We start from the raw sequence: 56000 nt of genomic DNA on the forward strand, positions 1-56000 counted from the left end.
GATAGAGCCGCTGCTTGACCTCAGTGCTGCGCGGCCTCCCCGCCAGGATCTGGAAGAGGATGAAGTCACCGTCCCGTTGGCCGGTCTGATAGTGGGGATGATAAACAAGCGCCTTGGCTGGCAAGGCCTCCAGGATCTGGAATTTGTCCTCCCGCGGTACATCAAACACCTCCACCAGGGTCTCATGATAGAGGTCGGAGAGCTGCTGCAGGCGCGCGTCACTCATCCCCTCGCGCAGCGTGATACGGGTCAGCGGCATGGGTGCGGCTCCTCACGGCTGGGCAGGTAGCTCACGGCGGTGACCGCCGCAGGCAATCCGGCGTAGAAAGCGAGATGGGTGAACAGCTCCTCCAGCTGCTCCCGTGTCAGGCCGTTTTGCTGGGCAAACGCTATGTGCCACGGCAGCTGTTGCACCCGGCCCAGCGACGCCAGTACGGCCAGGGTGATCAGGCTGCGTTCGCGCGCAGACAAGGCGGGCCGCTGCCAGATATCGCAAAACAGCGTCTCTTCCGCCAGCTGGGACAGTCTCGGCGCTGCCAGCGCCAGGTCGTCACGATCAAGAACAGGATGGGTCATGGCAATCTCCTTGGTTGGTGAAGCCACTCTCTATCACTGCTACAATTTTAAAAATCAAAACGTTCAAGACAAACAATCCCGATTATCAGGACTATCATGCAACCCCTTCCCCTGAACCTGGATCTCGATGCTCTGCGCAGCTATGTCCTTGGGCTGGACTGTGGCAGCTTTGCGCTGGCGGCGCAGCGGCTGTGCCGTTCCACCTCGGCGGTCAGCGCACAGTTGAAAAAACTCGAACAGCAATGCGGTACCGCACTGGTCATGAAGAGGGGCCGCCACCTGGTCCCGACGGCCAGTGGCGAACGACTGCTGGGATATGCCAAACGGCTGCTTGAGCTCAACGACGAAGCCGTGCTTGCCCTGAAAGGGGAACTGCTGCAAGGGGAGATCAGGCTGGGGGTTCAGGAAGATTTTGGTGAATCCCTACTGCCCGCCGTGCTGGGCCCCCTCTGTCGTCAGCACCCCGCGCTTCGCATGACGACGCGCATCGATCGCAATGCACAGCTGATGAAAGGGATCAGGGAGGGAACCCTCGACATGGCCTTGGCCTGGCAGCACCCGGAAGAGAGGATGGACGCCCATCTCATCGACTTGGTGTCACTCCAGTGGATTGCTCACCCGAACTGGGAGCCAGCCCCCCTGCTGGCACGCGGAGAGCCCTTGCCCCTGGTGCTCTTCGATGCCCCCTGCCTGATGCGTTCACGGGCCATCAAGGCTCTGGAGGACGCAGGTATCCCATGGCGCATCGCCTTCACCAGCCAGAGTCTGGGCGGGATCTGGGCGGCCTTGCAGGCAGGGCTCGGGATCACAGTGCGCTCTGCCATCGGCATGCCGGCCTCTCTCTCCCGGTTGGCCGATGTGCTGCCGTCGCCGGGCACGCTGGGGGTCGTACTGCTGGGAGCAGGCAATGGATCCGGTGAGGCCGAACGCCAGTTGCAAAGCCTGCTCACCCAGGCGGTGCAGCGGGCCCATGCCACGCACCAGAGCTGAGGATACGGTCTCTTTTTCCTGGCATCTGGGCAGGCAATCTCCCTCCCCTTCATCATCAGGCAAACAAAAAAACGGCAACCTCGGGTTGCCGTTCTGCTTTCTTCTTCGAATGACAAGCCGGTGGGGTTAACCTGCCCGCTTGGCCAGCCACTGTTCGGCGGCTGTGAGCGCCGCATCCACCAGCTCGCGGGCGACGCCGCCTTTGGCGACCCGCTTGGCCAGCGTCGCTTCCAGCTCCAGGTTGGGATAAACATCCTCGCCGATGACGGGACTGAAGCGCTGGAACTCGGGCAGCGAGAGATCTTCCAGCGGCTTCTTCACCTCAAGCGCATAGACCACTGTCTCGCCGACGATATGGTGCGCCTCACGGAAAGGAATGCCCTTGGCCACCAGATAGTCCGCCAGCTCGGTGGCGTTGGCGTAGCCGCCCTGGGCCGCCGCCTTGGTGCGCTCGACGTTCACCTTCAGGTCGATCAGCACCAACGCAGCCATGTCGAGGCAGTCGTGCCAGGTGTCGAGGGCATCGAACAGCCCTTCCTTGTCTTCCTGCATGTCCTTGTTGTAGGCCAGCGGCAGCGCCTTCAGGTTCATCAGCATGCCCATCTGGGCGCCAACTACCCGCCCTGTCTTGCCACGAATGAGCTCGAGCGCATCCGGGTTCTTCTTCTGCGGCATCAGGGAGGAACCCGAGGTGACCGCATCGGAGAGCTCGACAAAGCCCGCCTCGCCCGTGTTGTAGAAGATAAGGTCTTCGGCAAAGCGCGACAGGTGGGTCATGGAGAGGGACGCCACGTGCATCAGCTCCACCACGTGATCCCTGTCCGATACCGAATCCAGGCTGTTGCGGGTCGCGCCGCTAAAGCCCATGTCCAGCGCCAGTGCTTCACGGTCGATGGCATAGGCGGTACCCGCCAGGGCGCCGCAGCCGAGCGGGCTGGTATCGAGGCGCTTCAGGGCATCCTGCAGACGGGAATAGTCCCGCTCCAGCATCTCCACATAGGCCAGCGCCCAGTGGGCGAAGGTGACGGGCTGGGCGCGCTGCAAGTGGGTGTAGCCCGGCAGCACGGCAGCCTGATTGGCACGGGCAGAGGCGACCAACCCGGATTGCAGGGCACTGATGGAACCGAGCAGCAACTCCCCTTGCGCCTTGCACCAGAGTTTCAGGTCGGTGGCGACCTGATCGTTGCGCGAGCGGCCGGTGTGCAGCTTCTTCCCAAGATCGCCGACGGCGGCAATGAGCTGACTTTCGACCCAGGAGTGAATGTCTTCGGCATCGGAATTGAGGATCTGGTGGGGATCCTGCTGCACCGAGGCGAGCAGCACTTCCATCGCCTGTTGCAGCTTTCCTTGCTCGTCGGCGGTCAATACGCCCACTTTCACCAGCGCCTTGGCCCAGGCCATGGAGCCCTGGATATCCTGCTCCGCCAGCCGGTAATCGAACCGCAGCGAATCGTTGAACTGCTTGAACCTGCTATCGGCTCCCTGACTGAAGCGTCCACCCCAAAGTGCCATACTGCTCTCCTTGAATGCGTTGTCGGCGGCGTCTTGCGCCGTCGAGCTTGAAATCGTGCCCTGTTTTTCTGCGAGCCTGTTATCTCACAGAAGCGGCCGAGGCGCTGCCGCTCTGCTCACACCCCGCCATATGGGAGGGCTGATAAAAGAGGGGGCCATGCCCCCTCACCTGTATCAGCAGATTGGCGTCAGCTTAGCCGTGGGTGTGGTCACCGCCGATCGCCTGATGCTGCTCCTTCATGGCGCGGATCCGGCTGGCCAGGGTGTAGAGACGGATAAAGCCTTCTGCATGGCTCTGGTCATACACTTCATCGGCACCGAAGGTGGCGAAGTCTTCGGAGTAGAGGCTGTTCGGCGACTTCTTCTGCACCGCAGTGACCTGACCCTTGTACATCTTCAGAATGACTTCACCGTCGAGATCCTCGGCGATGGCATTGGCGGAGGCGACAATGGCCTTGCACAGCGGAGTGAACCAGCGACCGTCATAGACCAGATGAGAGAACTCGGCACCCAGCTTTTCCCGCCAGGCGCGGGTCGGTCTGTCCAGTACCAGCTCTTCCACCGCGCGCAGTGCCGCCACCATGACGGTGCCGCCCGGAGTTTCGTAGCAGCCACGGGACTTCATGCCCACCATGCGGTTTTCGGTGATGTCGATCCGGCCCACGCCGTGCTTGCCGGCACGCTCGTTCAGGGTGGTCAGGATCTGGTGCGGGCTCAGCGGCTGGTCGTCCACGGCAACCACTTCGCCTTTGGCGACGGTCAGCTTGACGTATTCCGGCTCGTTCGGTGCCTGCTCGGCAGAGACGGTCCACTGCCAGACCGCTTCGGACGGCTCGTTCCAGGTGCTTTCCAGCTCGCCACCCTCGGTGGAGATGTGCCAGGCGTTGGCATCACGGCTGTAAATCTTCTTCAGGGTCGCCTTGCAGGGAATGTCGCGGGCTTCCAGATAGGCCAGCAGATCTTCCCGGGAGCGCATGTCCCACAACCGCCAGGGGGCGATCACTTTCAACTGGGGTGCCAGGGCAGCCACGGCACCTTCAAAACGCACCTGATCGTTGCCCTTGCCGGTACAACCGTGGGAGATGGCATCGGCGCCTTCCGCCAGCGCTGCTTCCACCATCGCCTTGGCAATGATGGGACGGGCCATCGAGGTGCCCAGCAGGTAGGTGCCTTCATAGACGGCGCCGGTTTTCAGGGTCGGATAGACGTACTCTTTGACGAACTCTTCCCGCAGATCCTTGACGATGCATTTGACCGCGCCGGACGCGATGGCCTTCTGCTCGATCCCTTCCAGATCGTCACGCTCCTGACCCACGTCGGCGACGAAGGCGATGATTTCGGCATCGTAGTGCTCTTTGAGCCAGGGAATGATGGCCGAGGTATCCAGTCCGCCCGAGTAAGCCAGTACGATCTTGTTGATTCCGCTCATTTTACTTCTCTCCATGATGATTCGATAAGGTGTTGTAATTCAGGGTCGGTGGTCGCGTTGCTTATTCCGCTACTTGTTGCCAAGCAGGGTCAGCAGCACGGCGTTCTGGATATGCATCCGGTTCTCTGCCTCATCCATGATGAGGGAAGCAGGCCCGTCCATGACGTCGGAAGTGATCTCCAGCTCCCGGTGCGCCGGCTGGCAATGCAGCACGTGCTGGATGCCGGTGCGCTCAAGCAGGGCCTGGTTGATCTGATAAGGCATGAAGATATCTTTTACCTGCTCCATTGGTGTGTTGTCACCCATGGAGACCCAGGTATCGGTATAAACCACGTCAAACCCTTCAATGTCGCCCACGTCATCGCTGATGTGAATGGTGGCGCCGGAATCGGCCGCCAGCGCCTGGGCCTGCAGGAAGATCTGGGTATCCGGGCCATAGCCTTTCGGGCAGATCAGGGTCACGTCTGTACCCAGGGTCGCCCCCAGCAGCAGCAGAGAGTGGCTGACGTTGTTGCCATCGCCGAGGTAGGCAAGCTTCACCTTCGACAGATCGTCGTAATGCTCGGCAATGGTCATAAAGTCGGCCAGCCCCTGACAGGGGTGGTAAAGATTACACAGGCTGTTGACCACGGGCACAGAGCCGTAGGCTTGCAGGTCAACCAGGGTCTGGTGATCGAATACCCGCGCCACGATGGCGTCACACCAGCGCGACAGGTTGGCGGCGAAATCCTTCACCGATTCCCGCTTGCCCAGGGCGCCGTTCTGTTGATCCAGATAGACGCTGTGGCCGCCCAGTTTGGCGATGCCGATGTCGAAGGTCACCCGGGTGCGCAAAGAGGGCTTCTCGAACAGGGTAACCACGCTCTTGCCCGCCAGCGCCTGGCTGTACTTTTTCGGGTCGGCCTTGACCGCTTTCCCCAGCGCTATCAGCGCCTCGATCTGAGCCTTGCTCAGATCGCTATCTTTCAGAAGATGTTGCATCGGAGGTTCCTTTTTCCAGCCAGGGTTAGAGGGTGACTTGGGTGCCGACGGCACCGCCAGCCAGCAGCTTGAGCAGTTGATCCGGGTAACGCCAGCTGGCGACACAGACCGGCTTGCCGAGGGTCTCGGCGGCGTGCAAGGCGGCTTTCACCTTGACCGCCATGCCATCGCTGATCACGCCCTTCTCCATCAGATCCAGTGCGGTTGCCTTGTTCAGCTGCGGCACCAGCTTGCCCTTGCCATCCAGGATGCCGCTCACGTCCGACAGCATCACCAGATCGGCGCCGAGCGCCTCGGCGATGGCGGTGGCAGCCTGATCCGCGTTGACGTTCATCAGCTGGCCGTCGGCCGTGATGCCGATGGAGCTCACCACGGGCAGGAAGCCCTGCCCCAGAATACCGGTCACCAGCGCCGGGTTGCCCGGCTGGCAATCACCGACCGCACCGAGATCCGGATCGAGCTGGGTCACCTGGCACAGACCGCCATCGGCGAGGCAGAGCCCCACGGCCGGAATGCCGGTGGCGATGGCCTTGGCCATCATCTGCTTGTTGGCCGTCCCGGCCAGCGCCCCCGCAATGAAGGGGATCTGTTCGAACGGGGTGACCCGCAGGCCGTTCTTCTTGGTGGAACTCAGGCCCAATCCCTTGAGCAGGTCATCCACCAGACAGCCGCCACCGTGCACCAGCACCAGAGGTCTGTGTTGCTCATCCAGAAACGTTTTGAGGGTGGCGAACAGGGCGGTCAGCGCCTCGTCGTTCTCGATCAGGGCGCCACCCAACTTGATAACCAGTGTCTGCTTGTCCATATCTCTCAATCCTTTCTTAAATCAGGCCGGTGGCCGGGTCAAAACCGAATTTAATATTTATGCATTGCATTGCCTGGGAGGCAGCGCCCTTGAGCAAGTTGTCGATGGCAGAGACCACCACCAGCATATTGCCCTGCTGCTGCCAGGCGATATCGCAGTAGGGAGTGCTTGCCACGCCACGGATGGAGGGCATCTGGCCGGTGAGGCGCACCAGGGGTTTTCCTTCGTAGGCCTTGAGGAAGGCCTGATCCACCTGGGTCGGCGTCACGCCATCTGCCAGCTGCACATAAATGGTGGCCAGAATGCCGCGCACATAGTTGCCAAGGTGGGGCTGGAACAACACCTCCTTGCCCAGGTGGTGGCTGATCTCTGGCTGATGCCTGTGGTTGAAGGTGCCGTAGGGACTCAGGCTCACTTCGCAAAAACTGGTATTGATGGCCGCCTTGCGACCGGCCCCGGAGACGCCGGATACCGCATTGATGATGGGCTGCCATCCCTCGGCAATCAGACCGGCCTGTTGCAGCGGTTTGAGGGCGCACAGAGAAGCAGTCGGGTAGCAACCTGGCACAGCAATCAGCTGGGCGGCGGCAATGGCATCGCTGTTCCATTCCGCCAGACCGTAGGCGGCCTGCTCCAGCAACTGCTCGTTCTCGTGGGTGAAGCCGTAGAAGGAGGAGTAGAATTGCTGGTCCTTGACCCGGAAGGCGCCGGAGAGATCGAACACCGGCAGCCCCTTGGCCAGGAACTTGGGTGCGAGCTCGGCACTCACCTCATGGGCGGTCGCCAGCAACACCAGGTCGGCCTGGGTCAGGATCCGGGTCATGCCATCTTCATCCAGCGGCAGCAGCGGCTGATCCAGCGCGCCGACCCACTGGGGATGCAGAGAAGAGAAGCGCTTGTGGGCATCCTGGCTGCCGGCGGAAACATAGAGACCGAACAGCTTGAGTTGAGGATGGTTCTGGACCAGTGCGGCCAGTTCGGCTCCCGCGTAGCCACTGGCACCGACGATAACGGTGTTAAGCATTTTTGAGTATTCCAAGTCAGAGTTCGAAATTCACAGCATGGCGCTGCAGACAGTGCAAGGGGTGAGGAACCGCCCCTTCAATGCAACGAGTGCGGAGGGGCAATTCAGGCGGGGTTGTGTCGTCGGTTATAGATCAGGTGACAGAACATTAACTTTCCCTTACAACTAGAAGCCTTGTTGATGAGCCACGAATTCAGGCAAACTCACAGAATATTCATGCACTCACTTTGCATTTGTATTTTCTAACAGAAACGTTCCGGGGACGCAAGGAGCAGCTGATGGCCAATCTGGATTTTTTTGCACTTTATAAGAATATTATTGCGATTCCCTCTATTAGCAGCACAGATCCGCACTGGGATCAGAGCAACGAGGCGGTGATCCGGCTGCTGGCCGACTGGTTCGGCCAACTCGGCTTTCAGTGTGAAGTGACGGCGCTGCCGGAGCTGCCCGGCAAGTTCAATCTGGTAGCCACCATAGGCCAGGGAGAAGGCGGTCTGCTGCTGGCGGGCCACACGGACACAGTGCCGTTCGACGAAGGGGGCTGGAGCAAGGATCCCTTCAAGGTGACCGAAGAGGGCAACCGCCTGTACGGCCTCGGCACCATCGACATGAAGGGATTCTTCGCCTTCATAGTGGAAGCGCTCAAAGAGATCGACCTCACCAAACTCACCAAGCCGCTGCGCATTCTGGCCACCGCCGATGAGGAAACCACAATGGCGGGTGCACGCGCCATCGCCGCCGCGGCCGAGATCAAACCCGACTATGCGGTGATCGGCGAACCGACCGGGCTGGTGCCCGTGGTGGCCCACAAGGGCCACATGTCGGAAGCGATCCGCATTACCGGCAAGAGCGGTCACAGCTCGGATCCCGCCAACGGCGTCAATGCGCTGGAGATCATGCATCAGGCCATGGGGCGGGTGCTGCGCCTGCAACTGCGTCTGGAAGAGACCTATGCCGACTACCGGTTCGCGGTGCCGCAACCCACGCTGAATCTGGGATACATACATGGGGGAGACAGCCCGAACCGCATCTGCGGCTGCTGCGAGCTGCACATCGACATGCGTCCCACCCCGCAAGTGGGGCCGGACGAGCTAATGGGCATGCTCAAAGAGGCGCTCGCGCCCATAGAGGTTCACCAGCCGGGCTGCCTGCACTTGCAGCACCTGCACGAGCCCATCCCTGCCTATGCCTGCGCGGACGACTCAGTGCTGGTGCGCGAGGCGGAGCAGGCGAGCAGACACAAGGCGGAATCGGTGAACTACTGCACCGAAGCGCCCTTTATCCAGCAGTTAGGATGCCAGACAATTGTGATGGGCCCTGGTCACATAGCCCAGGCCCACCAGCCGGACGAATACCTGGATCTGTCGTTCGTCAAACCCACCACGGCAGTGCTGCAACACCTGATCCGCCGGTTCTGCCTGTAAGCCATAGGGTATGTAAGTAAGTTACTGACAGTCTGCCCGGGACAGGTGAAGGAAATACATGTTCTGAATCGGCCTGTTATTTGACCTTGCGCAGACAATCTGGGTAGATTGTCACCCTAAGATGACGGAGCATATGTTGTAATCACACAACAATAAGTGAGGCTGTCTCTCACCTCGGATGGAGAGAGACACCAACCAGATAAGGATGTGGAATGAACGAAAAGTACGCCGCTCTACGCGCCAACGTAGGCATGCTGGGTCAACTGCTGGGCAAGTCCATCAAGGATCATCAGGGACAAGCCTTCCTCGACAAGATCGAAACCATTCGCCAGTTGGCCAAGTCCTCCCGCAAAGGCAATGAGGCAGACCGGGAACGTCTGCTCGAAACCCTGCGCACCCTGAGCGATGACGAGCTGTTGCCGGTGGCCCGCGCCTTCAGCCAGTTCCTCAACCTGGCCAACGTGGCCGAACAGTTCCACACCATCTCCCGCCGCTGCGAAGAGCAGGTCTGCACGCCGGATCCGCTGGAGCAGATGTTCGCCAAACTCAAGGCATCCAACCTGTCGCAGGAGGCCATCATCCAGGCCGTGCGCGAGCTGGATATCGATCTGGTGCTGACCGCTCACCCGACCGAGGTGACCCGTCGAACCCTGATCCACAAGCACGTCCAGCTCAACGACTGCCTGGAAGCGCTGGAACTCTCCGATCTGCTGCCCCGCGAGCGGGACAAGATCCTCAATCGCATCGAACAGCTGGTCAATCAGGCCTGGCACACCAACGAGATCCGCGAGCAGCGCCCGACCCCGGTGGACGAAGCCAAGTGGGGCTTTGCCGTGGTGGAAAACAGCCTCTGGCCGGCCATTCCCGAATTCATGCGCAACCTGGACGAGCGTCTGCAACAGCACCTGGGTGTACGGCTGCCGCTGGATGCCGCGCCGGTCAAGTTCACCTCCTGGATGGGCGGTGACCGCGACGGCAACCCCTTCGTCACGGCTAAGGTGACCGCAGAGGTACTGGAACTGGGCCGCTGGATGGCGGTGAGCCTCTTCTACAAGGACATCAAGGAGCTCACCTCCGAGCTCTCCATGTCCGACTGCACCGACGCCGTACGCGAGCGGGTGGGCGATCACCCCGAGCCCTATCGCGCCCTGGTGCGCGAGTTGCGTGAAGCGCTGCGCGAGACCCAGGAATACCTCACCGCCAAGGTGCAGGGTCAAGTGAGCGAGAGCCGCGACCTGATCACCACCACAGCCCAGCTGCGCGAGCCGCTGGAGCTCTGCTACCACTCAATGCACGCCTGCGGCATGGGCAACATCGCCGATGGCATGCTGCTGGACGTGCTGCGCAAGCTGGCCTGTTTCGGCATCCATCTGGTCAAGCTGGACATACGTCAGGATGGCGAGCGCCACGGTCAGGTCTTCTCCGAGCTGACCCGTTATCTGGGCATGGGCGACTACGCAGAGTGGAGCGAAGACGACAAGCAGGCCTTCCTGCTCAATGAGCTCAACTCCCGCCGCCCCCTGATCCCGACCGACTGGGAGCCGAGCGACGAGACCCGCGAGACCATAGACACCTGCCGGGTGATCGCCCAACACGACCCGGATGCGTTCGGCATCTACATCATCTCCATGGCGGGCGCCCCGTCCGATGTACTGGCGGTGCAGCTGCTGCTCAAAGAAGCCGGTTGCAAGTTCCGCATGCCGGTCGCCCCCCTGTTCGAAACCCAGGAAGACCTGATGGCAGGCACCGCCGTGATGGAGCGCCTGTTGTCGGTGGACTGGTATCGCGGTTACATCCAGGGTCGCCAGTACGTGATGATCGGCTACTCTGATTCCGCCAAGGATGCGGGAATGATGGCCGCAGGCTGGGCCCAGTACGCTGCCATGGAATCTCTGGTGGCACTGGCCGAAGCCAGCAATCTGCGCCTGACCCTGTTCCATGGCCGTGGCGGTACCGTCGGCCGTGGCGGCGCCCCCGCCCATCAGGCGATCCTGTCCCAACCGCCAGGATCCCTGCGCGGTGGGCTGCGAGTGACCGAACAGGGCGAGATGATCCGCTTCAAGTTCGGTCTGCCGAAAGTCGCCATTCACAGCCTGAACCTCTACACCAGCGCCGTGCTGGAAGGGAACCTGCTGCCGCCGCCCAAGCCCAAAGAGAGCTGGCGCGCCGTGATGGAGCAACTTGCCACCGTCTCCTGCGATCACTACCGCAGCATAGTGCGCGGCCACCCGGACTTCGTGCCCTACTTCCGCGCCGCCACCCCAGAAATGGAACTTGGCAAGCTGCCGCTCGGCTCACGCCCGGCCAAGCGCAAGCCCAACGGCGGCGTCGAGAGTCTGCGCGCCATCCCCTGGATCTTCGCCTGGACCCAGAACCGGCTGATGTTGCCGGCATGGCTTGGCGCCCACAAGGGGCTGGAGCATGCCATCACGGACGGTCAGAAGAGCGTGCTGGAAGAGATGAGTCGCCAGTGGCCCTTCTTCCGCACCCGCCTCGAGATGCTGGAGATGGTGTTCCTCAAGGCCGACCTCTGGCTCGCCGAGTACTACGACACCCGTCTGGTACCGCAAGAGCTGTGGAATCTGGGCAAGCAGTTGCGCCAGGAGCTTGCCGACGCCATCCAGATCGTGCTGCAGCTGCGCCCGCAGGGAGACCTGCTGGACGACCAGCCCTGGATCAAGGAGTCCATCAATCTGCGCAACCCCTACACGGATCCCCTCAACGTGCTGCAGGTCGAACTGCTGGGCCGCTCGCGCAACCACACCGAGACCCTGCATCCCGAGCTGGATCAGGCGCTGATGGTCACCATAGCCGGTATTGCCGCAGGCATGCGCAACACGGGTTGATCAGGTTTTCATAAAACCCGCAAAAGGGCGCCATCATTGGCGCCCTTTTTTATTTATACGACCCGGCGCCACGATCAAAACGGCGGGTGTCCCAACATCCCTGTATTGCCAAATGGCTGATCACTGCGCATCAGCGCTTTACATGTGTATGGATGCGCACATATAGTCACGACATGAATACAACACTGACCCAAACCCAAGCCATTGATGCCGCCATTGCATCCCTTGATGGTGCCTTCTTCAAAGCACTGTGCGAGCCACCACGGGTCGCCGTGCTGAAGCGCGTCATGCAATTGGGCCGAGCGGATATCACGGAAATTGCCGCTGAGTTGCCCCAGGAGCGTTCGGTTGTTTCCCGTCATCTTCAGGTGCTGCTGGAAGCCGGGATAGTTCGCGCCTCCAAGGTTGGGCGCCAGGTGTTCTACGAAGTGGATGGCCCGGCCATTATCCAGCGCCTGGAGGCCATACTCCACCACACCAGGATGTGCTGCCGAGGCTGATCGGATTGATTTTTCTTCGCCCAAAAACGTGTATGGATGCGCACATATGAACTCGATGGATCAGCGATTGGATGTGGTTGTCATAGGCGCAGGTCAGGCCGGATTGGCCTGTGGCTGGCACTTGAAACAGCAGGGGCTCAGCTTCGTGATACTTGACGCGCAAGCACGGCCCGGCGGGAACTGGCGCAACTACTACGATAGCCTTGAGCTGTTCTCGCCAGCTGCCTACTCCTCCCTCCCCGGTATGCCATTCCCCGGCGCACCTGGCCACTATCCCGGACGTGATGAGGTGGTGCGTTACCTTGAGCAGTATGCCGACCTCTTCCAGCTACCTGTTCGCCAGGGAGTTCAGGTCACCCAGGTCGCGCGAGCAGATGCGGGCTTCCAGATAACTGCCGCCAACGGTCAACGCTTGCTGGCAAGCGCCGTGATAGTGGCATCGGGGGCCTTTAGCCGCCCCTACCTGCCCGACATTCCTGGACTGGAAAGTTTCAGGGGCGCTCGGCTGCACAGTGCCGACTATCGACATGCGGCGCCTTTTCGCGGGCAAAGCGTCGTCGTCATTGGCGCGGCGAACTCCGCCGTCCAGATCGCTTACGATCTCGCCAGCGTGGCCACTGTGACACTGGCCACCCGAGAAGCAATCCGGTTCGCCCCCCAGCGTATATTGGGGGCAGATTTTCATAGCTGGTTGAAATGGACAGGCCTGGAGAAAACCCGCTGGCTGAACGACCAGAGCACACCGGTACTGGATGACGGCACCTACAGAAAGGCGCTGAAAACCGGTTATTTCAAGCAGCGCCCCATGTTCACCCAGGTAACGTCAACCGGCATTGTCTGGCCGAATGGCCAGCATGAAGTCGTTGACAGTCTGGTATTTGCCACAGGTTTTCGCCCCAACCTGCCATTTCTCGAGGGCCTGCCCGTGATGAACGAACGAGGTCAGGTGATGCAACGCGACGGATACGCCATGCATGTCCCCGGCTTGTACTTTGTCGGCCTGCCCAAGCAACGCAATTTTGCCTCGGCAACCCTCAGAGGCGTCGGGCCAGATGCCGGACACCTGCTCCCGCACCTGCTTCGCTACCTGAACCAACCGGAGATGGATCGCACATCCGTCTATCCAGAGTGAGCTGGTCGAGTGCTGGCATTCTCGATGACGCAAAACGTTCCCTGCTGGCGCATAGCCCGCAAGCAAGTCTCTTGCAGCAGCACATAGGTATCTACAAGGCTGCCCGATTGCCTGAGCAGCCAACCGTAGAGCTTATGTTCGTGTGGCTGCCATGCCGTCATCAGACAGAGGGCACACCGCTCGTGCGTGTCACTTGATGCGGTTTCCCGCCGCATCCACCACCTGTTCCCCATCTTCCTTGGTGAAGGCGCCTTGCTGGGGGCTCGGCAAAATATCCAGCACAACTTCTGATGGGCGGCACAGCTTGGTGCCAAGCGGGGTCACCACTATGGGGCGGTTGATCAGGATGGGATGGGCCAGCATGGCGTCAAGCAAGTCGTCATCGCTGAAGCGGTTTTCGGCCAGTTCCAGCGCCTCATAAGGAGGGACGTTCTTGCGCAGCAGGTCGCGCACCGGCATCCCCATGGCCCCAATCAGCGCAACCAGCGTCTCGCGGCTCGGCGGTGTCTCCAGGTAGTGAACGACGGTCGGTTCAACCCCTGAGTTGCGAATAAGTTCCAGCGTATTGCGGGAGGTGCCGCAAGCCGGGTTGTGGTAAATGGTGATCTGGGTGTCATGCATGATTAAGCCTCTGCGTTGGGATAGTTGCGTTTCATTCTAAGAGCCACATTGACCAGAGCGATCAAGACAGGCACCTCCACCAGAGGGCCTATCACACCGGCAAACGCCTGATCTGAATTCAGGCCGAACACGGCGATAGAAACCGCAATGGCCAGCTCGAAGTTGTTGCCGGTGGCAGTGAAGGCAATGGAAGCATTCTTGTCATAGGGAATACCCAGCTTCTTGCCGACCAGGAAACTGGTGAAGAACATCAGCACAAAGTAGACCACCAGCGGGATGGCAACGCGTACCACATCCATCGGCAGCTCGACGATCATCTCGCCCTTGAGGCTGAACATCAGCACTATGGTGGCCAGCAAGGCGATCAGTGTGATGGGCGAGATAGCCGGGATAAAGCGCTCGGTATACCACTTCTCCCCCTTGGCCTTGACCAGGTATTTACGGCTCATGAAGCCCGCCAGGAAGGGAATACCCAGATAGATCAGCACGCTTTGCGCGATATCCAGCATGGTGATGTCCACCGCGAAGCCCTGCAAACCAAACAGCGGGGGCAGCACTGTAATAAACAACCAGGCCATAAAGCTGTAGGTAAGGATCTGAAAACCGCTGTTGAGCGCCACCAGACCCGCACCGTACTCCTTGTTGCCGCCGCCCAGATCGTTCCACACCAGCACCATGGCGATGCAGCGTGCCAGACCGATCAGGATCAGGCCCACCATGTAGTCCGGGTAGTCATGCAAGAATGTCAGGGCGATCACGAACATCAGGGTGGGGCCGACCAGCCAGTTCATCACCAGTGAGAGGGTAATTGCCTGACGGTCGCGGGTCATGGCGCCCATGGTGCCGTAATTCACCTTGGCCAGCGGCGGATACATCATCAGGATAAGGCCGATGGCCAGCGGGATATTGGTGGTGCCGACCGACATGGCCTCGTTCCACTGAGCCACCTGGGGGAACAGATAGCCAATCCCCACCCCCATGCCCATGGCGACAAAGATCCAGAGGGTGAGATTGCGGTCGAGAAAGCTCATTTTTTTGCTGACGGGCAGATCGCAGCAATCGTTGGTACTCATCAAAAGACTCCAAAAGTATTGAATGGGATGAAAGGCTCAACACGAACAGAGGCCGCGGTTGATGGTGCCTTCCATGGAATATGGTGGGGCGCTATCTCACGCCTCCTGATGGATCGGGTGACATAACCCTTGCAATGCAGCCACTCCCACCGGCTCGACGGCCTGCAAGGGCACCACCGCATAACGTTTCGCATGGCGCTCTTTGACTGCGGCGATATGGGGCTGCTGGCAACCGGCGCGCTGGGCCAGCAGCGGGGATCGCACAGTGGCCGGAGAGAGCAGGTGATTCACCACCCAGGCCCAGGGCTCGATACCGGCACGGCGCAGATCCGCTTGCAAGTTGGCCGCCTCCTGCACCGGAGTCGGCTCTGGCAGGGTGACGATCATCACCTTGGTCTGCTTCGGGTCTTGCAACTGCATCATGGGGGTAGTGAAGTGCAGGCCTTTGTTGCCCATCTGGCGGGCAATCTCCCTGTGATAGGCGCCGGTCGCATCGAGCAGCAACAGGGTATGGCCGGTCGGCGCTGTGTCCATCACCACGAAGCGCTTGCCAGCCTCGCGAATGATCCGCGAGAAGGCCTGAAACACGGCGATCTCTTCGGTGCAGGGGGAACGCAGGTCCTCTTCCAACAGGGCGCGGCCCTGTTCATCGAGACTCGCCCCCTTGGTGGTCAGCACCTGGGCACGGTAACGCTCGGTCTCGGCGTGGGGATCGATGCGGCTCACCTCCAGACTGGGCAAGGCCCCGGCCAGGGTCTCCCCCAGATGGGCAGCGGGATCTGAGGTAGTGAGATGAACCGGTAGCCCGCGACTGGCGAGCTCCACCGCCACAGCCGCTGCCAGAGTCGTTTTCCCCACACCGCCCTTGCCCATCAGCATGATGAGCCCATGGCCATCACTGGCCAGTTCATCGACCAGTTGCTGCAACCCCGGGTGCTGCGGGGGCGGCTCGGCGATGGTGCGCTCGACCGCATCAGCACCATCAACGCCAGCGGCAGACACTGCGCCCAGTAACTGACGCAGGCTCTCTACCCCCACCAGATTGGTCGCCAGCAGCGGTATTCTCTCTTGTGGCAAGCGTGCCAGCAGCGCGGGCATCTGTGCCAGCGCCTGCTGCTCCCGTTGCCAGACGGCAGTTGCCAGGGGGTCATCCGACAGCTCGCTTTGGGGGAAGATGCCATTGATCACCAACTGCTGATTGGCAAGGCCTATGGTCGCCAGTTCATCATGGGTGCGCGCCACTTCCCGCAAGGTAGAGGCTTGCGCCCGAGCCACCAGAACAAGCCGGGTTTTCCCGGCATCTGAGAGGGCTGCAACGGCCTCTGCGTATTGGCTTCGCTGTTTTTCCAGTCCAGCCAATGGCCCCAGACAGGAAGCATCGCCCTTGCCCTGCTCCAGAAACTCGCTCCATGCCCCCGGCAATTGCAACAGACGGATAGTGTGGCCGGTCGGTGCCGTATCGAACACGATGTGGTCGTATTCCCCCACCAGGCTGCTGTCGGTCAGCAGGGCGGTGAATTCGTCAAAGGCCGCGATCTCTGTGGTGCAGGCACCGGAGAGTTGTTCTTCAATGCTGCGTACCACGCTGTCGGGCAATTTGCCACGCACCGGGCCGACGATCCGTTCCCGATAGGCTTGCGCGGCCGCTTGCGGGTCTATCTCCAGTGCTGATAACCCATCGACTTGCGGGATCCTGGTGATCTGGTTACCTATCTGGGTGTCGAACACCTGGCCTACGTTTGACGCCGGATCCGTGCTGACCAGCAGCACCCGTTTACCGCTGTCACACAAGGCGACCGCGCTGGCACAGGCCAGCGAGGTTTTACCCACCCCACCCTTGCCGGTAAAAAAGAGAAACGGCGGTGCATCAGTCAGAAACGAATAGCTCAGAAACGAGGACATAAGAGACTCCTATCAGGCAGAACAAGGCAATCAACCCCGCAGGCGGCAGGGATGCGGCCAACTAAAGGGTCACGATTAGCAGCAACCGCTGCTGCCGGAGCAGCATCCACCCTTGACGATCCCTTTGATGGCGCCCGCTTTGCCCGGCCCGGCTGCTGGCGGATTGGCTTCAGCATCATGGATGTCTGTACCACCGCTTTCAGCCGCGTTCAGTGGCGCAAGACCGGCATAACGGGTCAACTCTGCACGGCTGGGGTAACGGCCTGTCAGCACCACCTGACCCTCTACCAGCACCAGTGGCAAGCCTTCCTCCCCCGCGTGGACAAGAAAGGCACTCACCGCCGCTGTCTCGGCAAACACCATGGGTTGCTGGGCCAGATTGAATCGCTCTATGGCAACCCCCTGCCCCTTGGCCCAGGCGAGGTCGGCGGCGAAGCTCACCAGGCGCTGTTCAACCTCGGTTCCGCACACACCGCTGGCACAGCACAGTGCCGGATCGAAAATCTGGATAACTGACATGGTATTACTCCTTATTGCAGCAAGATTGCTCGGGCAATACATGGGGCGAGCAGCCGGATTCGGCCCGCATCACGCCACAGGCTTCGGGGTGACCGGCACAGCACTCCTCGGTGAGATAACCGATCAAATCGAGCATCAGGGGGATATTGGCGCGATAGCGCAGAAAACGCCCCTCCTGCTCCACCGATACCAGTCCGGCGTGAAGCAGGGCCTTCAAGTGAAACGAGAGGCTGTTCGGTGCAATGTCGAGCTCGCCAGCGAGCTCACCGGCCACCCTCCCTTCCAACCCGGCCTTGACCAGCAAGCGCCATACATCGAGACGGATACCGGATGCGAGAGACTCGAACACCCTGGTGGCCACATCTTTGTGCATTTGAAATCCCTCAACCCATGGAATGGATTCAACTATACAAGAATAGTTGAAATGATCAATATGCCTGCACTATCTCTGCACTCTGTTTTTGGCATTTTCCCTGTTGCGGGTAGTCCGGATGATTTTGTGAATGCATGGCCTTTGTTGCCGCGGCAGGGATGATAAGATTGGCACCAACTCGTGGCCCTGGTTGTGGTGTGACGCTTTGCCACCCGGGCTGACGCGCACCGGACCCAATGTACCCCCGGATGATCGCCTCATCGAGCCTCTCATTCCAGACGCTCATCCGTGGAAAAACAGCACATCACAGACCCGATGCCAGATGACAACACAGCTCAAAAACAACGACTTAATGGTGGATGCACATTGATTAACCTAGAAAACATCCAGCAGCACACCCCCATGATGCAGCAATACCTTGGCCTCAAGGCCGAGAACCCCGAGATACTGCTGTTCTACCGGATGGGTGACTTCTACGAACTCTTCTACGACGATGCCCGCAAGGCCTCCCAGCTGCTCGATATCTCCCTGACCAAGCGCGGCCAGTCGGCGGGCAACCCCATTCCGATGGCGGGGGTGCCCTATCACGCCATCGAAGGCTACCTGGCCAAGCTGATACAGCTCGGCGAATCTGCCGCCATCTGCGAGCAGGTGGGGGATCCCGCCACCAGCAAGGGGCCGGTGGAGCGCAAGGTCATTCGCATCATCACCCCGGGGACCGTCTCCGACGAGGCGCTGCTCTCGGAGCGACAGGACAACCTGATCGCCGCCGTCTATCACGATGGCCGCCGCTTCGGCTACGGCACCATGGACATAGGCTCGGGCCGCTTCTTCATCAACCAGTTCGACAAGGAAGAGACGCTGCTGGCGGAGCTGCAACGCACCAACCCGGCCGAGCTGCTCTATCCCGAATCCTTCGCGTTTTTGCAGCACGTCGAGGGCCGCCGCGGCCTGCGCCGCCGTCCCGAATGGGAGTTTGAACTGGGCACAGCCCGCAAGCTGCTGTGCCAGCAGTTCGGCACTCAGGATCTGGTGGGCTTTGGGGTCGACAAGAGCGAGACAGCCCTGTGCGCCGCCGGCTGCCTGATGCAGTATGTGAAAGATACACAGCGCACCGCCCTGCCCCACATCCGCAGCGTGCGCCTCGAGCAGCCGGACCATGCGGTCATCATGGATGCCGCCACCCGCCGCAACCTGGAGCTGACCCAGAATCTGGCGGGCGGCTATGAAAATACCTTGGCCGAAGTGCTGGATCGCACCGCCACCCCCATGGGCAGCCGTTTGCTCAAGCGCTGGATCCACCAGCCAATCCGCGATCGGGTGATCCTGAAAGGTCGCCAGAGCACCATCAAGGAGCTGATCGAGCAGAACCTCTATGACGAGCTGGGCGCCCTGCTGTGCCAGGTCGGCGACGTGGAACGGGTATTGGCTCGCCTCGCCTTGCGCTCTGCCCGCCCCCGCGACCTCACTCGCTTGCGTCAGGCGTTTGCCCAGTTGCCAGAGTTGCAGCGCCTGCTGGCGGACAACCGGCACGAAGCGGTACAGCAACTGGCCGAGCGGGCCAGCACCTTCCCCGAATTGCTGAGCCTGCTGGAGCGCGCAGTGATGGAGGTACCGCCCGTGTTGATCCGCGATGGGGGCGTCATCCGTGACGGCTTCAATCAGGAGCTGGACGAGCTGCGGGATCTGGCCAACGGCGCCACCGCCAGTCTGGCCCGCATCGAGGAGCGCGAGAAGGCGCTGACCGGCATCAACACCCTCAAGGTGGGCTACAACAGGGTGCACGGCTTCTATATCGAGGTGAGCCGCGCCAACAGCCATCTGGTACCGGCCCACTACATCCGCCGTCAGACCCTCAAGAACAACGAACGCTACATCATTGACGAGCTCAAAAAATACGAGGACAAGGTGCTCACCGCCCAGGCTCAGGCGTTGGCATTGGAGAAACGGCTCTACGAAGAGCTGCTCGACACCCTGCTGCCCCACCTCGGCGATCTGCAGGAGTCGGCGTCCGCGCTGGCGGAGCTGGATGTGCTGGCCAACTTGGCCGAGCGGGCCGAGACCCTGAACTACCGCTGCCCCACCCTGATCGACGAGGATCAGATCCTGATCGAGGCGGGCCGTCATCCGGTGGTGGAGCAGGTGATGAGCGATCCCTTTATCGCCAACCCGATCCGGCTGGAGCGGGAGCGGCGGATGCTGATCATCACGGGCCCCAACATGGGCGGTAAATCGACCTATATGCGCCAGACCGCGCTGATCGTGCTGCTGGCCCACATCGGCGCCTTCGTGCCCGCCGACAGCGCCCGCATCGGCCCCATCGACCGCATCTTCACCCGTATCGGGGCGTCGGACGATCTGGCATCGGGAAGATCAACCTTTATGGTGGAGATGACCGAGACCGCCAACATCCTCAACAACGCCACCGCCCGCAGTCTGGTGCTGATGGACGAAATTGGCCGCGGCACCAGCACCTACGATGGGCTCTCCCTGGCGTGGGCTTGCGCCGAGCAGCTGGCGAGCAAGATTGGCGCCTATACCCTGTTCGCCACCCACTACTTCGAGCTGACCCGGCTGCCGGAGCTGATGGAGGGGCTGGCCAACGTCCATCTGGATGCGGTGGAGCACGGCGACACCATCGCCTTTATGCACGCGGTGCAGGAAGGCGCGGCCAGCCGCTCTTACGGCCTGCAAGTGGCGGCGCTGGCGGGGGTGCCGAAGTCGGTGATCAATCAGGCTCGCCACAAGCTGGCGGAGCTCGAAAGCGCCACGCCCCTGGCCACAGGGGAAGCTCGCCCTGCCCCCATACCGCTGCTGCCCCAATCCCACCCTGTAGTGGATGAGCTGGAAGCGGTACGGCCGGACGAGCTCACTCCTCGTCAGGCGCTGGATCTCGTCTATCGCCTCAAGCAGATGCTCTAACCGCCAGCCGACTACAGCAGCATACAAAAGGGGAACCTCACGGTTCCCCTTTTACTTTGCACGGTTTGACTCTCAGGTCATCAGCCCGGACCTATCCGATCCATCAGACTCAGGTTGACCGAGCCGGGGTGACGCTTGAGCTTCTGTCGATACTCGAACTGATGCTGACTTTCTTGCTTGAGCCCCAGCACCAGGGAGTAACACATGGCCAGCATGATCACCGAGAACGGCAGTGCGGCTATGATGCTGGCCGCCTGCAAGGCTGCCAATCCACCGGACACCAGCAAAATAGCGGCGACCAGCCCCTGCCCCAGGCCCCAGATGGCACGGTGCAACACGGGAGGATCCTGATCGCCGATGGAGAGCAGCGTGGTGATGACCAGGGTGCCCGAATCGCTGGAGGTAATGAAGTAGGTGCAGATCAGCAGGGTCAGTACCGCCTTGGCGATCCAGCCGAAGGTGTCCCAATGCAGCAGCTCCACCGTCTGGTAGAGCGCCAGGGTCACGTCCTGATTGACCGCCGCCACCACACCACCGCCGCCGAACAGCTCCAGGTTCATGGCAGTACCGCCGAACACGGTCAGCCAGAACATGCCGAGCAGGGAGGGCACCAGCAACACGCCGAGCACGAACTCACGTATGGTACGGCCCTTGGAGATGCGGGCGATAAACATGCCGACAAACGGTGCCCAGGCGATCCACCAGCCCCAGTAAAACGCGGTCCAGCTCGACTGCCAGGCCGAGGTGCCGTTGGCTTCGGTGTTGGTCCAGAAGCTCAGTTTGACGATGTTTTGCAGGTAGTCACCGATGTTCTGCACATAGGCGTTGAGTATGTAGGTGGTCGGCCCCAGTACCAGGAAGAGGCCTAGCACGAAGACGCTCAGCCAGATGTTGAGCTCGGAGAGGAGCTTGACCCCGCGCCCCACGCCGGAGACTGCAGACAGGGTCGCGATCAGGCTGATGCCGCCGATGAGCCAGAGCTGATTGGACTGCGACACCGCCATGCCGAACATCTGGTTCAGACCGGTATTCATCTGGGAGACGCCGAGGCCGAGGGAGGTCGCCACCCCGAACACGGTACCGAACACCGCCAGCACGTCGGCGGCATGACCCCAGAAGCCGTAGATGCGCTCACCGAGAATGGGGTAAAGCACGGAGCGAATGGCCAGGGGCAACTTGCGGCGATAACTGAAGAAGGCCAGCGACAGGCCGACGATCACATAGATGGCCCAGGGGTGCAGACCCCAATGGAAGAAGGTCAGCCGCATGGCAATCTGGGCCGCCTCCGGCGTCATCCCTTCGGTGATGAAGGGGTTGCCCTGCAGGTGATTCATGGGTTCTGCAATGCTCCAGAACACCAGACCTATGCCCATACCGGCACTGAACAGCATGGAGAACCAGGCAAAGTAGCCGAACTCCGGTACCTGATCGTCGTCACCCAGGCGGATGCTGCCAAAGCGGCTGAACATCAGATAGACGGCGAAGAACAGGAACAGGGCGACCACCAGAATGTAGTACCACTTGAACCCGGCAATGATCTGATCCTTGGCGCCGGTAAACCAGGCAGCTGCCGTTTCGGGCACAAATACACCAAACAGCAGGAACAGGGTGATGACGGTGAGGGCCGTCATGGCCATGGTCGGGTTCAGGCCTTTCAATAGCCCTTTGGTTGCTCTCATCGGGCCTCCTTAGTCGTTGTTGAAAAAGTCTTCACCCACATGCTCGCCTGCACCGCCGATGGCGCGATAGACCATACGACCTGCGGCCAGTTCACGATGATCCACCAGGGTGACGGAAGGCTGGCCATTCACGGCGTGACGCTTGCCAAGGAAGATGGCCATGGGCACACCCAGATTGGAGATACCACTGGTGATCCAGAGCCGGTTGAAATCGTAGGATCCACCGATGAACTCCAGTTGAGCCAGGCCGGTATCGAGGCCGGTCAGGTAGAAGTTCATGGCACTCTCGTCAGGGAACAGGTGGACCAGCACATAGGCATAGCGCAATTCGTTCACCAACTCCTTTAGGTTGAAAGCACCTGACTCACTACAGGAGAGGGGAAGCTCACCATCATAGTGGTGTACCTTGAGGGTATTGGGGTCCTCTTCATAGGCGGGCTGATAACGCACGAATGCCGAGGTATCAGGCAGTTCATAACGGACTCTGACCACGCGCAGATCGGCAACCAGAGACTTGATGTCCAGATAGTCATTCATCATCTCGCTCCTCGATTATTGGGTTGATATTCAGAAAATGCCCGATAACCTAACACAAAAATCATTAGAGCAGAAATGATTACAGCAAAAACCATATTGACCTTGTCACGAATTAGGCGGAGAATTTCGCGCCTCTCAACAGCCCTGCAATGACTCACACCCATGGAAAAACATGATGAAGTGCTGGTTGCACTGCGCCAGATTATTCGTGCCGTCGATATGCACTCCAAGCGCTTGATCAAGGAAGCCGGGCTGACGTCGCCACAGCTCTTGCTGCTCAAGGGGATCAACGAGCTGGGACAGATTTCCATGCGTCAGCTGGCCGACCACACCAACATGAGTCAGGCCACTGCGACCACCATCATGGACCGTCTCGAGAGCCGCCAGCTGGTACAGCGCATTCGCAGTGAAACCGACAAGCGAAAGGTTCACGCGACACTGACTGACGCAGGCAGAGCCCTGCTGGCCCAGGCGCCAACCCCGCTGCAAGAGCGTTTCATCCAGCGCTTTCAGGCACTGGAAGTCTGGGAGCAGACCCTGTTGCTCTCCTCCCTGCAGCGCATCTCGTCGATGATGAATGCCGACGCGATAGATGCCGCTCCCGTACTGAGCGTTCGGCCGCTCACCGAAGAACGGGCATGAAAAGGGTACGGGCATAAAAAAAGCTCCCGACGGGAGCTTTTTTTCTATGGAGACGTTTTCTACAGATCCAGTGGCTGTATCACTCGTCCAGGCTGATGCCGATGTTGGACACACCGTCCTGGGCTGCAAATACCTTGATCGCCAGGATGCGGTCACTGTCACGCTCGTGGGCCACCCGCTTGAGCAGCTCAACCTGAAACTCCAGCTCGGCCTCGATGTACTCGTGCTCGTAGAGTTCCTCTTCGGTCAGCTCGCGCTCTTCCAGCATCTCGATGAAACCGGCCACGGTTCCCACTGAGGCATGGCTGGCATCTTCGGCCTCTTCACCGACCCGGCAGATCACCGAGTTGTAGGCGCTGCCGAGTGCCACGCAGGCATCCAGCGCCGGATAGGCACCATAGGATTCAAACTTGCTGGGCTCCGGAATGTAAACTTCAAACGCCTCCAGGATAGCCCCCAGATTGACGCGGGATCCCTTCACTGTCAGGTAGTTCCACATCTGATCCAGCGCGTGTCGAAAAGCCTTCGCATCACCAAAGCCGGACGCCTGGGCAAACAACGCATAGTTGGGGTACATGCGCTCTGCCAGCGCCAGGGTGTAGACGGTCTGTTGCCAAGGCTGTAGCTCGGCCAGTCGCTTATAAAACTTGTCACCAAACACTGGAGTCGGATCCTTTGCAAAATGTGGGGCAGATTGTAGCCCACGAGGGGCCGCACGAAAACGAAAAAGCGGCCTGGTCGACTATCTTGCCCGATCAACTCGGGTAAGATGAAGACAGAGCGGCCTCTCTCCCACGCCGCAAATCTGATAAGGAACAAGAGTATGAGTCAACGTACCCTTCTTTTGCTCAGCCAGGACAACGCGCACTACGAGCGTCTGCTCAAGGCGGCTCACCTCCCCCATTTGCGCATTCTGAGAGCCGACAACCAGAGCGATGCCGAGAAACTGATCGGGGAAGCCCATATCCTGATGGCCGAGCCGGCACGTGCCAAGCCGCTGCTGGCCAAGGCCAACAAGTTGAGCTGGTTTCAGTCCACCTATGCCGGGGTCGATGTGTTGCTGGATGCTCGCTGCCGCCGCGATTACCAGCTCACCAATGTGCGCGGCATCTTCGGCCCGCTGATGAGCGAATATGTCTTCGGCCACCTGCTCAGCCTGATGCGTCAGTTGCCACTCTATCGGGAACAGCAAAAACAGCGACTGTGGCAGAGTCATCCCTATCAGGGGCTCAAGGGACGCACCTTGTTGATCTTGGGCACAGGCAGCATAGGCCAGCACATAGCCCACACCGGCAAACACTTTGGCATGAAGGTGCTCGGCATCAGCCGCAGCGGCCGCGAGCGCGCTGGTTTCGATCAGGTGTATCAGCTACCCGCACTCAACAAGATGCTGGCCCAGGCCGATGTCATCGTCAGCGTCCTGCCCGCCACCCGCGAGACCCATCATCTGTTCACCGCATCTCGTTTCGAGCATTGCAAGCCGGGCGCAATTCTGTTCAACGTCGGTCGCGGCAATGCCATCAACGAAGGCGATCTGCTCACTGCCCTGCGTACCGGCAAGCTGGGCATGGCGGTGCTGGATGTGTTCGAGCAGGAGCCCCTGCCCGCTGACAGTCCGCTCTGGGGCCAGCCCAACCTCATCATCACGCCGCACAACAGCGCCTACAGCTTCCCCGATGATGTGGCCCAGATCTTCGTGCGCAACTACATCCGCTTCATCGACGGCCAGCCGCTGGATGGCAAGATAGACTTCGACAAGGGTTACTGATACGCCCATGACACCAATGAAAAGGCCCCGCCAATGTGGCGGGGCCTTTTCTATTTGGCTGGAAACCGGCTTCAGCCTGCCTCCATCTCCTTGCGATAGCTCTTTACCTTGGCGAGGAACTGGCGCTTGGCCTTGCCGGAGAGCGGCTCCGCCATCGGCAACTTGACCTTCATGGCATCGACCGGGCGGTTGTTGATCCGCACCTCATAGTGCAGGTGAGCACCGGTGGACCGGCCCGTGTTGCCGGAGAGCGCAATCTTGTCACCCATCTTCACCTTCTGGCCGGTTTTCACCAGCAACTTGCTCAGGTGCAGATAACGGGTCATCAGGGTACGACCGTGCCTGATCACCACATAAGTACCGGCCAGTGGGTGACTGGTCGCCTTGAGTACGACACCGTCGCCGGTAGCCAATACAGGCGTGCCCACCGGCAAGGCAAAATCGGTGCCCTCGTGGGGGCGGACCTGGCCGGTGATGGGGTGACGGCGGTTCGGGTTGAAACTGGAGCTCACCCGATAGCGGCTGTGGGTCGGATAGCGGCGGAAGCCGCGCTCCAGGCTGTTGCCCTGGCCGTCATAGTAGTTGCCATCTTCGGACAACCAGGCCGAGACGCCCTTGCCCTGATTGAACACTTCAACGCCCAGCAGCTGGGTGTTGCCCGTGCTCTTGCCCTCGACCGTCTCCTGACGAACCAGCACCCTGAACTTGTCGCCCTTTTTCAAATCCTTGGCGAAATTCAGCCGCCACTGGAACAGGTTGGCAATCTTCTGGATATGGCTGGCCGGGATCCCCGCATTGCGGGCACTCACATAGAAACTGCCGTTGATGACACCGTCATAACTCTTCTGCTGCCACTCCACCTCTTCATTGAGCATGTTGGCGCTGTAAGTATCGTCAGTGCGCTCCAGGACCAGGGTCTGCTTAATATTCAGACGAATCTTCATCTGTTGCAGTATGTTGTCCTGATCGATCAGCAACTCTATGGTCTGGCCAGGTTTGAGGCGGGCCAGATTGTTTTTGCTGTCCGCATCCAGCACCTTGTAGAGGGTGGTGGTAGAGAGTCCCAGATTGTTGAAGATGGTGGTCAGATTTTCGCCGTTGCGAACCCGATAATCCTGCCACTGGGGGGTGGAATCGGTCGGGATGTCATCTTCCGGGGTCGCCGCTTCCACCAGCTCATGATCCGGGATGTCGTTAAAGTCGGTATTGTCTTCGTTGGTTGCTGTGCCATGGGTCGCAATCGGCAACTCAAGACGCAATGGCCGCTCCAGGATGTCACCTGGGGCTGGCAATATGGCTACCGCTGACAGCGTCATGGCTGTGAGCAGTAACATGGCATAAAAATGCTTGCGGGGAACCGGGGGTTCCCAATTGGCAGCCTGTGCTACCAAGGGACGGAGACGTTTCATCCGCTATCCTGTCATTAGATTCAATGGGTGTTAGTGGTCGGTCTGATTGTTATAAAACCGTATAAAACTGATTGTTTGACCTAAATACTCACAATAAGTTCATACCAATCTGCATGAACCTCACATTTTATGCATAACATTCCCTTATGGGCAGAAATGATCGTCTTTTTTAACTATTTTTTCCTATTTTTAAGAACCGGGTCCGATCGTGTTTGACCCAAGGTTTCATGATGTTGCGATAACTTTTCCATGGAGTGGATATGTCGTTAGCAAAACTGTTAAACCGAATCATCCTGATCCTGTTCGTTATCGGTGCCGCCCTGCTGTTCATGCTGGAAGTCACCACGGTACGTCAATCCATCCTCGACCAGATGTCAGCCAATCTTGAAACGGCCATCACGGCACTCGGGCTGGTACTGCAAGGTACCCTGCTCAACGATGACAAGGTGCTGGCAGAAACCATCGTCAATGCCATGTTTGACGGCGGTTTTGTCAGCTCGGTCACCCTGCTGGATCCTGACGGTCAGCCGCTGTTTCAGAAGATCTTCCACACAGCGCAGCAGAACGTACCAAGCTGGCTCCCTTCTGTTATCGACATGCCGCCAGTCAAAATTGAGCAGGAACTGACCGATGGCTGGCGCATGCTGGGCACCCTCACCCTGGAAGGACATACCGGCTACGCCTATCAGCATCTGTGGAATGCCATCAGCCGTACCGGACTGGCCCTGCTCGCCGGCTTGCTGGTATTCACTCTGGTGATTTCCTGGGTGTGCAGCCGTCTGCTTCGCCCCCTCGAGCAGATCAACCAGCAACTGGTCAGGATCCGCAAACGCCAGTTCAGCGGCAGCCTGGAATCCCCCTGGCTGCAGGACCTCAAGGAGCTGGTCATCTCGGTCAATCAGCTGGTCTCCGAGCGCAAGCGTGACCTGCTGCAACAAAGGCTCAAGGTCACCCAGCTTGGCAAGCAGCAGGCAGTGACAGCTGAGCTTCCGCTGCAAGGGCTGATGGACGAAGAAGAGGGCATGCAACAACAATATTTCTTCTCCACCCAGGGCAAGATCCGCCTCTACAGCCGCCTTGTCCCGACCATTTCCCCCTCACAGGAGAGCTCGCCGGACGAAATCCAGCACCTGCTTGAACTCTGGCTCCGCAATCCGGCGGAAGGGCTGCAACTGCCCCTCAGCCTGCTCAATCATGCCGACTGGACACAATTTGCGCCGCTACTGGCCAAAGCAAAGGGAAAGACCCTCGACTGGCGCTGGGATCTGGCAAGCTTCCCGCCTCTCGGGGAGGAACGGCTCGCTACCTTGCAGGAACAGGGCGTCGAGATGGCATTTAGCGCCATTCCCATGACCAACGACATCTTCAACCAGCTCGACCCCATCAATCCCGTCTTCATCAGCTGCCAGCCGTCACAGGATCCCCTCTATTGGAATCTGGTCGCTCAATGCCTGCACAGTTCGGGCTACACCCTGCTGGCTGAAGCCAGCAAGATCCAGGATATAAATACCCTGCGCGCCTGGGGTATCGATGGCTATGCCAGCAAGGAGGCATCATGAACAGAACCTGGTCGTTGCTCGCCCTGCTGTGGCCGCTGCTGGCCAACCCCGTTACCCTCGCCACCGGCGGTGAGCAGGGGATCTATCATCAGGTCGCCAGAGAGTTCTGCCGACTGGCCAACAAGAGTGACCCCGAGCTGCAATGCAAGCCGCAGGCCACATCAGGTTCCATCGAGAATCTTCGCCAATTGCAGGCTGGCCAGACAAGCTACGCCCTAGTGCAATCGGACTGGCTCTATCAGGCCAGCAAGGGGCTGGGTCCCTATGTCAGCCAGCCTCAACCCGAGCTGAGAGCCCTGTTTGCCACTCATGCAGAACCCTTCACCATAGTGGTGCGGGCCGATGGCGATATCACCAGCCTGGAGCAACTCAAGCTGGCTCCCATCGACATGGGGCTGAAGAGTTCGGGTACCCGCCAGACGGCGCTGGCGCTGTTCGACCTGCTGGGTGCAAAGGAGCAGGATCTCGATCTGAAGAGTGCAGGCAATCTGGTCGATGCACTCTGCAGCAAACAGATAGATGCCTATGGCCTGGTGATGGGCCACCCGAACCGGATCGTGCTCGATACCGCCAAGCGCTGCGCCATCCGCTTTCTGCCGATTGAGGGAACGCTGCGGGAGCAACTGATCAAGGGGGTCAAGTACTACCAGCGCAGTCAGGTGCCGGCTCGCATCTATCCCGGCAACCTGAAAGCGACCCCCACCTTTGCCATCGCGGCGACCTTGGTGACCAATGCCGCTACGCCAGAGGCCGATGTCTATCGCCTGACCAGGGCCATGCTGACCCAGCAGACCAACTTCAACGAACAAACCTATGGCTACGCCAACCTGTTTCACAAGGCGCGCAACAAGACAGGCCCGGTGCTGAGCATCGAACAGCACCCGGGCGCAGCCAAATATTTCGAGGAGCTGAAAACAGCGGGAAAACTATAACTGACGACGGGGAGAGCGCAGTTGCTCGCTGGAGAAACGGGTCTTCATCGATGTCCACTGCGCCAACCGGTCAGCACTGCCCGCCAGAGTTCCCTCACGGCGGGATTTCATGATCCAGATGCTCTTGGCATCGAAGCTGTAAACAGGGATGAGATCGGTCCGCTGGCTACCAGGCAGGATCCGGCTGTTGATGTTGTCGAGCACCATAGGGTCAGACTTGGGAGTCGGGAAATAAAGCGTCACCATGTGAAACTGGTTGTATTTCACCGCCTTGACATAAGCCAGCCGCAGCTTTTTCTCATCCACCCCCAGCTCCATCAGGGTGTAGTACTTGGAGATGCTGTAATCCTCGCAATCCCCACCTCGGGCACCGATGAACTCCAGCGGATTGGCCCAATAATCCTCATCTCCCCACAGTCTGGGATCCTCGCTGTAGGTCAGGTTGTTGAAGTAGTTGTTCACCAGCTCTATTTTCTGCTGATCCGTGGTGCCAGCCCTCGGTGACAGCAAACGGGAGAACGCCTCGGCCCGCTGGATCGCCCTGCCACCATAGACCTCCTGCAATTTTGCCCGCAGTTCAGGGCTGGCAATATATTCGGAGAGGCGAGAGGCCTGCACGCTGGCGCAGAGCAACGCCAGCGTGCTGGTGGGAATGAGCAGCCATTTCATACGAGACACTCCATGTCAGATGATGAAGGTCAGTATAGTTGGCTACGGTTGCCCTATCGATCAACCCGCCCTGGCTCAGCGGCACTGGGCGAAGGCATCGGCCAGTTGCTGCATGAACTGCGGATAGCCATCCGGCCCGAGCGGCACCTGCTCACCCACCTCGTCCAACAGCAGCACCTTGGCACCGGTATTGCGGGCGACCGACTCGATCACTGCCGGCGAGAACTGCGGCTCGGCATAGATGCAACTCGCCTGTTTCTCCTGCAGCGCCTTGCGGATATCGACCAGCGTCTTGGCGCCAGGGCGACGCTCCGGGCTCACGGTAAAGTGCCCCTTGGAGCTCATGCCGTAGTGACGTTCCCAGTAACCATAGGCCTCGTGAAACACGAAATAGCCCTTCTGGCTCACCGCCTTCATCTGCCCGGCAATCAGCTTGTCCTTGGCATCCACCTTGCCCTTGAAGATCAGCAGGTTGGCACGATAGCGCTCGGCATTGGCCGGATCCTGGGCGCTCAAGGTTTCGCTCAATGCGCTGGCGATGACCAGCGCCTGGGTCGGCCCCAGCCAGATATGCGGGTCCACCCCTTCATGATGATGCCCTTCGTGTCCGTCATGGTCTGCGTGATCATGGGCAGCATGGTCGTGCTCATCGGCATCATGATGATGACTGTCATGGCTCGCCTGAGTTGCGTAATTGAACAGCGGCATCCCTTCAACCTGGGTAAGGGTCAGCACGTGAGGATGCTTGGCCAGCGGCTTGGCCATGAAACCTTCCAGCTCGGGACTCACCCACACCACCAGATCGGCGCCGTTGATGCTGCGAATATCGGAGGGGCGCAGGGCAAAATCGTGGGGAGAGGCACCAGTCGGCAACAGTACCTTGGGCTCGCTCACGCCATCGGTGATCGCGGCCGCGATAAAGCCGAGGGGCTTGATGGTGGTCAGCACCTCGAGGGCACGGACAGGCAGACTCACCGCCAGCAGGGCAGTGATCAGTGTAAGAATTCGCATAGAGATCTCGTCAGGAAGTGAGTGTGTGATAATATAACAAACCAATACTGCTGTTATATTATAACTCTCACAGGCTGTAAACCCCGGAGCTGTCATGACCCAACTGGTGGAGCTGAAAGAGGTCTGTCTTTCGTTCGACGGACGATCCGTGCTCGACAAGGTCTCCTTTACCCTGAATAAAGGCAAAATCACTACCTTGGTCGGCCCCAACGGGGCGGGCAAGAGCACATTGAGCAAGCTGGTGCTGGGCCTGCTCACCCCGGATTCCGGCGAGATCCATCGCAGTCGGGACCTGAGGGTCGGCTATGTCCCCCAGCGCCTCTATCTGGACCCTACCCTGCCGCTGACGGTGCGTCGCTTTCTGCAACTCGGCAAGAATGGCCGCCTCTCCATCGATGAGGCGCTGGATCGGGTCGGCGCGGGGGACCTGCTGGACAACCGGATGCAGAAACTCTCCGGCGGCGAAATGCAGCGGGTGCTGCTGGCCCGCGCCCTGCTGGTCAAGCCCGAGCTGCTGGTACTGGACGAGCCTGTTCAGGGCGTGGATATCACGGGCCAGATCGAGCTCTACGCCCTCATCAGCCAGCTGGCGGCCGAGCTCAACTGCGCCGTGCTGATGGTCTCCCACGACCTGCATCTGGTGATGGCCAGCACCCATGAGGTGATCTGCCTCAATCGTCACGTCTGCTGTCACGGTGAACCGGAAAGCGTGGCCCGCCATCCCGAATTTGCCCGCCTGTTCGGGCGCCCTGAACAGGAGGTGCTGGCGGTCTACACCCACCATCATCACTGCGACGGCGAACATCATCATCACGAACCGCAGGCGCCCGTCATCCGCCTGCCGTCTCGCAATCAATAAGCGCAGCTAAGGACATTCAAGTGGACAGCTTTCTGTTATATGCCCTCGCGGCAGGTCTCGGCATCGCCCTGCTGGCCGGGCCTCTGGGCAGCTTTGTGGTGTGGCGAAAGATGGCCTATTTCGGCGACACCCTCTCCCACGCCTGCCTGTTTGGCATAGCGCTGGGGATATTGTTGCAGGTGGATCTCACCCTGGCCGTGGTGGTCTGCTGCCTCGCCATGGCCATGCTGCTGGTGATCATGAGCCGAAACCAGCAGGTGGCGACCGATACCCTGCTCGGCATCCTGGCCCACAGTGCTCTGTCGCTCGGTCTGGTTACCTTGAGTTTTATGGATAACGTGCGGGTGGATCTGATGGCCTACCTTTTCGGCGACCTGCTCTCGGTACAGCCGGTGGATCTGCTCTGGATCTACGGTGGTGGTGCCCTGGTGCTGCTGACCCTGTGGCGACTGTGGGATCCCCTGCTCTCCATGACCATCTCGGAAGAGCTGGCGCGGGTGGAAGGGGTCAGGGTCGATGTGCTGCGCTGCGTGCTGATGCTGCTGATTGGGCTGGTGATCGCCGTGGCGATGAAGTTTGTCGGGGCGTTGATCATCACCTCCTTGCTGATCATTCCCGCCGCCACCGCTCGCCGTTTCAGCCAGACGCCGGAGCAGATGGCCGGTTTTGCGGCGTTGATCGGCTGTCTGGCTGTGCTGGGCGGGCTCAGCCTCTCCTGGTATCAGGACACGCCTGCGGGCCCTTCCGTCGTGGTCTGTGCCACAAGCATGTTTATTCTGAGCCAGTTCAAGAAAGCCTGAGTATCGTATGGCCTGATGCTTGCCATCAGGCCACTGCAAATCCCTCGGTGGCGTCTGTGCCGCCAGCCTGTTTATTCTGAGCCAGTTCAAACAAGTCCAACCTGAGCATCAGGGCTGGGCTTTTGTTTGCAAGGCCATGCTCTGACGCGTCTCCATCATCAGCCATTGGCGCAACCGGCTGATGGCGGGCTCATGGGCCCGGGATCGTTTGCAGGTGAAATAGAAGGCATCCCCCGTCTCCAGCTGGTGTACCGGCAAGGCCACCAGCTGGGGATCATCCGGCCGCAACATGTAGTCGTTCACAAAGGCCACCCCCTGATCCCAGGCCGCCGCCTCCATCGCCAGCAACACATGACTGAAGTGGTGCATCCGCGCCTCGTCCGGAATGACCAGCCCCCCCGCCTTGGCCCAGCGCTGCCAATCCTCCCCCCGCGCCTTGTAGATGGACTGCACCGACAGGAGCGGCAATTGCCAGATGGCCTGCGGCCATTCCCCTTCAACTTGCTGCAACAACCGTCGGCTGCAAACCGGAAAGAGCCGCTCCCGATAGATGAGATCGTGGCAATAGCCACGACCATGGGGCGAGACTGTGATAAAGCAGTCTGCCACCCGATCGGAAAGTTCGGGATCTTCCGCCACCATCTCCAGGCTCAGATCCAGCTCGGGATAGAGCTGACGCAAGCCCGCCAGGCGCGGGATCAACCACTTCACCGCGAACGAACTGTAGACGGCAAGCCGGACTCGCATCTCGCCACCGCCGCGCAGTTGTTCGCTGCTCTGGGCGATCTGGCCGAGCCCAGCCGCTATGCCCTCAAAATACACCTCCCCCTGGGCTGTCAATGACAACAGCCGCCCCTGGCGCAGCAGCAGCCGCTCCCCCAGAAAATCCTCCAGCAACCGGATCTGATGGCTGACCGCACTCTGGCTGACGTTCAGCTCAAGGGCCGCGCGAGAAAAGCTGAGCAGGCGGGCGACCGCCTCGAAGTATTGAACGGCACGCAGGGGAGGCAGTTTCATTATCCAAAAATCTCATGAATGGTGATTTTTTATCATTTTACTGGATAACTGACCCCGCGCTACCCTGCCCTCATCTGACGTGGGAGGTGTTATGAATGCAGTCGGGATCGGGATCCTCTATCTGGTGCTGGGCAATATGGTGGCGGTCTTTTCCGATGCGCTGGTCAAGGTGCTGGAGCCGAGCCAGCCCGTGTTCCAGTTTGTCTTCTTTCGCCAGCTCTCCGCCGCCCTCTTGCTGACGCCCTGGCTGCTCTGGTCATGGCGTCGCAATCCACCGGTCGCCATCAAGTGGCATCTGCTGCGGGCCCACATCTGGGCGGTTGGCGTCTGCCTGATGGTGATCGCCCTCACTCGTCTGCCACTCGCCACCGCCAATGCCCTCTTCTATGCGGCGCCCCTGATGATGGTACCGCTGGCAGTGTGGATGGCGGGGGAAGCCATCTCGCGCCAGAAGGTGCTGACCGCGCTCATCGGTTTTATCGGAGTGCTGATCGTGCTGCGGCCGACCGAGGTGAACTGGGCCGCGCTGGCGGCACTCGGGGTGGCGCTCTCCATGGCGCTCAACAACTTACTGATCAAGCGGATCCCGCTCAAGCAACCCATCGCCCAGACACTGTTCTTCACCAACGTGCTGAGCATGCCTTTCATACTGGCGCTCGCGCTATGGGAAGGGGGCGACTGGCAGTGGCAGATGTGGTGGCCCGCCTTCGGCTCATCGGCGCTGATCATGGTCTATGCCGGCTTGTGCGTGGTGGCCTATCGCAAGGCGGAGGCGAGCAAGATCGCCTCGGCGGAATATACCGGCCTCTTGATGGCGGTTGCCATCGGGGTCTGGCTGTTTGACGAGCAGCCGGGTCTGCCGCTGCTGCTGGGGTGCTTGTGCATCATAATCCCGCTGCTTGCCATAGCCCGCAGCAAGCCAAAACCCCTGGCAGAACCGGCGGCCTGAATCAAAGCAGCAAGGGGGCGACCCTTTGCTGCAAATGGGGGAGCACGTCCTGCTCGAACCAGGGGTTCTTCCTGAGCCAGAAGGTATTGCGGGGAGACGGGTGCGGCAACGGCAGCCAGGCGGGACCATAGTCGGCCCATTGTCTTACCGTCTCGGTCAGCGAACCTTTGCCGGCCTTGCCCAGATAGTACTGTTGGGAATACTGGCCGATGAGCAGGGTCAGCTCGATATTGGGCAGCAGCATCAATACCTTGTCGTGCCAGGTGGGCGCACATTCAGGACGAGGGGGCAGATCCCCCGACTTGCCCTTGCCGGGGTAGCAGAGCCCCATCGGCATGATGGCGATGCGGGACTCGTCGTAGAAGGTCGTTTTATCCACGCCGAGCCAGTGACGCAGCCGATCGCCAGAGGGGTCATCCCAGGGGATGCCGCTGACATGCACTCGGGTGCCGGGAGCCTGACCGATGATCAGCAGACGAGCACTCTCTTTCCCGCGGATCACAGGGCGCGGGCCCAGCGGCAAATGAGCCTCGCACAACCGGCAGGCCCGGATCTGTTCAAACAGCGTATCGAGTCGGTTCATGGGCCCGATGGTAACAGAGTTTTCCCCCTGATCCTGCTTGTGAAAGATTCAACAGATACTTATCATGCGGCCACAAATGTTTAATTTAATAAACGAAAAACGATGAAAAACTGGATGGGCACCGGCAGCGCGGCCCTCTCATTCGCGCTGTGGGGCATGCTGCCCCTCTATTACCAGTTCATGCCCGAGGTCAACATGTGGGAGCTGCTCTCCCACCGTGTGCTCTGGTCTGTCGTTCTGCTGGCTGCGCTCTTTGCTCTCCTCGGCTATCAGGTGCCCTGGGCACGGCTTCGCAGTGAACCCCGCCAGCTGGGCCTCATACTGCTGGCGGGCCCCGTCATGTCCATCAGCTGGTGCATGTTCACCTGGTGTCTGACCACGGGTCAGGTGCTGGCCACCAGCCTCGCCTTCTTCATGACGCCGCTGTTCAATATCGTGTTCGCCGTCATCTTCCTCAAAGAGAAGCTCACAGTACAAAAGCACCTGGCAGTCGCCCTGGCACTGGCCGGACTCGCCTACATGCTCTTCTCCTACGGTCAGCTGCCCTGGTTCTCCCTCATCATGGGGGCCAACTTCGCCTTCTATGGTCTGCTCAAAAAGAAAGTGCACTACGACGCCGGTGTCAGCCTCTACCTCGAAGCCCTGGTCCAGCTGCCCGTCGCCCTTCTGATTATTGGTGCTCTGACGCTCAACGGCATGAGCCAGTTTATGGCCGGTGACTGGGCCGACCGACTGCTGCTGATGGGCAGCGCTCCCGCTACTCTGCTGCCGGTGGGGCTGTTCTGTTACGGCATGATGCGCACCCGCATGAGCACGGTTGGCCTGCTGCAATACATAGAACCCAGCCTCGCCTTCCTGCTCGCCATCCTCTGGTTTGGCGAGACGGCGGATCCGGTCAAATCAGTGGGGTTTGCCTTTGTCTGGGCGGGCCTGCTGGTGAGCCTGCTGCCGCTGCACCGCCTCAGGCGCGGCGGCAGCAATGATGCTCAGGGTCTGCTGCGATAGGATTCCAGAATGGCAAGCCACTTGGGATCCCTACCCATCTGCTCGGCAATGTCGTTCAGCCTGGTATGCAACTCGTGGCGGGATTTGGGCAGCAAGAGGTGGCGGGTATAGCTGGATTGGGCAAAGGGCGAGACGAACAGCTTGCCCTCATAGGCATCATGGGTGAAAAAAGCGAGTGCCGAGCCCGGCACCAGAGTCACATCAATGCGGCCGCGTATCAGCAGGTTGAAATTGGTTCTGACCTTCTTGGCATCGTGGCGCACCAGATCGCCCCGGGCCACAGCATCATCGATGCCCTGATAGCGGTAGCCCTCTATGCCACCGAAGATCAGCCCCTTGAGTGAATCCGGGCCACGATAGGTGACGGGTTTGGCCAGGCTGGAGATAAGCTCGTTGGTGTCGCGCATCATGGGAAAGGTCCACAGATAGTGCTCGCGCTGGGGATCCCCGACCCAGGCAGGATTGACCCAGCTCACCAGGCCGTCAAAGCCAGGATTCGACATCTCCAGCGCCAATCTGGCGCGATTCACCAGCCAGAGCTCAAGTCTGGGTTCTCCGCCAAGCTTTTCGTTGAGATACTTGACCAGATCCCGGCTCAGCCCAGTCGTCTCCCCCGTCATAAAAGGGGGATGCTGATGATAATCGTAGAGACGCAGCGTCTCTCCATGAGCCGACATCGACAACAGACACCACAACCAACACCAGACTCGCATCGCACCTCCTTGGGCTGATCTTGAGTTTGGCACAGGCAGATCGAATGAGAAAATCCACCATGGACGCCGAACCGACTAGCTCACCCCCAGCCGGCCAGTGGTCCATCTATCTGGTTCGCACTGCGGCCGGCCTGCTCTATACGGGGATCAGCACAGACCCGATCAGGCGACTTCGCCAGCACCAGAGCGGCAAAGGCTCACGCGCCCTGCGCGGCAAGGGGCCATTGGTGCTGGTGTGGCAGCAGACAGTTGGTAACAAGGGGGCCGCGCTGCGGCTCGAATATCGCCTCAAGCAGCAGAGCAAAGCCTTCAAGGAGCACCTGGTGCAAGAACCTGATCGCTGGGCCGACTGGAGCCAGCCCTGGCTGACGGTCGTCACGCCGCCCATGGAAGCACCACAAAAAAGGCCACTGCAAGCAGTGGCCAAGGAAGGATCCGATAACAGGGAGGGTTAACGGTAGGTATTGGATTGCTTGCGCCTGTTGCTGATGAACCAGCACACCACCAGCAGCACCAGCAACCAGGGCGCCAGCTTGATGATGAGAGCAAACATGCCGGCCAGGGCGCCGAACAGCACGAAGACACCGCTCACCACCAACATGGCCAGCACGGTGAACCCCGTCAGCGCCATGGCGACCAACACCAGCATCAAGACGATAAATTCCAGCATGTTCTGCTCCTCACAGGCTTCTCTTGCTGGCTGAATGACCCCGGGGTCAGTCCAGCCAACGCTTCAATTCACGACGGGGCGGCATGATCAGCACCGCCAGCAGATAGGCGGCCAGGGTCAGCGGCGGCATCAGGATCAGGGCGATCAGCGCCACTATCCGTACCGTCACCCTGGAGAACCCCAGCCGGCTGGCGATACCGGCGCAGACCCCGGTCAACTTGCGATGGGCAAGGTCTTTCGGCCAGGGCGTCATGATTATGCCTCCACCTTCTGACCCTTCAGACGGGCCAGCTCGCGTTCAATCTCGTCATTGAGTTCCAGCTCGCGGAACTGGGCCTCCAGCGAGGGATTCTGCCCCAGAGTCGCCGCCTCCAGCTGGGCTTCCAGCTGATCGACCCGCCCCTGAAAACCGTCAAAACGGGCCATCAGCTCATGCATGCGCTGATTGTCGACCTGAGCACGGGCACGGATGCGACTGTGGGCTGTCTGCTCCCGCAGGGTCAGCATCTTTTGCTTCTCGCGGGCCTCGCTCAGCTTGGCCGCCAGTCGCTCGCTGTCGGCGGTGAGCTGGGCCAGCACCTCGGCCACACGGGCCTTGTCCTGCTCCAGTTGCTCGCACTTTTTGACCTCGGCCAGCTTCTCTGTGAGAGCGGCCCGGGCCAGATCCTCACGTCCCTTCTGGATGGCGAGCTCGGCCTTGGCCGACCACTCCAGGATCTGGTGTTGCAACGCCTGCTGGTGACGCTCCAGCTGCTTCTGCTCGGCGATGACGCGGGCGGCCTGAGTTCTCATCTCGACCTGCACCTGCTCCATCTCTTCGATCATCAACCGCAGCATCTTCTCCGGCTCTTCACTCTTGTCGAGCAGGCTGTGTAGGTTGGCATTGATCACGTCGGTCAGGCGGCTGAATACGCTCATGGTCTGGCTCCTTGTTCATTGGGATGGCTATCTCTTCCCATAGCATTACAAGAGCCGTGCCAAAATAATTTATTGTTGTTTTACATATAGATATGGATTTCATGCTGAAGTTCAAGATGAGAGAGTTGGTTAAAATAACCAATAAAGTGGTGATTTTAACCAACAAAAAAGGGAGCCAGCGGCTCCCTCTATGTCGTCTTCCGTTCAGATTCAGACGGCCTGATGACGACCCAGCTTGCTGTCCAGTTCGACCAGCTTGCTTTCCATCGCTGCACGGCAGGTATCGGACAGATCTCGAATGCCGGCAGCGCCGTGCTCCTTGCTGCACAGCGGAGCCATCACCTCGACCAGCACTTCACCATTGTCCCAGCGGTTCAGGTCAACCTGACCGAAGTAGCTGGAGCAGACGATGGGCACCACGGGCACCTCGGCCTGCACGGCGGTGTGGAAGGCGCCTGCCTTGAACGGCAGCAGGCCACGGCCCTTGGAACGAGTGCCTTCAGGGAACATCCAGATGGAGGTACCGTGATTCTTGATGCGATCCACCACCTGACCTATGGTGCCGATGGCACGAGAGCGGTTGGAGCGATCGATCAGCACGTTGCCGGAGAGCCAGAAGATAAGACCGAAGAAGGGTAGCCACAGCAGACTCTTCTTGCCCACAGCCACCACGCCCGGCATGACGGCACCGGTCACGGTGAAGATGTCGAAGTTGCTCTGGTGGTTGCAGACGTAAACCGCCGGGCCGAGCGACTTGATCTCGTCCGGTATGGTTACCTTGACCTTGAGCCCGAGCAGCGGGCAAACCGCATGGTACATGCGGGCGAAGACAAAGACGTTGTTGGGATGACGCGGACGCACCAGACAGAGCAACAGACCGAACACGAACCAGAAGACGAGCAGCAGGGTTAGCAGCAGCACACGGGCAAGTTTGAGCATCGAACACCTCGGATTTTAACTCGGCGCAGTATACTGATCCCCCTTTTAGCGAACAAGCGTTCGCCAAACAGAACTGACCCCCCCGCATCGCACATATGGTCGTATCGAATCCTGCTGACTTGCCCCTGACATTATTGATCGATAGGATATGCACCATTCAACAGGGTAGGGCGAGCATGATTTTGCGACAACGCGTGGCGACAAGACTCCTGCTGCTGGTCTGCATTCTGGTGCTCAACTGTGCGGCCCAGCCGCTGGCCCGGCTGGCTCAGCTCGATCAGGCCCTGAGTTGCCAGATGCTGCCTGTCCCATCTTCCGGCGCCGAAGCCGACGATGCCCAAACCGCGACACCCCAGCCGAGCAGTTGCCAGCTCAACGGCAAGTGGCTCAGTGCCGCTACCCTGCTCTGCGTCGAACAGATCTTCTTTGCCATCGCCTTCGTGATTGCCCTGCTGGCGCCGCTGTCGCGCCGCTCCCCCGCCTTGCCCCCACCCAGAAACATATCTCCGCCTGAACGGCGACTTCATCTTACTCTCTGTGTCTGGCGAGAATGAGTTAGCCGCGGTTTACACCACCCTAACTTTCATTTTCAAGAGACAAAAAAATGTCAAACATCATCAAGACCGCCCTGTTGATGGGCGGCCTGCTGTGGCAATCCATGGGATTGGCCAGCGATACCGGCTGGCTTGCCAGCCCCCAGAACGATCACGCCAAAGTGCGGCTGCAAGCGGATACCCGAGATCCCGCCCAAACTCGCATGCTGCTGAGCCTGGAGCTCGAGTCCGGCTGGAAGACCTATTGGCAAAACCCGGGGGAAGGCGGCATTGCCCCTGAAATCTTCTGGGATGCCCCTCAAGCCACCCAGCAGTGGCACTGGCCCGTGCCGGAGCGATTTGACGTCAGTGGTATCTCGACCCAGGGCTATCAGAAGACCGTCAGCCTCCCCATCACGCTTGCCCACAGCAGCAGCGATGCGCTGACTGGCACCCTGCGCCTCTCGACTTGCAGCAATGTCTGCATTCTGACCGACTACCCTTTTACCCTTGCGCTGGATGGCTCTGCGCCGAAAGGGTTCGACTTTGCCTACGCCCAGGCGATGAGCAAGCTGCCACAAACCCTGCCGGATACCGTCATTCTCAAAGCGGGTTATCAGCAAAACCAGCTGCAGCTGACCGCCGACAACCCGCAAGGCTGGCAGGATCCCCAGATTTTCCTCCAGAAGCTGGAGGGCGCCGAATTTGGCAAACCCGAGCTGGAGGTGCAAGGCAACACCCTTATCGCCCGTATTCCGGTCAGCGATGGCTGGCAAGGCGATGCGCCCGACATCCGTAACCAGCAACTCGGGTTTGTGCTGAGCAGTGGTGAACAGGCCTGGCAGAGTGACGCCAGCATAGGTGACCCGCTGACCCTGCCCCAGAGCGCTCACTCCCTTGTCTGGTTGCTGGGCGCAGCCCTGCTGGGTGGCCTTATCCTCAATCTGATGCCCTGCGTGCTGCCGGTGCTGGCGCTCAAGCTGGGATCTGTGTTGCAACTGGAAACCCGCGAGCGCCGTCCGGTTCGCCTGCAATTCCTGGCGGCCAGTGCCGGCATCCTGGTCTCCTTCTGGGCGCTGGCACTCATGAGCACACTGCTGCGCGCCACCCAGGGAGCGGTCGGCTGGGGTATCCAGTTCCAGAGCGTCTGGTTTATCGGCTTTATGGTGGTGGTCACCCTGCTGTTTTGTGCCAACTTGCTGGGGCTGTTCGAGTTAAGGCTGCCAAGCAACCTCAATACCCGTCTCGCCACCACGGGCGGCAACGGCCTGGGCGGTCACTTCCTGCAAGGGTGCTTTGCCACCCTGCTGGCAACCCCCTGCTCCGCCCCCTTCCTCGGCACAGCGGTCGCCTTTGCGCTCGGGGCCCCCCTGGGTCAACTCTGGCTCATCTTCACCGCGCTTGGCCTTGGCATGAGCCTGCCCTGGCTGCTGATCGCCGCCTTCCCCCGCCTTGCGCTCTGGCTGCCGAAGCCGGGCCGCTGGATGGGCCGCCTGCGCATCCTGCTCGGTCTGATGATGCTGGGCTCCAGCCTCTGGCTGCTCAGCCTGCTCGGCAACCATATCGGTCAATTCTGGATGCTGATCCTGATGGCGCTGATGCTGGCTGCCCTGCTGCTGGCCGTGGTGTGGCGCCATGGCATTCGGGGTGTGACCCTGGGACTGGCCCTCACCTGTCTACTGGGTGGAGCCCTGCTGCTGGGCGGCGCCTTTACGATGGAAGGAAAACCCCAGCGAGATACCGTCAACTGGCAGCCGCTCTCTGAGCAAGCCATTGCGGATGCTCTGGCGCAGAACAAGCGGGTTTTTGTCGATGTCACTGCCGACTGGTGCATTACCTGTAAAGCCAACAAATTCAACGTGCTGCTGCGAGATGATGTGCAAAAAGCCCTGAGCGCCCCCGATGTGGTGGCCCTGCGCGGGGACTGGAGCCGTCCCTCCGCCAGCATCGCTGATTTCTTGCGCCAGCGCGGCAGCGTGGCCATTCCCTTCAACCAGATTTATGGGCCGGGCCTGCAGGGGGGCGAGATCCTCTCCCCCCTGCTGGACCGACCGACTCTGCTTGGCACCCTGAAGCAAGCAGCCATAGCCCCTTCTCAAGGAGACACCAAATGAAATCGACCCTGCTCACCCTGACCCTGCTGGGCACCCTGCTGACCCCGGCCCTGCACGCAGCCCCCTTCACCCCGGAGCAGGAGTCCCGCATCAAGGAGTTGATCCGCGAGACCCTGGTGGCCAACCCCAAAATCCTCGATGAGGTGGCTGATGCCTGGGAGAAACAGAATGCGGCGGATCAGGCCAGCCAGCTTGGCAACTTCATCAAGGGCAACCAGGAGGTGCTGTTCAACAGCGCTACCAGCCCGCGCCTGGGCGCCAAAAACCCCAAGCTGACCCTGGTGTCGTTCACCGACTACAACTGCCCCTTCTGCAAACAGTTCGATCCCCATCTGGCCAGGCTGCTGAAGGCCTACCCAAATGATGTCGGGCTGGTGATCAAGCTGTTGCCGTTCAAGGGGCAGACCTCTGCCAAGGCGGCCCAATACAGCCTGACCCTGTGGCAGCAGGACCCAGCCCGCTTTCTTGCCCTGCACGACAAGCTGATGAGCAAGCAGGGCATGCTGACCGAGGCGGATATCAACAAGGCGCTGGCGGCCACCGGCAACACTGCGCTCAAACCCGAAGCCAGGGCCACCGAGGAGCTGCGCAACAGCCTTCGCATCGGCACGCTGCTGGGAGTGCAAGGGACACCGGCCACATTGATCGGCAACCAGCTGGTGTCGGGCGCCATCCCCTATGAAGAGCTTGAGCAAATCGTGAAAGCCGAACTGGCCAGGAAGGGGTAACCATGGAAGCCAAACCATCCCTCCCCCATCGCCTGCGACGCTGGGGCAAAGAGGCACTCTGGCTGCTGCTGTTTGGCGTGGTCATTTCGACGGCGCTGGACTTCTGGCGCAGCCCGGCGCTGCCAGAAGGCAACCCTCTGCCCACCCTCACCCTGCAAGATGGCACTACCGCCGACCTGCAGGCCATGAGCCGGGAAAGGCCGCTGCTGGTCTACTACTGGGCCAGCTGGTGCGCCGTCTGCCGCTTCACCACACCGACGGTGGAGCAGCTCTGGCAGGACGGTGAAAACGTGCTGACAGTGGCACTGCGCTCCGGCAACACGCAGCAGTTGAGCAAGGGGATGGGCAAGAAGGGGCTGACCTTCCCGACCCATAACGATGAGCGAGGGGACCTCGCCGCCCGTTGGCAGGTGAGCGTCACCCCCAGCTTCCTCATCGTCAAGGACGGCAAGGTGGTGAGTACCACCACAGGCTGGAGTTCGGGTCTGGGGCTGAAATTGCGCCTGGCCTGGGCCAGCCTTCAGTAACCTCTGTGACAACGCCCGGCCTGCCGGGCGTTTTTTCAACCGCCATCACACATGCCCCACCCTCTTCTTGCCAAAATGGCAGCGATTGGAGCTTTGCTCGCATTAGCAACTTGCTTGCCATATCGCCTCCTATTCATGGCGGAGCTGGCCTGTTTCCGTTAAAATGACGGGTTTTTGCCGTGCCTGGTTTCTCAAGCTCCACCATCAGGCGCCCGCATTATGAATTCCAAGATGCCAGTGATGCAGGATCTGCCATGAACAACTACTTTCGGGTACTGGGCGTCAAGTCCAATGCCAGCGAAAACGACATCAAAAAAGCCTATCGACGGCTGTCGAACCAGTACCACCCAGACAAGCTGTTGGGGGCGAGCGAAGAAGAGCGAGAGCTGGCAGCCATCAAGCTGCACCAGGTAAAGCAGGCCTATGAAGTGCTGTCAGACCCGAAACAGCGGGCCGCTTTCATCAAGGATTTCAACAACGTCATCGTGACCGATCCCGCTTCTGCCATGCAGGAGATGTGGGACCAATTTTACCCCTGAGGCGCTATGCAGAAAAAATGGGACCAGGCGCGGATTAAAGCGCTGATGAGTGATGCCAGTGAGAACATCGAATCCTACCGGGATCAGGACGACCCCAAGGCGCTGGAACAATTCACCGGCAAGATGAAGACACTGCTGCTGGCTGACATGAGCATGCTGGAATTCATGCCCGAATACCTGCCGCTGGCCCTCTATGGCCGGGTGCAGTTCCCGGCCAAGGCCAAGCCCGAGTGGAACAAGTGGCTCGGCAGCGGCGTACAACCCTCATGGGACGAATTCAAGGTGTCGGTGGCGTTCAACAATGCCGACCTGCCGCTGGTGAAAACGGTACGGGCCCAGAGCGAAGATCAGCTGATCGAAGCCTGCGCCGTGCTGTTCCAGCTGGACAACCCGCTGCCGCGCGGTGGCCGCCGTGCCGATGACGACTATGAGCTGCGTGACGACGACGATGACGACGGGGAAAACGCTGACGCCGACTACAACGGTGATGGTGACGACGACGGCGATCAAGACATGTACGACGAAGTACGTTTCTAACTTGGGGCAAAGCATGCACAGTCTGATAGAAATTACCGCCATCGAGATCAAAGAGCTGGCAGTGATCGAGCCGAAACAGGCCAGCGAGAAGTTCGAACTGATCGCCAAGACAATGTCTGACGATCAGTTGGCCGAAGTCATTGAACAGATTGATATCGTCACCCTGACCCAGATCAACGGCCAGCACGACATGTCGTTCCCGTCCATCATCTCCGAGCTGATGACCCCGGAGCGGATCCGCGACATCGTCTGCCAGCAGCCCCTCTACTGGGAAGAGGCGATCAAGAACAACGCCGAAGAGCTGCAGCAGCACACCTTCGACTTCCTCAACTACCTGATCCGCACCCAGGACAGCGACGCCAAGCAGGCGGAGATCCTGGAGTGCATCGCCGAGGATCCGGCCGGTCTCTTCTACCTCGCCATCCCCTTCATCGAGTTCTATCGCGGTGAGCGCTTCGAGGATGAAGAGGGCTTCCACGACACGCTGCACGCCGAAGAGGAAGACTTGGAAGAGGCACTCTCCTACAGCGACCGCCAGCAGAGCGAAAATGCCCACGACTACCCGCTGGATGACCCGCGCAGCCTCTTGATGCTGATCCGCGAGCTGACCCCGGACGTGGAAAAAGCCATCAAGGCACTGCTGCGCAATGAGCACTCATCATGGGAAGGGATCATCAGCAAGTTCGCCAGCGAGCTGGTGATGCAGGCCAAAGATAAGAACGATGCCTCCGACGAGTACGCCGAAGTCGACGACATGTTCAGCTTCCTGGATTGAGGAACCCCGTCATGCAACTAGCCATACGCGATGTCAATCAGGGCCCCTTTCTCACTCAGGTGCTGCGCTTTGGCCGCGAGAGCGAACACTTGAGCGATCAGCAGCTGGGCCAGATCAAGGGCAAGGCGGTGCTGATGAGCCTAAAGTTCGCCGACAAGTACTACAACAAGTACAAGATGCATCTGCTGGAACAGGCCGCCCACGACGTCATCGGCGTGGTCAGCCTGGGTCTGCTGGAGCTGTCGCAACGGGATACCGCCAAGGCGCTGGCCCTGCTGCAGGCGCCGGAGGGGCCCATCAAGCCGTTCCAGAAGGGCTGGTCCATGCTGATCTCGGTCAGCGCCCAGCAGCCAGGTGGCAACAGCCTCTATGGGGATGTGGATGCGCGGCTCTTGGACAAGATCTCCAGCCCGCCGGATGTGGAGGAGTGGCAAGGCTGGCAGGAGTACGAGAAGGCGCTGGTGGAGCATAACAAGGCCCGCCTGATGAGCCTGATCGATCAGCACTTCTTCGCCTGCGAGAACGACCACCCCACCATGGAGGACAAGCTGGCCGAAGCCCTGCTCTACCGCATCCTCTGCGGCAATGGCAGCGGCGCCGCCAAACTGAAGGTAAAGCAGGATCTCAAGCGTCGTCTGGCACGGGAAATCGTGCTGCAAGAAGCTTGGTACGACACCGACTATCTGGCCGCCCAGCTGGAGCTGCTGCTGGCGGAGCTGCCGGGCGAACTGATCGCCGGTCTGCGTCAGGAACTCAGCAAGGGGTTTGTCCCCAACCTGCTGCACACCCTGGGCTTTGTGCGCCAGTACCAGTTGCTGCAACAAGAGAACGCCGAGCCGGAGAAGCTCGACAATTTCGAGATGCGCGCCGGTCTCAAGCACCCCCTGCTCGGCTGGCCGCTCTACCACGACTTCTAGGGGGCGTTTTCGCTACCCACCCTGTCGCACCACAACGCCCGGCCCGCCGGGCGTTGTTATATCCGGCGATGAGCACATCCCCTCACCCTAGCCCTATCCCAAGGGGAGAGGGCACAAGTGCCTGCCAACCTCGGGCCATGGTGGTCATGCCATCACAGCCGCAGCCATCGACTTCCAGCTTCAAGCCACAGCAAGTAGGGTGCAATAAGCGCAGCGCATTGCACCGGCAACCTCGCGGGGTCTATCACGGTGCAATTCACCTTGTTCATTGCACCCTACGGTTACCTCCCCTCACCCAGCCCTCTCCCAAAGGGAGAGGGGACAAGTGCATGTCAACCTTTGGCCGTAGCTGTCACGCCATTCCACAATCGCTGCGATCTGGGCTCCCTTCTCCCCTGGTCGGGGATGAGGGGGAGCAAGCCACAGCGCGTTGAATCAAGCAGGGGCGCGTAGGGTCGATTAGCGAAGCGTAATCGTCCGCACCGCAATCTCGGTGGCTATGGACATAGAGAAGAGATCAGCTGGAGCACCAGCAGAATTGCGGCAACCTGTTTTCGAGGTCGTCTGATTACGCTTCGCTAATCAGACCTACGGCCCTGGCATTAATAAATTTGATTCAAGCTATTGAGTTCTATGGACTCAACATTAACATACACTCTTGCTTCATCTAATGAACTGCGATTCACATAGAGAAAAGGGAATGGAAATGAATGTATTGCCTTCGCCACCAACAGACAATTTATATAAATTCTCTGCTATATCCGGGCTTTTGATACTGCTATTAAGCATTACTGGATTTGTTTATTTAACATTCTTGCTATCTAATTACGATAAAGCAACAGACCTGTACCTTCAATCAAATAAGGCTGATGTTAGCATAAGAGAAATAAACTGCAGGATAGATGCAATAAAACATGGGCATATAGAGAAATGTCCATATAGGGAAATAAAAAGAGAATCATTGGAGGATGAACTTAATATATTGCTGGCTATAAAGAGAAGTGATGAGAGTGTTATCGCAGAATACAAGAGGTACAGTGAGCTATCTCAACCTTTAAAAGAAAATTTCGAGTGGATATTTAATACTGGAGTGTTTTGGCTTATTTTAATCACACCATCGTCCGCAACAATACTATTCGTTTTTGGTTTATCTAGATGGTATAAAAAAGTACAAGTACCAATGAACGAATTAACTTATCTAAATTTAAAGATAAGGACATTAGAATTGGCTAAGTTAGAGCTTGAAGTAATACAATTAAAAAACAACTCAAGGTCAAACTTTAAACATCGCAAGATAAGAGAAAATACACGACAATAATTAAATTAGTTTATACCCCCCCCCTCGGGAGGGGTGCTGGGAATGAGGGGGCGCAAAATGGAATTAGCAACCACATTACGGCAACTGATATTCGCAAATATCTTATTACGCTTTGCTAATCAGACCTACGGCCCTTCCTTCTCCCACTCTTTGCCATAAACAAGGAGAGAATGGCTGGGGATGAGGGGGCCGTAAAAAATAAAATTACCGACCACATTCAGGCAATATGTTTTCGCGAACGCCTGATTACGCTTCGCTAATCAAACCTACGACCATCGATGCCCATGCCATTTCCTAGCATGGAATTTAGTAGATTTCTGTCAAAATAAAAAACCATCTAACCATGACAATTCAATAAAAATTTGATGCAATTTAACCGAGTAAGGGTACCATATACTATAAAATAAACTTGACCATTTAAACTCAAGGATAAAAATGACTAAAAAAATAGAATACTTATCCCACGCGAAACGTTTTTTACAGTTTTTGATTGATGATATGGGTGAGGGAAATTGGCTCAAACGCAGAGAATCCCTTAGACATAAGATAGAACTATTTGAATCAAAAATATCTCCTAGCAATGGGCCGATAGAATTTCAAATGTTTCCAGCACCAGACAATGACATTATATGGTATATGTTCCTTGTAGACATTCAAGGAAAGGACTTATGTAGTGACCATAGCTTTGAAGCTCATAGAATATTACCTTTCTTTGCGTCAATAGGAGAGCGAATTGATAATTTCTCAGAAGTAAATGGTGTGACTCATATAATTAAAAAACTAACATCTGAAAACTCAAGTAACACTGATAAAATACTGTTTGAATTGCTAGTTGCGACTCTCTATTTAAGAAATGGATACAATATAGAATTTATAAAAGAAACTCCTCCTATAAAGCAGCCTGACATTAAAATTGTAACTGACGATGGGCGAGACTTTTACGTTGAATGTAAAAGAGTATCAAGAAAAGGAGAATATTCGAGTATTGAGGAATCAACGTGGGATTTTATTTGGAAAGAATTGAGTAAGACAATGTTATCCACCAATAAGAACTATTGGGTCGATATCACCTTTAAAAAAGAGCTGAGCGAGGTTTCTCCCAATAAAGTAATTGGTGCATTTAAAAGACTACACATTTCAGGATGTGGTCCTTCTGGAATGAAATTCTACTCTAGCAGTTTTGATATGGTTTTACATAGAGTGAATCAAGTCAAGCTGACTTCACATTTTGCCCAAAATCTAGTAAAACCACTAACACCACAAATACATGATTTAATTTTTGGTAATGTTGACGCCAACGAAAAAAGATCAACCGCCTGTCTCGCTAAAGAAATTGAACGGTATGGTAATCAAAACTCTGTATTAAATATTTTCATTGATAATTTAAAGCTGTGTGCTGGAGCCCAATGGCGATGCACTGACACACAATCGACCTTTAAAAGAGCGAAACACTTTAAATCCATTGCTGGGCGGGCAGCCCAACAAATCCCTCAAGAAGGCCTCGGGATAATCCATATTATATACGAAACAAACGAAGGGCCTAACGTAGAGATTAAAAGAAGGGAAAAAAATATATCGGCATTCAATGGATTTTCATCTAACAATACTATAGGGATATTTCTGCATGGAGTTCATTTTTATCCAATGACCGATCACTTTGAATGGGCTGAAACACTCAGCGAGTACTCTATTACAGAAAACTTACAAAGTATTATTTTTGAAAAACCATTGCTGTTAGATTTTGATATGCAAGGAGAAGCAGGAATTACAGGGGAAACGCACTGGGAACAAGACATTAAGAATAGAGTTTTTTTCAAAATTAATAACTCAGTATTTTGTACTGGATATTACAATATGCTTTTTATATTAAAAGGGAGCGCATTATTACGCTCCCTTCTTATTAATTACCCTTCCTGACTTTCCTCAGCAACCGGCTCAGCACCGGCTGCGGGTTCAATCTCGATACGATCTACTCGCTGCAAACCACGGGGCAGCTTGGCGCCACGGCGGCCGCGCTCGCCGCGGTAGTAGTCGAGATCGGCAGGTTTGAGAGTCAGCTTGCGCTTGCCCGCAAACAGGGTGACATATTGCCCCTGCGGGATAATGGCGGCCATTACCATAAACTCTTCCCGCGCCTTCACGCGAGCCGACGGTATGCTGATGAGCTTGTTGCCCTTGCCCTTGCCGAGCACCGGCAAGGTGTTGAGCGGGAACAGCAGCATACGCCCTTCGTTGGAGATGGCCATGCAAAGATCGGTCTCTGGCGAGCCAATCTTCTGGGGTGCCATCACCAGGCCCCCTTCCGGCACTGTCAGCAGCGCCTTGCCGTTCTTGTTCTTGCCGATGAGATCGTCATAGGTGCAGACGAAGCCGTAACCGGCATCCGAACAAATCAGATAAGGTTCCCCCTCATTGCCCATCACCAGATGGCGCACCTCTTCTCCCGGTCCTAGCGCGAAGCGGCCGGTGAGTGGTTCGCCCTGACTGCGGGCAGATGGCAGTGTGTGGGCTTCCAGTGCATAGGTGCGCCCCAGGGTGGAGAGGAACACCGCCTGCTGGTTGCTGCGACCGCAGGCGTGGGCAAGATAGCCATCCCCCGCCTTGTAGGAGAGCCCCGCCACGTCCACGTCGTGGCCCTTGGCGGCACGCACCCAACCCTTGTCAGATAGGATGACGGTGACCGGCTCGCTCGGGGTCAGCTCTTTCTCGGTCAGGGCTACCGCGCTGGCACGCTCCACCAACGGGGTGCGGCGATCGTCGCCGTACTTCTCGGCATCCGCCAGCAGCTCTTTCTTGAGCAGGGTGTTGAGGCGGCGCTCGGAGCCCAGCAGCAGTTCGAGCTTGTCGCGCTCTATGGCCAGTTCGTCCTGCTCGGCACGCAGCTTGAACTCTTCCAGCTTGGCCAGATGGCGCAGTTTGAGCTCGAGGATAGCCTCGGCCTGGGTCTCGCTGATGTTGAAACGCTCCACCATCACCTTGCCCGGCTCATCCTCGGTACGGATGATCTCAATCACCTCGTCGATGTTGAGGTAGGCCACTAGCAAGCCTTCGAGGATGTGCAGGCGAGCCAGCACCTTGTCGAGGCGATACTGCAGGCGACGGCGCACCGTCTCGCGGCGGAAAATGATCCACTCGGAGAGGATCATCTTGAGGGTTTTCACCTGGGGACGGTTGTCCAGCCCCAGTATGTTGAGGTTGACGCGATAGTTCTTCTCCAGATCCGTGGTGGCGAACAGGTGGGCCATCAGCGCCTCCATGTCCACCCGGTTGGAGCGGGGAATGATCACCAGACGGGTCGGGTTCTCGTGGTCCGATTCGTCCCGCAGGTCGGTGACCATGGGCAGCTTCTTGGCCACCATCTGGGCGGCGATCTGCTCCATGATCTTGGCGCCGGAGGCCTGATGGGGCAGCGCAGTGATGACGATGTCGCCATCCTCCTCGTTCCACACAGCACGCTGCTTGATGGAGCCCTTGCCGGTTTCGTAGATTTTGCGGATGTCATCGCGCGGCGTGATGATCTCGGCGCTGGTCGGGTAGTCCGGCCCCTGAATGTGCGCCATCAGCGCATCCAGCCCGGCATTGGGGTTGTCGAGCAGCTCGGCGCAGGCGTAGGCCACTTCCCGCGCGTTGTGGGGCGGAATGTCGGTCGCCATGCCCACGGCTATGCCTGTGATGCCGTTGAGCAGTATGTGAGGCAGGCGGGCGGGCAGCACTACCGGCTCTTTCATGGTGCCGTCGAAGTTCGGCGTCCAGTCCACAGTGCCCTGGCCGAGCTCGGAGAGCAGCAGCTCGGAGAAGCGCGACAGCCGCGCCTCGGTATAACGCATGGCGGCGAAGGACTTGGGATCGTCCGGCGCACCCCAGTTGCCCTGACCGTCCACCAGCGGGTAGCGGTAGGAGAAGGGCTGGGCCATCAGCACCATGGCTTCATAACAGGCGCTGTCGCCGTGAGGGTGGTATTTACCCAGCACGTCACCCACGGTACGGGCGGATTTCTTGTGCTTGGAGAGGGCCGACAGACCCAGCTCGCTCATGGCGTAGATGATGCGCCGCTGCACGGGTTTGAGGCCATCGCCGATGTGCGGCAGGGCCCGGTCCATGATGACGTACATGGAGTAGTTCAAGTAAGCCTGTTCGGTAAAGGTGCGCATTGGCTGGCGCTCTACCCCGTCCAGACTGAGCTCTAGATCGCTCATAGATTTGTTCTCTTTCGGTTATAGAGTCGGTTGGCGCTCTACTTCATCCACAGACTGAGCTCGATAGCATCACTCATGTGATTATCTCTTTCGGTTCGGGGGCCGCCACAGGGCGACTCCGGCTAAATGCTTGCTGGCCCGCACAGGGCCAGCCGACGGCTTAGATGATGGCGAGGTTGCCCTTCTCTTCCAGCCACTCGCGACGATCCGGGGCGCGCTTCTTGGCCAGCAACATGTCCATCAGTTGCAGGGTCTCGTCCCCCTCCTCCATCTCGCCCATGGTGAGCTGCACCAGACGGCGAGTATTGGGATCCATGGTGGTTTCCCGCAGTTGTTTCGGGTTCATCTCGCCCAGACCCTTGAATCGGGTCACCATCACCTTGCCCTTCTTCTTCTCGGCCTCGACCCGCTGCAGCACGCCGTTCTTCTCGTCTTCGTCGAGGGCGTAGTAGACCTCCTTGCCGATGTCGATCCGGTAGAGCGGCGGCATGGCTACATAGACGTGGCCCTTGTTGACCAGGGTGCGGAAGTGCCTCACGAACAGGGCGCAGAGCAGGGTGGCGATATGCAGACCGTCCGAGTCCGCATCTGCGAGGATGCACACCTTGCCGTAGCGCAGGCCGGAGAGATCTTCGGAGTCGGGATCAAGCCCGATGGCTACAGAGATGTCGTGCACTTCTTGCGAGGCGAGCACCTGACCGGCCTCCACCTCCCAGGTGTTCAGGATCTTGCCGCGCAGGGGCATGATGGCCTGAAATTCGCGATCCCGCGCCTGCTTGGCGCTACCGCCCGCCGAGTCCCCCTCCACCAAGAACAGTTCGCCTTGCATGGGGTCGGCGCAGTTGCAGTCGGTCAGCTTGCCGGGCAGCGCCGGGCCCTGGGTGATTTTCTTGCGCACCACCGTCTTGGCGGCGCGCAACCGGCGCTGGGCGCTGGAGATGCAGATCTCGGCGATCTGCTCCGCCAGCTCGGTATTGCTGTTGAGGAACAGGCTGAAGGAGTCCTTCACCACCCCCGACACGAAGGCCGAGCTCTGGCGCGACGACAGCCGCTCCTTGGTCTGACCGGCGAACTGGGGATCTTGCATCTTGATGGAGAGGATGTAGGCGCAGCGATCCCAGATGTCTTCCGGGGTCAGCTTGACCCCGCGTGGCAGCAGATTGCGGAACTCGCAGAACTCGCGCATGGCGTCGAGCAGGCCCTGACGCAGGCCGTTGACGTGAGTACCGCCCTGCGGCGTCGGGATCAGGTTCACATAGGATTCGGCGAGGCACTCGCCCCCTTCCGGCAGCCAGCACAGCGCCCAGTCCACCGCAGACTGCTCTGTGCTGAAGGCGCCGACGAAGGGCTGCTCCGGCAGGCAGGTGAACTGCTTGACCGCATCGACCAGATAATCCTTGAGGCCATCTTCGTAGCACCACTCCAGCTTGATGCCGGTGTTCTTGTCGAGGAACTTGATGGTGAGGCCGGGGCAGAGCACGGCCTTGGCTTTGAGCAGGTGCTCCAGCTTGGTGACCGAGAAGCGGGGCGAGTCGAAATAGCTCGCCTGCGGCCAGAAGCGCACCCGGGTACCTGTGTTGCGGCGCCCGCAGGTGCCGGTGATGGTCAGCTCCTGCACCTTGTCGCCGCGCTCGAAGGCGATGTCATAGACCTGGCCATCGCGACGCACCGTCACCTCGACCCGATCGGAGAGGGCGTTCACCACAGAAATGCCCACCCCGTGCAGACCGCCGGAGAACTGGTAGTTCTTGTTGGAGAACTTGCCCCCCGCGTGCAGCTTGCAGAGGATCAGCTCCACGCCGGATACCCCCTCCTCCGGGTGAATGTCGACCGGCATGCCGCGGCCGTCATCGATCACCTCGAGGGACTGGTCTTCAAACAGGGTCACCTCCAGGGTACGGGCGTGGCCCGCCAGCGCCTCATCGACGCTGTTGTCGATGACCTCCTGGCCGAGGTGATTGGGCCGGGTGGTGTCTGTGTACATGCCGGGGCGACGACGCACCGGTTCGAGGCCATTGAGGACCTCAATGGCATCCGCATTGTATTGAGTGGACATGGAGGGCCTTGCGAATTGACGTTTGGAGGGAATCTTACTCGTTGGGAGGGCCTTGGACAAACCCGACGGCGGGAAAGGGTGATCCAGACAGGGGCCGACAAGATACCGAGCCGGGATCAGATGCGCCTGACGCCACAGATAGTGCCTGTGTCAGCCAGGGGAAGGAGACATGGAAACCAAAAGACGCTGCCACCCTGATGATGACATCTGCGGATGACGCCCTTGTGGCTATTTCCCTCGATCGGCCGGATGGTTTACCCCGTCGCGCAGCGGCACCTCAGCCAGCTCGAACGGGTTGACCCCCTCCAGACAGGCAAGGTTGTAACCATACTCGGCCGGGTTGGAGCGGCGCTGGTGATGGGTATAAATGCCGCAGACGCTGCAGAAGTAGTGCTTTGCGGTGCGGGTGTTGAACTGGTAGCAACGCAGTTCAGCCTCTCCCTGCAGGATGCGGATGCCCGAGAGCGGCACAGAGGCGACGATGGCGCCGCGCCGTCGGCAGAGGGAGCAGTCGCAGCGACGGGGATCCACCACCCCATCCGGCAAGGTAAGTTCCAGTACCACGGCCCCGCAGTGACAGCTGGCCCTGTGCTTTTCCTCAATCCGGGTATTGCCAATGCGTTTGATCATCCAGCCTCCTTGCTAGCTGATGCGCCCTCCAACAGGGTCAGTCGAACAGGGTATCGCGTCGCCCTTGCAACAGATGGGCATGCAGGGTGCGCAGTTGGGGCTCCACCACCCGATGGCGGGAGAGTTCAGGCAAGTCGTCGATGGGGAAGTAACCTGCACCTTGTGTTTCATCGGTTTCGCCGAGCAGCTGGCCACCGATCACCTCGCACAAAAAGAAAGCCTTGTGGGCGTGGGGCAGCTGGGGCGGATGGGGGTGCTTGAGCTTGTCGAACAGAGCCAGCAGCTGCACGGCCCGACATTCGAGGCCAGTCTCTTCAACTACCTCGCGCACCACGGCATCGGCTGGCGAGTCACCGACATCACACCAGCCGCCGGGCAGGGTCCAGCAACCGTCGCTGCGCTCCTGCACCAGCAGGATATGGCCAGCCTTATCAACGATAAGGGCTCGCACATCCAGCTTGGGAGTGGGGTAGCCGCGATCGAGGTCGATCCACTCTGCGATGGCGTCCGGTTTCAGGTCGCTATGACTGGCAATCAGGGCGACCGTGGCCGCTCTGAGCGCCTCAAAGCGGACAATATCGAAGGGATCCCTGGAGTAGGTGAGACCTGCTTGCGCCGTGGCCAGCACCTGTTCCAGAAAGGTGACCAACGGCGGTTGCATCGCTAGAGCCCGAGGAAGTGGATAATCTGGGCGGGGTAGCGTTCAAACCCGGTGAAGGCGTGATTGCCGCCGCACTCCAGCGAGAGACGGGCGAACTGATATTCGGTCAGCGCCTTGCGATAGTCGAGCACCTCGTCCTCCTGCTGTTGCAGGATCCAGAGCCGTTCAGGCGCCGTCACAGGTACCGCCAGCGCCTTCAGTTCGTCCATGTGTACCGGCAGCAGCTCGAAGCGCTCGGTGGTATAAGGATTGGTCTGGGGGCCCAGATAGTCGCAGAGCAGCTCATGGGGGCGCACCGCCGGATTGATCAGGGCCGCGCGGCAGCCATAGCGCTCGGCCACCCGGGTCGCCATAAAACCGCCGAGCGAGCTGCCCACGGCGCCGAGCTTGAGATGGGCGCCATGACGGGTACTGACATCTTCGATGATTTGTTCGATGGCAGCCCAGGCAGCGGCAGGCGTATTGGGCTGGGCCGGAATAATGACCTCGATGTCGGGTCTGTATTCGGCCACCCAGGCAGCCATCTGCTGCGCCTTGGCAGAGCCAGGCGAAGAGTTGAAACCGTGCAGATAAAGGAGAACCGACTTCATGCAATGCTCTCCTCAATAACCGGTGGCATCGGGGTCTGGCACAAACTGCCCCACTGGCAGGCGCCACACCTGACTCGCCACCCGGCCATCGGGATGCAGGGTGAGATAGCGCCAGCCCGGGCCGGACTCATCCAGCGCGAAACCATCGCTGAGCGGTTTGAACTGGATGCAGGTGGAGGGGCTGGCAATCAGCCGCACCCCGCGGTGCACCTCGTCAAACTCCTGATGGACATGGCCAAACAAGATGGTTTTCTGCTGGGGATGACGAGCCAGCACGGCGAACAAGTCGTCGGCATTCTTGAGATTGTGCTGATCCAGCCAGGCGCAACCGACCGGCACAGCCTGATGGTGCAGGGCGATCAGGGCGTGGCGCTCGGGATGTTGACGCAGTGCGCTGTCCAGCGCCGCCAGTTGGTGATCCCCCAGCACGCCATGGGGTTTGCCGCGTACCTGGGTATCGAGCAGCATCACTTGCCAGTGTTCGCCCACCAGTTGCTTGGCCTCGCTGATCCCTGCCGCATGCAGGTACTCGGTCATCAGGGGGGCGTCGTCGTGGTTGCCGGGCAACCAGTAGATGGGGCGCGCCAGCGG

At 59.2% G+C, this 56000-nt stretch carries 56 protein-coding genes (2 of these 56 cut by a window edge); 25 read left to right on the plus strand and 31 right to left on the minus strand.

Features of this window, described 5'->3' with window-relative positions; all coding sequences use genetic code 11:
* Together AC1P02_RS01935 and AC1P02_RS01940 are read right to left on the minus strand one after the other, a co-directional pair.
* Positions 1–259 carry the 5' portion of a tautomerase family protein gene (locus AC1P02_RS01935; protein WP_087756555.1) on the minus strand. 134 nt of this gene lie to the left of the window's left edge, so the window shows 259 of its 393 coding nt (coding positions 1–259); it begins with the start codon at positions 257–259; the stop codon falls past the left edge of the window.
* Entirely contained in the window at positions 250–576 is a 327-nt protein-coding gene (locus AC1P02_RS01940; protein ID WP_087756556.1) for a carboxymuconolactone decarboxylase family protein, read from the minus strand. The genes AC1P02_RS01935 and AC1P02_RS01940 overlap by 10 nt, the downstream gene beginning before the upstream one ends.
* A 96-nt stretch (positions 577–672) precedes the next feature.
* Here AC1P02_RS01940 and AC1P02_RS01945 point away from each other — a divergent pair, with 96 nt between their 5' ends.
* The gene (locus AC1P02_RS01945; protein WP_087756557.1) at positions 673–1566 is read left to right on the plus strand and encodes a LysR substrate-binding domain-containing protein; all 894 of its coding nucleotides are present in this window, start codon (positions 673–675) and stop codon (positions 1564–1566) included.
* 126 nt (positions 1567–1692) lie between these two features.
* Here AC1P02_RS01945 and argH read toward each other — a convergent pair whose 3' ends face one another.
* The 5 genes from argH to argC all read right to left on the minus strand — a co-directional run bounded on the left by argH (position 1693) and on the right by argC (position 7317).
* Positions 1693–3078, minus strand: coding sequence for an argininosuccinate lyase (gene argH, locus AC1P02_RS01950; protein ID WP_485183831.1), 1386 nt, complete (start codon positions 3076–3078; stop codon positions 1693–1695).
* 193 nt (positions 3079–3271) lie between these two features.
* Positions 3272–4507, minus strand: coding sequence for an argininosuccinate synthase (locus AC1P02_RS01955; protein ID WP_005313759.1), 1236 nt, complete (start codon positions 4505–4507; stop codon positions 3272–3274).
* A 69-nt stretch (positions 4508–4576) separates the two neighbouring features.
* The gene (locus AC1P02_RS01960; RefSeq protein ID WP_021139681.1) at positions 4577–5488 is read right to left on the minus strand and encodes an ornithine carbamoyltransferase; all 912 of its coding nucleotides are present in this window, start codon (positions 5486–5488) and stop codon (positions 4577–4579) included.
* A 25-nt stretch (positions 5489–5513) separates the two neighbouring features.
* Positions 5514–6293, minus strand: coding sequence for an acetylglutamate kinase (gene argB, locus AC1P02_RS01965; protein WP_087756561.1), 780 nt, complete (start codon positions 6291–6293; stop codon positions 5514–5516).
* Positions 6294–6309: 16 nt separating this feature from the next.
* A complete protein-coding gene (gene argC, locus AC1P02_RS01970; protein WP_021139683.1) occupies positions 6310–7317 on the minus strand; it encodes an N-acetyl-gamma-glutamyl-phosphate reductase in 1008 nt (335 codons plus the stop codon).
* Positions 7318–7595: 278 nt separating this feature from the next.
* Between argC and argE the strand changes: the two genes are divergently transcribed.
* The 4 genes from argE (at position 7596) to AC1P02_RS01990 (ending at position 13219) form a co-directional block, all read left to right on the plus strand.
* Positions 7596–8741: an acetylornithine deacetylase gene (argE, locus tag AC1P02_RS01975; protein WP_485183834.1), complete on the plus strand. Its 1146-nt coding sequence runs from the start codon at positions 7596–7598 to the stop codon at positions 8739–8741.
* Positions 8742–8953: 212 nt separating this feature from the next.
* Positions 8954–11587, plus strand: a complete 2634-nt coding sequence (gene ppc / locus AC1P02_RS01980) for a phosphoenolpyruvate carboxylase (protein WP_021139685.1) — start codon at positions 8954–8956, stop codon at positions 11585–11587.
* Between the two features lie 173 nt (positions 11588–11760).
* Positions 11761–12087 (plus strand): ArsR/SmtB family transcription factor, encoded by a 327-nt coding sequence (locus AC1P02_RS01985; RefSeq protein ID WP_005313778.1) that lies wholly within the window; start codon positions 11761–11763, stop codon positions 12085–12087.
* 46 nt (positions 12088–12133) lie between these two features.
* Positions 12134–13219 carry a flavin-containing monooxygenase gene (locus AC1P02_RS01990; RefSeq protein WP_485183837.1) on the plus strand — a complete coding sequence of 362 codons (1086 nt, stop codon included), beginning with the start codon at positions 12134–12136 and terminating at the stop codon, positions 13217–13219.
* Positions 13220–13408: 189 nt separating this feature from the next.
* On the opposite strand, the gene arsC is transcribed toward AC1P02_RS01990, so the two are convergent.
* From arsC to AC1P02_RS02015, 5 genes are all read right to left on the minus strand, one after another.
* Positions 13409–13840 (minus strand): glutaredoxin-dependent arsenate reductase, encoded by a 432-nt coding sequence (gene arsC, locus AC1P02_RS01995; protein ID WP_485183839.1) that lies wholly within the window; start codon positions 13838–13840, stop codon positions 13409–13411.
* Positions 13841–13842: 2 nt separating this feature from the next.
* Positions 13843–14913, minus strand: a complete 1071-nt coding sequence (gene arsB, locus AC1P02_RS02000; RefSeq protein ID WP_485183841.1) for an ACR3 family arsenite efflux transporter — start codon at positions 14911–14913, stop codon at positions 13843–13845.
* Between the two features lie 96 nt (positions 14914–15009).
* On the minus strand, positions 15010–16815 hold the full coding sequence (arsA, locus tag AC1P02_RS02005; RefSeq protein ID WP_485183843.1) for an arsenical pump-driving ATPase: 1806 nt from the start codon (positions 16813–16815) through the stop codon (positions 15010–15012).
* Positions 16816–16890: 75 nt separating this feature from the next.
* Positions 16891–17334: an arsenite efflux transporter metallochaperone ArsD gene (gene arsD, locus AC1P02_RS02010; RefSeq protein ID WP_485183844.1), complete on the minus strand. Its 444-nt coding sequence runs from the start codon at positions 17332–17334 to the stop codon at positions 16891–16893.
* A 4-nt stretch (positions 17335–17338) separates the two neighbouring features.
* A complete protein-coding gene (locus tag AC1P02_RS02015; RefSeq protein ID WP_021139691.1) occupies positions 17339–17707 on the minus strand; it encodes an ArsR/SmtB family transcription factor in 369 nt (122 codons plus the stop codon).
* Between the two features lie 366 nt (positions 17708–18073).
* Between AC1P02_RS02015 and mutS the strand changes: the two genes are divergently transcribed.
* Positions 18074–20629, plus strand: coding sequence for a DNA mismatch repair protein MutS (gene mutS, locus AC1P02_RS02020; RefSeq protein ID WP_485183846.1), 2556 nt, complete (start codon positions 18074–18076; stop codon positions 20627–20629).
* 80 nt (positions 20630–20709) lie between these two features.
* Here mutS and AC1P02_RS02025 read toward each other — a convergent pair whose 3' ends face one another.
* Positions 20710–22308, minus strand: a complete 1599-nt coding sequence (locus AC1P02_RS02025) for a BCCT family transporter (protein WP_005313800.1) — start codon at positions 22306–22308, stop codon at positions 20710–20712.
* A 9-nt stretch (positions 22309–22317) separates the two neighbouring features.
* Positions 22318–22845, minus strand: coding sequence for a hypothetical protein (locus tag AC1P02_RS02030; RefSeq protein WP_485185410.1), 528 nt, complete (start codon positions 22843–22845; stop codon positions 22318–22320).
* A 162-nt stretch (positions 22846–23007) separates the two neighbouring features.
* Here AC1P02_RS02030 and AC1P02_RS02035 point away from each other — a divergent pair, with 162 nt between their 5' ends.
* Positions 23008–23487, plus strand: coding sequence for a MarR family winged helix-turn-helix transcriptional regulator (locus AC1P02_RS02035; protein ID WP_485183849.1), 480 nt, complete (start codon positions 23008–23010; stop codon positions 23485–23487).
* Positions 23488–23566: 79 nt separating this feature from the next.
* On the opposite strand, the gene AC1P02_RS02040 is transcribed toward AC1P02_RS02035, so the two are convergent.
* The gene (locus AC1P02_RS02040) at positions 23567–24148 is read right to left on the minus strand and encodes a YjaG family protein (protein WP_021139694.1); all 582 of its coding nucleotides are present in this window, start codon (positions 24146–24148) and stop codon (positions 23567–23569) included.
* Positions 24149–24310: 162 nt separating this feature from the next.
* Between AC1P02_RS02040 and AC1P02_RS02045 the strand changes: the two genes are divergently transcribed.
* Positions 24311–25255: a D-2-hydroxyacid dehydrogenase gene (locus tag AC1P02_RS02045; RefSeq protein ID WP_005313807.1), complete on the plus strand. Its 945-nt coding sequence runs from the start codon at positions 24311–24313 to the stop codon at positions 25253–25255.
* 71 nt (positions 25256–25326) lie between these two features.
* Here the strand turns inward: AC1P02_RS02045 and mepM are convergent, their stop codons facing one another.
* Positions 25327–26664, minus strand: coding sequence for a murein DD-endopeptidase MepM (mepM, locus tag AC1P02_RS02050; protein WP_005313809.1), 1338 nt, complete (start codon positions 26662–26664; stop codon positions 25327–25329).
* Positions 26665–26924: 260 nt separating this feature from the next.
* Here mepM and AC1P02_RS02055 point away from each other — a divergent pair, with 260 nt between their 5' ends.
* Positions 26925–28223: a LapD/MoxY N-terminal periplasmic domain-containing protein gene (locus AC1P02_RS02055; RefSeq protein ID WP_485183852.1), complete on the plus strand. Its 1299-nt coding sequence runs from the start codon at positions 26925–26927 to the stop codon at positions 28221–28223.
* Complete coding sequence (locus tag AC1P02_RS02060) at positions 28220–29155, plus strand: TAXI family TRAP transporter solute-binding subunit (protein ID WP_485183854.1); 936 nt, start codon at positions 28220–28222, stop codon at positions 29153–29155. Before AC1P02_RS02055 ends, AC1P02_RS02060 begins: the two co-directional genes overlap by 4 nt.
* Here the strand turns inward: AC1P02_RS02060 and AC1P02_RS02065 are convergent.
* Positions 29150–29824 (minus strand): transglutaminase-like cysteine peptidase, encoded by a 675-nt coding sequence (locus AC1P02_RS02065; RefSeq protein WP_282789633.1) that lies wholly within the window; start codon positions 29822–29824, stop codon positions 29150–29152. The genes AC1P02_RS02060 and AC1P02_RS02065 overlap by 6 nt on opposite strands.
* A 75-nt stretch (positions 29825–29899) precedes the next feature.
* The gene (gene znuA / locus AC1P02_RS02070; protein ID WP_485183857.1) at positions 29900–30835 is read right to left on the minus strand and encodes a zinc ABC transporter substrate-binding protein ZnuA; all 936 of its coding nucleotides are present in this window, start codon (positions 30833–30835) and stop codon (positions 29900–29902) included.
* Between the two features lie 94 nt (positions 30836–30929).
* Here znuA and znuC point away from each other — a divergent pair, with 94 nt between their 5' ends.
* Both znuC and znuB read left to right on the plus strand, forming a co-directional pair.
* Positions 30930–31694: a zinc ABC transporter ATP-binding protein ZnuC gene (gene znuC, locus AC1P02_RS02075; RefSeq protein WP_021139701.1), complete on the plus strand. Its 765-nt coding sequence runs from the start codon at positions 30930–30932 to the stop codon at positions 31692–31694.
* 20 nt (positions 31695–31714) lie between these two features.
* A complete protein-coding gene (gene znuB, locus AC1P02_RS02080; protein ID WP_005313824.1) occupies positions 31715–32494 on the plus strand; it encodes a zinc ABC transporter permease subunit ZnuB in 780 nt (259 codons plus the stop codon).
* A gap of 108 nt (positions 32495–32602) precedes the next feature.
* Here the strand turns inward: znuB and AC1P02_RS02085 are convergent, their stop codons facing one another.
* Positions 32603–33511: a LysR substrate-binding domain-containing protein gene (locus AC1P02_RS02085; protein ID WP_234591694.1), complete on the minus strand. Its 909-nt coding sequence runs from the start codon at positions 33509–33511 to the stop codon at positions 32603–32605.
* Between the two features lie 91 nt (positions 33512–33602).
* On the opposite strand from AC1P02_RS02085, the gene AC1P02_RS02090 reads away from it, so the two are divergent.
* The gene (locus AC1P02_RS02090) at positions 33603–34460 is read left to right on the plus strand and encodes a DMT family transporter (RefSeq protein WP_485183860.1); all 858 of its coding nucleotides are present in this window, start codon (positions 33603–33605) and stop codon (positions 34458–34460) included.
* Between the two features lies 1 nt (position 34461).
* Here AC1P02_RS02090 and AC1P02_RS02095 read toward each other — a convergent pair whose 3' ends face one another.
* The gene (locus AC1P02_RS02095; protein ID WP_485183862.1) at positions 34462–35043 is read right to left on the minus strand and encodes a uracil-DNA glycosylase family protein; all 582 of its coding nucleotides are present in this window, start codon (positions 35041–35043) and stop codon (positions 34462–34464) included.
* 102 nt (positions 35044–35145) lie between these two features.
* Here AC1P02_RS02095 and rarD point away from each other — a divergent pair, with 102 nt between their 5' ends.
* Complete coding sequence (rarD, locus tag AC1P02_RS02100) at positions 35146–36048, plus strand: EamA family transporter RarD (RefSeq protein ID WP_021139703.1); 903 nt, start codon at positions 35146–35148, stop codon at positions 36046–36048.
* On the opposite strand, the gene AC1P02_RS02105 is transcribed toward rarD, so the two are convergent.
* Positions 36030–36761 carry a substrate-binding periplasmic protein gene (locus AC1P02_RS02105; RefSeq protein ID WP_485183864.1) on the minus strand — a complete coding sequence of 244 codons (732 nt, stop codon included), beginning with the start codon at positions 36759–36761 and terminating at the stop codon, positions 36030–36032. The two genes, rarD and AC1P02_RS02105, sit on opposite strands and share 19 nt — an antisense overlap.
* A gap of 44 nt (positions 36762–36805) precedes the next feature.
* Here AC1P02_RS02105 and AC1P02_RS02110 point away from each other — a divergent pair, with 44 nt between their 5' ends.
* Positions 36806–37216 (plus strand): GIY-YIG nuclease family protein, encoded by a 411-nt coding sequence (locus tag AC1P02_RS02110; RefSeq protein ID WP_485183866.1) that lies wholly within the window; start codon positions 36806–36808, stop codon positions 37214–37216.
* On the opposite strand, the gene pspG is transcribed toward AC1P02_RS02110, so the two are convergent.
* From pspG to AC1P02_RS02130, 4 genes are all read right to left on the minus strand, one after another.
* A complete protein-coding gene (pspG, locus tag AC1P02_RS02115) occupies positions 37213–37431 on the minus strand; it encodes an envelope stress response protein PspG (protein ID WP_005313840.1) in 219 nt (72 codons plus the stop codon). The two genes, AC1P02_RS02110 and pspG, sit on opposite strands and share 4 nt — an antisense overlap.
* Positions 37432–37477: 46 nt before the next feature.
* Positions 37478–37684, minus strand: a complete 207-nt coding sequence (locus AC1P02_RS02120) for a PspC domain-containing protein (protein ID WP_413162760.1) — start codon at positions 37682–37684, stop codon at positions 37478–37480.
* Between the two features lie 2 nt (positions 37685–37686).
* Positions 37687–38349 (minus strand): phage shock protein PspA, encoded by a 663-nt coding sequence (gene pspA / locus AC1P02_RS02125; RefSeq protein WP_021139707.1) that lies wholly within the window; start codon positions 38347–38349, stop codon positions 37687–37689.
* A 210-nt stretch (positions 38350–38559) separates the two neighbouring features.
* On the minus strand, positions 38560–39288 hold the full coding sequence (locus tag AC1P02_RS02130) for a 1-acylglycerol-3-phosphate O-acyltransferase (RefSeq protein ID WP_005313847.1): 729 nt from the start codon (positions 39286–39288) through the stop codon (positions 38560–38562).
* A 176-nt stretch (positions 39289–39464) separates the two neighbouring features.
* Here AC1P02_RS02130 and AC1P02_RS02135 point away from each other — a divergent pair, with 176 nt between their 5' ends.
* The 10 genes from AC1P02_RS02135 to AC1P02_RS02180 all read left to right on the plus strand — a co-directional run bounded on the left by AC1P02_RS02135 (position 39465) and on the right by AC1P02_RS02180 (position 49193).
* On the plus strand, positions 39465–39842 hold the full coding sequence (locus AC1P02_RS02135) for a hypothetical protein (RefSeq protein ID WP_059168844.1): 378 nt from the start codon (positions 39465–39467) through the stop codon (positions 39840–39842).
* A 50-nt stretch (positions 39843–39892) separates the two neighbouring features.
* Entirely contained in the window at positions 39893–41935 is a 2043-nt protein-coding gene (locus tag AC1P02_RS02140; protein ID WP_485183870.1) for a protein-disulfide reductase DsbD family protein, read from the plus strand.
* A complete protein-coding gene (locus AC1P02_RS02145; RefSeq protein WP_087756580.1) occupies positions 41932–42663 on the plus strand; it encodes a DsbA family protein in 732 nt (243 codons plus the stop codon). Before AC1P02_RS02140 ends, AC1P02_RS02145 begins: the two co-directional genes overlap by 4 nt.
* A 2-nt stretch (positions 42664–42665) precedes the next feature.
* Positions 42666–43190, plus strand: a complete 525-nt coding sequence (locus tag AC1P02_RS02150) for a protein disulfide oxidoreductase (protein WP_265433560.1) — start codon at positions 42666–42668, stop codon at positions 43188–43190.
* A gap of 254 nt (positions 43191–43444) precedes the next feature.
* Positions 43445–43729, plus strand: a complete 285-nt coding sequence (gene atcJ, locus AC1P02_RS02155) for a cold adaptation protein ActJcold adaptation protein ActJ (RefSeq protein ID WP_005313867.1) — start codon at positions 43445–43447, stop codon at positions 43727–43729.
* A 6-nt stretch (positions 43730–43735) separates the two neighbouring features.
* The gene (atcA, locus tag AC1P02_RS02160; protein ID WP_485183873.1) at positions 43736–44266 is read left to right on the plus strand and encodes a cold adaptation protein AtcA; all 531 of its coding nucleotides are present in this window, start codon (positions 43736–43738) and stop codon (positions 44264–44266) included.
* A gap of 13 nt (positions 44267–44279) precedes the next feature.
* Positions 44280–45041, plus strand: coding sequence for a cold adaptation protein AtcB (gene atcB / locus AC1P02_RS02165; RefSeq protein WP_005313872.1), 762 nt, complete (start codon positions 44280–44282; stop codon positions 45039–45041).
* A gap of 11 nt (positions 45042–45052) precedes the next feature.
* On the plus strand, positions 45053–45958 hold the full coding sequence (atcC, locus tag AC1P02_RS02170) for a cold adaptation protein AtcC (protein ID WP_290043330.1): 906 nt from the start codon (positions 45053–45055) through the stop codon (positions 45956–45958).
* Positions 45959–46658: 700 nt separating this feature from the next.
* Positions 46659–47276 (plus strand): hypothetical protein, encoded by a 618-nt coding sequence (locus AC1P02_RS02175; RefSeq protein WP_485183875.1) that lies wholly within the window; start codon positions 46659–46661, stop codon positions 47274–47276.
* Positions 47277–47711: 435 nt separating this feature from the next.
* On the plus strand, positions 47712–49193 hold the full coding sequence (locus AC1P02_RS02180) for a hypothetical protein (RefSeq protein WP_485183877.1): 1482 nt from the start codon (positions 47712–47714) through the stop codon (positions 49191–49193).
* Here the strand turns inward: AC1P02_RS02180 and parC are convergent.
* The 6 genes from parC to cpdA all read right to left on the minus strand — a co-directional run.
* Entirely contained in the window at positions 49181–51472 is a 2292-nt protein-coding gene (parC, locus tag AC1P02_RS02185; RefSeq protein ID WP_485183879.1) for a DNA topoisomerase IV subunit A, read from the minus strand. The genes AC1P02_RS02180 and parC overlap by 13 nt on opposite strands.
* 160 nt (positions 51473–51632) lie before the next feature.
* Complete coding sequence (gene parE / locus AC1P02_RS02190) at positions 51633–53528, minus strand: DNA topoisomerase IV subunit B (protein ID WP_021141154.1); 1896 nt, start codon at positions 53526–53528, stop codon at positions 51633–51635.
* 228 nt (positions 53529–53756) lie between these two features.
* Positions 53757–54158 (minus strand): GFA family protein, encoded by a 402-nt coding sequence (locus tag AC1P02_RS02195; RefSeq protein WP_234592766.1) that lies wholly within the window; start codon positions 54156–54158, stop codon positions 53757–53759.
* A gap of 37 nt (positions 54159–54195) precedes the next feature.
* A complete protein-coding gene (locus AC1P02_RS02200; RefSeq protein WP_485183881.1) occupies positions 54196–54819 on the minus strand; it encodes an NUDIX hydrolase in 624 nt (207 codons plus the stop codon).
* A 2-nt stretch (positions 54820–54821) separates the two neighbouring features.
* The gene (locus AC1P02_RS02205; protein ID WP_429179445.1) at positions 54822–55409 is read right to left on the minus strand and encodes a YqiA/YcfP family alpha/beta fold hydrolase; all 588 of its coding nucleotides are present in this window, start codon (positions 55407–55409) and stop codon (positions 54822–54824) included.
* Between the two features lie 12 nt (positions 55410–55421).
* Positions 55422–56000, minus strand: the 3' portion of a protein-coding gene (cpdA, locus tag AC1P02_RS02210; RefSeq protein WP_485183884.1) for a 3',5'-cyclic-AMP phosphodiesterase. 240 nt of this gene lie beyond the right edge of the window; 579 of the gene's 819 nt are visible here — the last part of the coding sequence; its start codon lies beyond the right edge, outside the window — the gene reads right to left on this strand; the stop codon is at positions 55422–55424.

Source organism: Aeromonas sp. TS_SC_11 (assembly GCF_057318915.1).

What these genes read in the sequence shown, in the direction of transcription:
- AC1P02_RS01940 (WP_087756556.1), bottom strand. Translation starts at nt 576, where the DNA reads ATGACCCATCCTGTTCTTGATCGTGACGACCTGGCGCTGGCAGCGCCG.
- AC1P02_RS01945 (WP_087756557.1), top strand. Translation starts at nt 673, where the DNA reads ATGCAACCCCTTCCCCTGAACCTGGATCTCGATGCTCTGCGCAGCTAT.
- argH (WP_485183831.1), bottom strand. Translation starts at nt 3,078, where the DNA reads ATGGCACTTTGGGGTGGACGCTTCAGTCAGGGAGCCGATAGCAGGTTC.
- AC1P02_RS01955 (WP_005313759.1), bottom strand. Translation starts at nt 4,507, where the DNA reads ATGAGCGGAATCAACAAGATCGTACTGGCTTACTCGGGCGGACTGGAT.
- AC1P02_RS01960 (WP_021139681.1), bottom strand. Translation starts at nt 5,488, where the DNA reads ATGCAACATCTTCTGAAAGATAGCGATCTGAGCAAGGCTCAGATCGAG.
- argB (WP_087756561.1), bottom strand. Translation starts at nt 6,293, where the DNA reads ATGGACAAGCAGACACTGGTTATCAAGTTGGGTGGCGCCCTGATCGAG.
- argC (WP_021139683.1), bottom strand. Translation starts at nt 7,317, where the DNA reads ATGCTTAACACCGTTATCGTCGGTGCCAGTGGCTACGCGGGAGCCGAA.
- argE (WP_485183834.1), top strand. Translation starts at nt 7,596, where the DNA reads ATGGCCAATCTGGATTTTTTTGCACTTTATAAGAATATTATTGCGATT.
- ppc (WP_021139685.1), top strand. Translation starts at nt 8,954, where the DNA reads ATGAACGAAAAGTACGCCGCTCTACGCGCCAACGTAGGCATGCTGGGT.
- AC1P02_RS01985 (WP_005313778.1), top strand. Translation starts at nt 11,761, where the DNA reads ATGAATACAACACTGACCCAAACCCAAGCCATTGATGCCGCCATTGCA.
- AC1P02_RS01990 (WP_485183837.1), top strand. Translation starts at nt 12,134, where the DNA reads ATGAACTCGATGGATCAGCGATTGGATGTGGTTGTCATAGGCGCAGGT.
- arsC (WP_485183839.1), bottom strand. Translation starts at nt 13,840, where the DNA reads ATGCATGACACCCAGATCACCATTTACCACAACCCGGCTTGCGGCACC.
- arsB (WP_485183841.1), bottom strand. Translation starts at nt 14,913, where the DNA reads ATGAGTACCAACGATTGCTGCGATCTGCCCGTCAGCAAAAAAATGAGC.
- arsA (WP_485183843.1), bottom strand. Translation starts at nt 16,815, where the DNA reads ATGTCCTCGTTTCTGAGCTATTCGTTTCTGACTGATGCACCGCCGTTT.
- arsD (WP_485183844.1), bottom strand. Translation starts at nt 17,334, where the DNA reads ATGTCAGTTATCCAGATTTTCGATCCGGCACTGTGCTGTGCCAGCGGT.
- AC1P02_RS02015 (WP_021139691.1), bottom strand. Translation starts at nt 17,707, where the DNA reads ATGCACAAAGATGTGGCCACCAGGGTGTTCGAGTCTCTCGCATCCGGT.
- AC1P02_RS02025 (WP_005313800.1), bottom strand. Translation starts at nt 22,308, where the DNA reads ATGAGAGCAACCAAAGGGCTATTGAAAGGCCTGAACCCGACCATGGCC.
- AC1P02_RS02030 (WP_485185410.1), bottom strand. Translation starts at nt 22,845, where the DNA reads ATGAATGACTATCTGGACATCAAGTCTCTGGTTGCCGATCTGCGCGTG.
- AC1P02_RS02035 (WP_485183849.1), top strand. Translation starts at nt 23,008, where the DNA reads ATGGAAAAACATGATGAAGTGCTGGTTGCACTGCGCCAGATTATTCGT.
- AC1P02_RS02045 (WP_005313807.1), top strand. Translation starts at nt 24,311, where the DNA reads ATGAGTCAACGTACCCTTCTTTTGCTCAGCCAGGACAACGCGCACTAC.
- mepM (WP_005313809.1), bottom strand. Translation starts at nt 26,664, where the DNA reads ATGAAACGTCTCCGTCCCTTGGTAGCACAGGCTGCCAATTGGGAACCC.
- AC1P02_RS02055 (WP_485183852.1), top strand. Translation starts at nt 26,925, where the DNA reads ATGTCGTTAGCAAAACTGTTAAACCGAATCATCCTGATCCTGTTCGTT.
- AC1P02_RS02060 (WP_485183854.1), top strand. Translation starts at nt 28,220, where the DNA reads ATGAACAGAACCTGGTCGTTGCTCGCCCTGCTGTGGCCGCTGCTGGCC.
- AC1P02_RS02065 (WP_282789633.1), bottom strand. Translation starts at nt 29,824, where the DNA reads ATGAAATGGCTGCTCATTCCCACCAGCACGCTGGCGTTGCTCTGCGCC.
- znuA (WP_485183857.1), bottom strand. Translation starts at nt 30,835, where the DNA reads ATGCGAATTCTTACACTGATCACTGCCCTGCTGGCGGTGAGTCTGCCT.
- znuC (WP_021139701.1), top strand. Translation starts at nt 30,930, where the DNA reads ATGACCCAACTGGTGGAGCTGAAAGAGGTCTGTCTTTCGTTCGACGGA.
- AC1P02_RS02085 (WP_234591694.1), bottom strand. Translation starts at nt 33,511, where the DNA reads ATGAAACTGCCTCCCCTGCGTGCCGTTCAATACTTCGAGGCGGTCGCC.
- AC1P02_RS02090 (WP_485183860.1), top strand. Translation starts at nt 33,603, where the DNA reads ATGAATGCAGTCGGGATCGGGATCCTCTATCTGGTGCTGGGCAATATG.
- AC1P02_RS02095 (WP_485183862.1), bottom strand. Translation starts at nt 35,043, where the DNA reads ATGAACCGACTCGATACGCTGTTTGAACAGATCCGGGCCTGCCGGTTG.
- rarD (WP_021139703.1), top strand. Translation starts at nt 35,146, where the DNA reads ATGAAAAACTGGATGGGCACCGGCAGCGCGGCCCTCTCATTCGCGCTG.
- AC1P02_RS02105 (WP_485183864.1), bottom strand. Translation starts at nt 36,761, where the DNA reads ATGCGAGTCTGGTGTTGGTTGTGGTGTCTGTTGTCGATGTCGGCTCAT.
- AC1P02_RS02110 (WP_485183866.1), top strand. Translation starts at nt 36,806, where the DNA reads ATGAGAAAATCCACCATGGACGCCGAACCGACTAGCTCACCCCCAGCC.
- pspG (WP_005313840.1), bottom strand. Translation starts at nt 37,431, where the DNA reads ATGCTGGAATTTATCGTCTTGATGCTGGTGTTGGTCGCCATGGCGCTG.
- AC1P02_RS02120 (WP_413162760.1), bottom strand. Translation starts at nt 37,684, where the DNA reads ATGACGCCCTGGCCGAAAGACCTTGCCCATCGCAAGTTGACCGGGGTC.
- pspA (WP_021139707.1), bottom strand. Translation starts at nt 38,349, where the DNA reads ATGAGCGTATTCAGCCGCCTGACCGACGTGATCAATGCCAACCTACAC.
- AC1P02_RS02130 (WP_005313847.1), bottom strand. Translation starts at nt 39,288, where the DNA reads ATGCTCAAACTTGCCCGTGTGCTGCTGCTAACCCTGCTGCTCGTCTTC.
- AC1P02_RS02135 (WP_059168844.1), top strand. Translation starts at nt 39,465, where the DNA reads ATGATTTTGCGACAACGCGTGGCGACAAGACTCCTGCTGCTGGTCTGC.
- AC1P02_RS02140 (WP_485183870.1), top strand. Translation starts at nt 39,893, where the DNA reads ATGTCAAACATCATCAAGACCGCCCTGTTGATGGGCGGCCTGCTGTGG.
- AC1P02_RS02145 (WP_087756580.1), top strand. Translation starts at nt 41,932, where the DNA reads ATGAAATCGACCCTGCTCACCCTGACCCTGCTGGGCACCCTGCTGACC.
- AC1P02_RS02150 (WP_265433560.1), top strand. Translation starts at nt 42,666, where the DNA reads ATGGAAGCCAAACCATCCCTCCCCCATCGCCTGCGACGCTGGGGCAAA.
- atcJ (WP_005313867.1), top strand. Translation starts at nt 43,445, where the DNA reads ATGAACAACTACTTTCGGGTACTGGGCGTCAAGTCCAATGCCAGCGAA.
- atcA (WP_485183873.1), top strand. Translation starts at nt 43,736, where the DNA reads ATGCAGAAAAAATGGGACCAGGCGCGGATTAAAGCGCTGATGAGTGAT.
- atcB (WP_005313872.1), top strand. Translation starts at nt 44,280, where the DNA reads ATGCACAGTCTGATAGAAATTACCGCCATCGAGATCAAAGAGCTGGCA.
- atcC (WP_290043330.1), top strand. Translation starts at nt 45,053, where the DNA reads ATGCAACTAGCCATACGCGATGTCAATCAGGGCCCCTTTCTCACTCAG.
- AC1P02_RS02175 (WP_485183875.1), top strand. Translation starts at nt 46,659, where the DNA reads ATGGAAATGAATGTATTGCCTTCGCCACCAACAGACAATTTATATAAA.
- AC1P02_RS02180 (WP_485183877.1), top strand. Translation starts at nt 47,712, where the DNA reads ATGACTAAAAAAATAGAATACTTATCCCACGCGAAACGTTTTTTACAG.
- parC (WP_485183879.1), bottom strand. Translation starts at nt 51,472, where the DNA reads ATGAGCGATCTAGAGCTCAGTCTGGACGGGGTAGAGCGCCAGCCAATG.
- parE (WP_021141154.1), bottom strand. Translation starts at nt 53,528, where the DNA reads ATGTCCACTCAATACAATGCGGATGCCATTGAGGTCCTCAATGGCCTC.
- AC1P02_RS02195 (WP_234592766.1), bottom strand. Translation starts at nt 54,158, where the DNA reads ATGATCAAACGCATTGGCAATACCCGGATTGAGGAAAAGCACAGGGCC.
- AC1P02_RS02200 (WP_485183881.1), bottom strand. Translation starts at nt 54,819, where the DNA reads ATGCAACCGCCGTTGGTCACCTTTCTGGAACAGGTGCTGGCCACGGCG.
- AC1P02_RS02205 (WP_429179445.1), bottom strand. Translation starts at nt 55,409, where the DNA reads ATGAAGTCGGTTCTCCTTTATCTGCACGGTTTCAACTCTTCGCCTGGC.